Source organism: Achromobacter sp. 2789STDY5608621, assembly GCF_001299375.1.
GTDB classification, from domain to species: Bacteria; Pseudomonadota; Gammaproteobacteria; order Burkholderiales; family Burkholderiaceae_B; genus Achromobacter; species Achromobacter insuavis.
Genome location: NZ_CYTU01000032.1, coordinates 1 through 54158 on the forward strand (window position 1 = coordinate 1; position 54158 = coordinate 54158).

The 54158-nt window shown below is 67.1% G+C and carries 58 protein-coding genes and 1 other RNA gene (1 of these 59 running past the window's edge); 32 read left to right on the top strand and 27 right to left on the bottom strand.

Going from position 1 to position 54158, the window contains the following annotated elements; all coding sequences use genetic code 11:
• Window positions 1–345: 345 nt before the first annotated feature.
• Entirely contained in the window at window positions 346–822 is a 477-nt protein-coding gene (locus tag AOZ53_RS23530) for an Lrp/AsnC family transcriptional regulator (RefSeq protein ID WP_006392938.1), read from the bottom strand.
• A 156-nt stretch (window positions 823–978) separates the two neighbouring features.
• Between AOZ53_RS23530 and hppD the strand changes: the two genes are divergently transcribed.
• Window positions 979–2091, top strand: coding sequence for a 4-hydroxyphenylpyruvate dioxygenase (hppD, locus tag AOZ53_RS23535; RefSeq protein ID WP_054432676.1), 1113 nt, complete (start codon window positions 979–981; stop codon window positions 2089–2091).
• Window positions 2092–2175: 84 nt separating this feature from the next.
• On the opposite strand, the gene msrA is transcribed toward hppD, so the two are convergent.
• Genes msrA through ilvD form a run of 3 tightly spaced genes read right to left on the bottom strand, consistent with a single transcriptional unit; the run spans window position 2176 to window position 4773 of the window.
• Window positions 2176–2730, bottom strand: a complete 555-nt coding sequence (gene msrA, locus AOZ53_RS23540) for a peptide-methionine (S)-S-oxide reductase MsrA (protein WP_054432677.1) — start codon at window positions 2728–2730, stop codon at window positions 2176–2178.
• Between the two features lie 38 nt (window positions 2731–2768).
• Window positions 2769–3104 (bottom strand): c-type cytochrome, encoded by a 336-nt coding sequence (locus AOZ53_RS23545; protein WP_054489590.1) that lies wholly within the window; start codon window positions 3102–3104, stop codon window positions 2769–2771.
• Window positions 3088–4773: a dihydroxy-acid dehydratase gene (gene ilvD / locus AOZ53_RS23550; protein ID WP_054432679.1), complete on the bottom strand. Its 1686-nt coding sequence runs from the start codon at window positions 4771–4773 to the stop codon at window positions 3088–3090. Before ilvD ends, AOZ53_RS23545 begins: the two co-directional genes overlap by 17 nt.
• Window positions 4774–4953: 180 nt before the next feature.
• Between ilvD and lgt the strand changes: the two genes are divergently transcribed.
• Window positions 4954–5742: a prolipoprotein diacylglyceryl transferase gene (gene lgt / locus AOZ53_RS23555; RefSeq protein WP_054432680.1), complete on the top strand. Its 789-nt coding sequence runs from the start codon at window positions 4954–4956 to the stop codon at window positions 5740–5742.
• On the opposite strand, the gene AOZ53_RS23560 is transcribed toward lgt, so the two are convergent.
• The 4 genes from AOZ53_RS23560 to AOZ53_RS23570 form a co-directional block, all read right to left on the bottom strand.
• Window positions 5717–6490 carry an SIMPL domain-containing protein gene (locus AOZ53_RS23560; RefSeq protein WP_054476652.1) on the bottom strand — a complete coding sequence of 258 codons (774 nt, stop codon included), beginning with the start codon at window positions 6488–6490 and terminating at the stop codon, window positions 5717–5719. The two genes, lgt and AOZ53_RS23560, sit on opposite strands and share 26 nt — an antisense overlap.
• A 77-nt stretch (window positions 6491–6567) precedes the next feature.
• Window positions 6568–6752: non-coding RNA, 6S RNA (gene ssrS / locus AOZ53_RS33725), on the bottom strand.
• A gap of 44 nt (window positions 6753–6796) precedes the next feature.
• On the bottom strand, window positions 6797–7108 hold the full coding sequence (locus AOZ53_RS23565; RefSeq protein WP_006388757.1) for a cell division protein ZapA: 312 nt from the start codon (window positions 7106–7108) through the stop codon (window positions 6797–6799).
• Complete coding sequence (locus AOZ53_RS23570; protein WP_180180074.1) at window positions 7108–7638, bottom strand: hypothetical protein; 531 nt, start codon at window positions 7636–7638, stop codon at window positions 7108–7110. The genes AOZ53_RS23565 and AOZ53_RS23570 overlap by 1 nt, the downstream gene beginning before the upstream one ends.
• 400 nt (window positions 7639–8038) lie before the next feature.
• On the opposite strand from AOZ53_RS23570, the gene AOZ53_RS23575 reads away from it, so the two are divergent.
• From AOZ53_RS23575 to AOZ53_RS23590, 4 genes are all read left to right on the top strand, one after another.
• On the top strand, window positions 8039–8503 hold the full coding sequence (locus tag AOZ53_RS23575) for a tripartite tricarboxylate transporter TctB family protein (RefSeq protein WP_054432682.1): 465 nt from the start codon (window positions 8039–8041) through the stop codon (window positions 8501–8503).
• 13 nt (window positions 8504–8516) lie between these two features.
• Window positions 8517–10022, top strand: coding sequence for a tripartite tricarboxylate transporter permease (locus tag AOZ53_RS23580; RefSeq protein ID WP_054432683.1), 1506 nt, complete (start codon window positions 8517–8519; stop codon window positions 10020–10022).
• A 204-nt stretch (window positions 10023–10226) separates the two neighbouring features.
• Window positions 10227–11831 carry a gamma-glutamyltransferase family protein gene (locus tag AOZ53_RS23585; RefSeq protein WP_054432684.1) on the top strand — a complete coding sequence of 535 codons (1605 nt, stop codon included), beginning with the start codon at window positions 10227–10229 and terminating at the stop codon, window positions 11829–11831.
• A gap of 52 nt (window positions 11832–11883) precedes the next feature.
• Window positions 11884–12789, top strand: coding sequence for an NAD(P)-dependent oxidoreductase (locus AOZ53_RS23590; protein ID WP_054432685.1), 906 nt, complete (start codon window positions 11884–11886; stop codon window positions 12787–12789).
• Window positions 12790–12837: 48 nt separating this feature from the next.
• Here the strand turns inward: AOZ53_RS23590 and AOZ53_RS23595 are convergent, their stop codons facing one another.
• On the bottom strand, window positions 12838–13470 hold the full coding sequence (locus tag AOZ53_RS23595) for an FMN-dependent NADH-azoreductase (protein WP_054476650.1): 633 nt from the start codon (window positions 13468–13470) through the stop codon (window positions 12838–12840).
• A gap of 124 nt (window positions 13471–13594) precedes the next feature.
• Between AOZ53_RS23595 and AOZ53_RS23600 the strand changes: the two genes are divergently transcribed.
• Window positions 13595–14536 carry a LysR family transcriptional regulator gene (locus AOZ53_RS23600; protein WP_054432687.1) on the top strand — a complete coding sequence of 314 codons (942 nt, stop codon included), beginning with the start codon at window positions 13595–13597 and terminating at the stop codon, window positions 14534–14536.
• On the opposite strand, the gene AOZ53_RS23605 is transcribed toward AOZ53_RS23600, so the two are convergent.
• From AOZ53_RS23605 to AOZ53_RS23630, 6 genes are all read right to left on the bottom strand, one after another.
• Window positions 14530–15459 carry a 2-hydroxyacid dehydrogenase gene (locus AOZ53_RS23605; RefSeq protein ID WP_054432688.1) on the bottom strand — a complete coding sequence of 310 codons (930 nt, stop codon included), beginning with the start codon at window positions 15457–15459 and terminating at the stop codon, window positions 14530–14532. The two genes, AOZ53_RS23600 and AOZ53_RS23605, sit on opposite strands and share 7 nt — an antisense overlap.
• A gap of 113 nt (window positions 15460–15572) precedes the next feature.
• On the bottom strand, window positions 15573–17096 hold the full coding sequence (locus AOZ53_RS23610; protein ID WP_054432689.1) for a tripartite tricarboxylate transporter permease: 1524 nt from the start codon (window positions 17094–17096) through the stop codon (window positions 15573–15575).
• Window positions 17097–17102: 6 nt separating this feature from the next.
• Entirely contained in the window at window positions 17103–17582 is a 480-nt protein-coding gene (locus AOZ53_RS23615; RefSeq protein ID WP_035359983.1) for a tripartite tricarboxylate transporter TctB family protein, read from the bottom strand.
• 213 nt (window positions 17583–17795) lie between these two features.
• Window positions 17796–19328, bottom strand: coding sequence for a sensor histidine kinase (locus AOZ53_RS23620; protein WP_231690672.1), 1533 nt, complete (start codon window positions 19326–19328; stop codon window positions 17796–17798).
• Between the two features lie 7 nt (window positions 19329–19335).
• Window positions 19336–20022: a response regulator gene (locus tag AOZ53_RS23625; RefSeq protein ID WP_020925157.1), complete on the bottom strand. Its 687-nt coding sequence runs from the start codon at window positions 20020–20022 to the stop codon at window positions 19336–19338.
• Window positions 20003–20575 carry an RNA pyrophosphohydrolase gene (locus tag AOZ53_RS23630; RefSeq protein ID WP_006392918.1) on the bottom strand — a complete coding sequence of 191 codons (573 nt, stop codon included), beginning with the start codon at window positions 20573–20575 and terminating at the stop codon, window positions 20003–20005. Before AOZ53_RS23630 ends, AOZ53_RS23625 begins: the two co-directional genes overlap by 20 nt.
• Before the next feature lie 65 nt (window positions 20576–20640).
• Between AOZ53_RS23630 and AOZ53_RS23635 the strand changes: the two genes are divergently transcribed.
• From AOZ53_RS23635 to AOZ53_RS23680, 10 genes are all read left to right on the top strand, one after another.
• Window positions 20641–22371 (top strand): proline--tRNA ligase, encoded by a 1731-nt coding sequence (locus tag AOZ53_RS23635; RefSeq protein ID WP_054489595.1) that lies wholly within the window; start codon window positions 20641–20643, stop codon window positions 22369–22371.
• A 57-nt stretch (window positions 22372–22428) separates the two neighbouring features.
• Complete coding sequence (ybgC, locus tag AOZ53_RS23640; protein WP_054432692.1) at window positions 22429–22851, top strand: tol-pal system-associated acyl-CoA thioesterase; 423 nt, start codon at window positions 22429–22431, stop codon at window positions 22849–22851.
• Between the two features lie 2 nt (window positions 22852–22853).
• Entirely contained in the window at window positions 22854–23534 is a 681-nt protein-coding gene (gene tolQ, locus AOZ53_RS23645) for a protein TolQ (RefSeq protein ID WP_054432693.1), read from the top strand.
• Window positions 23534–23992, top strand: a complete 459-nt coding sequence (locus AOZ53_RS23650; RefSeq protein WP_006388741.1) for an ExbD/TolR family protein — start codon at window positions 23534–23536, stop codon at window positions 23990–23992. The genes tolQ and AOZ53_RS23650 overlap by 1 nt, the downstream gene beginning before the upstream one ends.
• 39 nt (window positions 23993–24031) lie before the next feature.
• Window positions 24032–25141: a cell envelope integrity protein TolA gene (tolA, locus tag AOZ53_RS23655; protein ID WP_054432694.1), complete on the top strand. Its 1110-nt coding sequence runs from the start codon at window positions 24032–24034 to the stop codon at window positions 25139–25141.
• A 16-nt stretch (window positions 25142–25157) separates the two neighbouring features.
• The gene (tolB, locus tag AOZ53_RS23660; protein WP_054432695.1) at window positions 25158–26480 is read left to right on the top strand and encodes a Tol-Pal system beta propeller repeat protein TolB; all 1323 of its coding nucleotides are present in this window, start codon (window positions 25158–25160) and stop codon (window positions 26478–26480) included.
• Window positions 26481–26511: 31 nt separating this feature from the next.
• Window positions 26512–27009 carry a peptidoglycan-associated lipoprotein Pal gene (gene pal, locus AOZ53_RS23665; RefSeq protein WP_054432696.1) on the top strand — a complete coding sequence of 166 codons (498 nt, stop codon included), beginning with the start codon at window positions 26512–26514 and terminating at the stop codon, window positions 27007–27009.
• A gap of 86 nt (window positions 27010–27095) precedes the next feature.
• On the top strand, window positions 27096–27788 hold the full coding sequence (gene ybgF / locus AOZ53_RS23670) for a tol-pal system protein YbgF (RefSeq protein ID WP_054432697.1): 693 nt from the start codon (window positions 27096–27098) through the stop codon (window positions 27786–27788).
• Window positions 27788–28831, top strand: a complete 1044-nt coding sequence (locus AOZ53_RS23675; RefSeq protein WP_054432698.1) for a FecCD family ABC transporter permease — start codon at window positions 27788–27790, stop codon at window positions 28829–28831. The genes ybgF and AOZ53_RS23675 overlap by 1 nt, the downstream gene beginning before the upstream one ends.
• A complete protein-coding gene (locus AOZ53_RS23680; protein WP_054432699.1) occupies window positions 28828–29622 on the top strand; it encodes an ABC transporter ATP-binding protein in 795 nt (264 codons plus the stop codon). The genes AOZ53_RS23675 and AOZ53_RS23680 overlap by 4 nt, the downstream gene beginning before the upstream one ends.
• Window positions 29623–29670: 48 nt before the next feature.
• Here AOZ53_RS23680 and AOZ53_RS23685 read toward each other — a convergent pair whose 3' ends face one another.
• A complete protein-coding gene (locus AOZ53_RS23685) occupies window positions 29671–30168 on the bottom strand; it encodes a YbaK/EbsC family protein (RefSeq protein WP_054476637.1) in 498 nt (165 codons plus the stop codon).
• A 138-nt stretch (window positions 30169–30306) separates the two neighbouring features.
• Between AOZ53_RS23685 and AOZ53_RS23690 the strand changes: the two genes are divergently transcribed.
• Window positions 30307–31116: an alpha/beta fold hydrolase gene (locus AOZ53_RS23690; RefSeq protein ID WP_054432701.1), complete on the top strand. Its 810-nt coding sequence runs from the start codon at window positions 30307–30309 to the stop codon at window positions 31114–31116.
• Window positions 31117–31129: 13 nt separating this feature from the next.
• Here the strand turns inward: AOZ53_RS23690 and AOZ53_RS23695 are convergent, their stop codons facing one another.
• Window positions 31130–31600, bottom strand: a complete 471-nt coding sequence (locus AOZ53_RS23695) for an Lrp/AsnC family transcriptional regulator (RefSeq protein WP_054416331.1) — start codon at window positions 31598–31600, stop codon at window positions 31130–31132.
• 244 nt (window positions 31601–31844) lie between these two features.
• Between AOZ53_RS23695 and AOZ53_RS23700 the strand changes: the two genes are divergently transcribed.
• Entirely contained in the window at window positions 31845–32801 is a 957-nt protein-coding gene (locus AOZ53_RS23700) for a DMT family transporter (protein WP_231689810.1), read from the top strand.
• A gap of 70 nt (window positions 32802–32871) precedes the next feature.
• On the opposite strand, the gene fusA is transcribed toward AOZ53_RS23700, so the two are convergent.
• The 4 genes from fusA to AOZ53_RS23720 form a co-directional block, all read right to left on the bottom strand.
• Window positions 32872–34983 carry an elongation factor G gene (gene fusA / locus AOZ53_RS23705; protein WP_054432703.1) on the bottom strand — a complete coding sequence of 704 codons (2112 nt, stop codon included), beginning with the start codon at window positions 34981–34983 and terminating at the stop codon, window positions 32872–32874.
• Window positions 34984–35264: 281 nt separating this feature from the next.
• Complete coding sequence (locus tag AOZ53_RS23710) at window positions 35265–35729, bottom strand: universal stress protein (protein WP_006388728.1); 465 nt, start codon at window positions 35727–35729, stop codon at window positions 35265–35267.
• Window positions 35730–35816: 87 nt separating this feature from the next.
• The gene (locus AOZ53_RS23715) at window positions 35817–36161 is read right to left on the bottom strand and encodes a protein tyrosine phosphatase family protein (protein ID WP_025137488.1); all 345 of its coding nucleotides are present in this window, start codon (window positions 36159–36161) and stop codon (window positions 35817–35819) included.
• 46 nt (window positions 36162–36207) lie between these two features.
• Complete coding sequence (locus AOZ53_RS23720; RefSeq protein WP_054432704.1) at window positions 36208–37641, bottom strand: aminotransferase-like domain-containing protein; 1434 nt, start codon at window positions 37639–37641, stop codon at window positions 36208–36210.
• A 136-nt stretch (window positions 37642–37777) separates the two neighbouring features.
• Between AOZ53_RS23720 and AOZ53_RS23725 the strand changes: the two genes are divergently transcribed.
• Window positions 37778–38695 carry a DMT family transporter gene (locus AOZ53_RS23725; RefSeq protein WP_054489596.1) on the top strand — a complete coding sequence of 306 codons (918 nt, stop codon included), beginning with the start codon at window positions 37778–37780 and terminating at the stop codon, window positions 38693–38695.
• The gene (locus tag AOZ53_RS23730) at window positions 38692–39336 is read left to right on the top strand and encodes a LysE family translocator (protein WP_054432706.1); all 645 of its coding nucleotides are present in this window, start codon (window positions 38692–38694) and stop codon (window positions 39334–39336) included. Before AOZ53_RS23725 ends, AOZ53_RS23730 begins: the two co-directional genes overlap by 4 nt.
• Window positions 39337–39346: 10 nt before the next feature.
• Here the strand turns inward: AOZ53_RS23730 and AOZ53_RS23735 are convergent, their stop codons facing one another.
• Both AOZ53_RS23735 and AOZ53_RS23740 read right to left on the bottom strand, forming a co-directional pair.
• Window positions 39347–40039 (bottom strand): LrgB family protein, encoded by a 693-nt coding sequence (locus AOZ53_RS23735; protein ID WP_054432707.1) that lies wholly within the window; start codon window positions 40037–40039, stop codon window positions 39347–39349.
• Window positions 40029–40433: a CidA/LrgA family protein gene (locus AOZ53_RS23740; RefSeq protein ID WP_054476628.1), complete on the bottom strand. Its 405-nt coding sequence runs from the start codon at window positions 40431–40433 to the stop codon at window positions 40029–40031. Before AOZ53_RS23740 ends, AOZ53_RS23735 begins: the two co-directional genes overlap by 11 nt.
• 96 nt (window positions 40434–40529) lie before the next feature.
• Between AOZ53_RS23740 and AOZ53_RS23745 the strand changes: the two genes are divergently transcribed.
• From AOZ53_RS23745 to AOZ53_RS23785, 9 genes are all read left to right on the top strand, one after another.
• Window positions 40530–41417 carry a LysR family transcriptional regulator gene (locus tag AOZ53_RS23745; RefSeq protein WP_054489598.1) on the top strand — a complete coding sequence of 296 codons (888 nt, stop codon included), beginning with the start codon at window positions 40530–40532 and terminating at the stop codon, window positions 41415–41417.
• Window positions 41418–41488: 71 nt separating this feature from the next.
• Window positions 41489–42376, top strand: a complete 888-nt coding sequence (locus tag AOZ53_RS23750; protein ID WP_054476625.1) for an alpha/beta hydrolase — start codon at window positions 41489–41491, stop codon at window positions 42374–42376.
• A gap of 177 nt (window positions 42377–42553) precedes the next feature.
• A complete protein-coding gene (locus AOZ53_RS23755; RefSeq protein ID WP_054489600.1) occupies window positions 42554–43465 on the top strand; it encodes a dihydrodipicolinate synthase family protein in 912 nt (303 codons plus the stop codon).
• A 76-nt stretch (window positions 43466–43541) separates the two neighbouring features.
• Complete coding sequence (locus AOZ53_RS23760; RefSeq protein ID WP_054476666.1) at window positions 43542–44297, top strand: ABC transporter ATP-binding protein; 756 nt, start codon at window positions 43542–43544, stop codon at window positions 44295–44297.
• Complete coding sequence (locus AOZ53_RS23765; protein ID WP_054489602.1) at window positions 44290–45009, top strand: ABC transporter ATP-binding protein; 720 nt, start codon at window positions 44290–44292, stop codon at window positions 45007–45009. Before AOZ53_RS23760 ends, AOZ53_RS23765 begins: the two co-directional genes overlap by 8 nt.
• An 87-nt stretch (window positions 45010–45096) precedes the next feature.
• On the top strand, window positions 45097–46302 hold the full coding sequence (locus tag AOZ53_RS23770; protein WP_054432713.1) for an ABC transporter substrate-binding protein: 1206 nt from the start codon (window positions 45097–45099) through the stop codon (window positions 46300–46302).
• A gap of 112 nt (window positions 46303–46414) precedes the next feature.
• The gene (locus tag AOZ53_RS23775; RefSeq protein ID WP_054489604.1) at window positions 46415–47317 is read left to right on the top strand and encodes a branched-chain amino acid ABC transporter permease; all 903 of its coding nucleotides are present in this window, start codon (window positions 46415–46417) and stop codon (window positions 47315–47317) included.
• A 1-nt stretch (window position 47318) separates the two neighbouring features.
• Window positions 47319–48284 (top strand): branched-chain amino acid ABC transporter permease, encoded by a 966-nt coding sequence (locus tag AOZ53_RS23780; protein WP_054432715.1) that lies wholly within the window; start codon window positions 47319–47321, stop codon window positions 48282–48284.
• A complete protein-coding gene (locus tag AOZ53_RS23785) occupies window positions 48284–48934 on the top strand; it encodes a GntR family transcriptional regulator (protein ID WP_054432716.1) in 651 nt (216 codons plus the stop codon). The genes AOZ53_RS23780 and AOZ53_RS23785 overlap by 1 nt, the downstream gene beginning before the upstream one ends.
• Here the strand turns inward: AOZ53_RS23785 and AOZ53_RS23790 are convergent.
• Complete coding sequence (locus AOZ53_RS23790) at window positions 48909–49400, bottom strand: multidrug/biocide efflux PACE transporter (protein WP_054489606.1); 492 nt, start codon at window positions 49398–49400, stop codon at window positions 48909–48911. The genes AOZ53_RS23785 and AOZ53_RS23790 overlap by 26 nt on opposite strands.
• 105 nt (window positions 49401–49505) lie before the next feature.
• Between AOZ53_RS23790 and AOZ53_RS23795 the strand changes: the two genes are divergently transcribed.
• A complete protein-coding gene (locus AOZ53_RS23795; RefSeq protein WP_054476612.1) occupies window positions 49506–50369 on the top strand; it encodes a LysR family transcriptional regulator in 864 nt (287 codons plus the stop codon).
• Window positions 50370–50427: 58 nt separating this feature from the next.
• Here AOZ53_RS23795 and AOZ53_RS23800 read toward each other — a convergent pair whose 3' ends face one another.
• On the bottom strand, window positions 50428–51246 hold the full coding sequence (locus tag AOZ53_RS23800; protein ID WP_054476610.1) for a ChbG/HpnK family deacetylase: 819 nt from the start codon (window positions 51244–51246) through the stop codon (window positions 50428–50430).
• 36 nt (window positions 51247–51282) lie between these two features.
• Here AOZ53_RS23800 and AOZ53_RS23805 point away from each other — a divergent pair, with 36 nt between their 5' ends.
• The gene (locus tag AOZ53_RS23805; RefSeq protein WP_082380477.1) at window positions 51283–51678 is read left to right on the top strand and encodes a GtrA family protein; all 396 of its coding nucleotides are present in this window, start codon (window positions 51283–51285) and stop codon (window positions 51676–51678) included.
• Here the strand turns inward: AOZ53_RS23805 and AOZ53_RS23810 are convergent.
• A complete protein-coding gene (locus AOZ53_RS23810; RefSeq protein ID WP_054476608.1) occupies window positions 51635–53224 on the bottom strand; it encodes an ArnT family glycosyltransferase in 1590 nt (529 codons plus the stop codon). The genes AOZ53_RS23805 and AOZ53_RS23810 overlap by 44 nt on opposite strands.
• Window positions 53224–54158 carry the 3' portion of a glycosyltransferase family 2 protein gene (locus AOZ53_RS23815; RefSeq protein WP_054476605.1) on the bottom strand. Its footprint extends 118 nt past the window's final position, so the window shows 935 of its 1053 coding nt (coding positions 119–1053); its start codon lies beyond the right edge, outside the window; the stop codon is at window positions 53224–53226. The genes AOZ53_RS23810 and AOZ53_RS23815 overlap by 1 nt, the downstream gene beginning before the upstream one ends.

Below are 54158 nucleotides of genomic sequence, written 5' to 3' on the forward strand. Positions count from 1 at the left end.
AAAACTGCTTGAACTGCGAAGGAGCGAGACTATAGCACAGAATTTTCGCTTGTCACGCCAGCATGACACTCATTTTGCAGAAAGATGATGATTTCCGGGGACGCACCCCGCATTTGCCATGGGAAAGTCATCGGTTCCGTGCTGCCTGCACTATATATAGAGAGGCGTCACTGTTTTCGCTCCATCCTGCTCCGGTGGCATCTTGCCTGCCGTCTCCCCCATGACGCCCTATATATATAGGGCGCCATGAGGGGAACCTCCACTCCACCGCGACGCCCGCCAGTCTCCATATGGACAACCCTCTATATATAGAAGGCCGGATAGGCACGGGGACGCATTCCACGCCTACAGCCGCAGCTCCGTCGTTTCCTTGATCTGCTGGAGCGCGAAGAAGGACCGCATGTCGACCACCGCGGGATGGCGCATGAGCGTGTCCATGGCGAATTTGGAGAAATGCGCCAGGTCGGCGACCTGGATGCGCAGCAGGTAGTCCATGTCGCCGGACATGGCGTAGCACTCGACCACCTCGGGCCAGAGCTGGACATCGCGGGCAAAGTCGCTCATGGGCGCATGGCTGGAGCCGCTGTGCTTGTTCAGGCGGATGTTGACGTAGGCCAGCAGGCCCAGCCCGACTTTCTCGGCGTCGATCAGCGCCACGTATTTCTTGATGAAGCCCTTCTCTTCCAGCCGCCGCACCCGGCGCAGGCAGGGGCTGGGCGACAGGGAAACGCGGTCGGCCAACTCCTGGTTGCTCAGGCGGCCGTCGCGCTGCAATTCGGCCAGAATCCTTATATCTGTCCTATCCAGCTCTATGTCAGACATTTTCAGCCCCATATTTTTTATCTTGGGCAATATTATTGCTCAAGCTTGCCGCTTCCGCGACATGTTTGCAATTGTCTGCCTGCCTTTCCTCCCTACAATCTTCATCCTAGACTTGAACGACAAGTCGCCTCTACAACGACTCAAGGGAGCAGACTCATGAGCAGCGCTTTCCAACCCTGGGACAACCCGATGGGCACCGCCGGGTTCGAATTCATCGAATATGCCGCGCCGGACCCCGCCGCGCTGCGCAAGGTGTTCGAACTGCTGGGCTTCAAGGCAATCGCCAAGCATCGCCACAAGGACGTGACGCTGTACCGCCAGGGCGGCGTGAATTTCCTGATCAACGCCGAACCCGATTCCTTCGCGCAGCGCTTCGCCCGCCTGCACGGCCCGTCGATCTGTGCGATCGGCTTTCGCGTGCAGGACGCGGCCGCCGCGTACAAGCGCGCGCTGGAACTGGGCGCGTGGGGTTTCGACTCGCACAGCGGCCCGATGGAACTGAACATCCCCGCCATCAAGGGCATCGGCGATTCGCTGATCTATCTGGTGGACCGCTGGACGGGCAAGGAAGGCCACGGCGGCATCGGCGACATCAGCATCTATGACGTCGACTTCGTGCCGGTGGATCCGCAGAACGCGCAGGCCGACCTGAACCACCGCGGCGCCGGGCTGACGCTGGTGGACCACCTGACGCACAACGTGCACAAGGGCCGCATGGCCGAGTGGTCGGAGTTCTACGAGCGCCTGTTCAACTTCCGCGAGGTGCGCTACTTCGACATCGAGGGCAAGGTGACGGGCGTGAAGTCCAAGGCCATGACCTCGCCTTGCGGCAACATCCGCATTCCCATCAACGAGGAAGGCACCGAGGAGAAGGGCCAGATCCAGGAATACCTGGACCTGTACCGCGGCGAGGGCATCCAGCACATCGCCATGGCCACCGAGGACATCTACGGCACGATCGAGGCGCTGCGCGCCAACGGCGTGGTGTTCCTGGATACTCCGGAAACCTACTACGAGCTGCTGGACCGCCGCCTGCCCAACCACGGCGAGGACGTGCCGCGCCTGCAGAAGAACCGCATCCTGCTGGACGGCGCCCCCGACGGCGGCCTGCTGCTGCAGATCTTCACCGAGAACCAGATCGGCCCGATCTTCTTCGAGATCATCCAGCGCAAGGGCAACGACGGTTTCGGCGAAGGCAATTTCAAGGCGCTGTTCGAGTCCATCGAACTGGACCAGATGCGCCGCGGCGTGGTGAAAGCCGTCGACTGACCGCTTCCCCCTCCAGCGCCGGTACCCATGTGCCCGGCGCTGGCCTTGAAACCTCGCCTTGCGCGAGGTTTTTTTTCGCCTGCCTTACTTCTTCAGGCGATCCTGGAACTGCTTGCGGAACTTGGCGACCTTGGGCGCGATCACGAACTGGCAATAGCCCTGCTCGGGATGCAGCGCGAAATAATCGCGATGGTAGTCCTCGGCCTGCCAGAACCGCGCGGGCGCCAACAGCTTGGTCACGATGGGCGCGTCGTAGACTTTCTGCGCCTCGACTTCGGCGATGACGGCTTCGGCCTGCTCGCGCTGGGTGTCGTTCTGCCAGAAGATGGCCGACTCGTACTGCGGGCCGATGTCGTTGCCCTGGCGGCCCGGAGTGGTCGGGTCGTGGGTGGCGAAGAACACGCGCAGCAGGTCGCTGTAGGACAGTTCGGCCGGATCGAATTCGACGCGAGCCACTTCGATGTGGCCGGTGTCCTTGCCGCAGACCTGTTCGTAGCTGGGGTTGTCGACGTGTCCGCCGCTGTAGCCGGGCAGCACGCTCTTGACGCCGCGCAGGTCGGTGAAGACCGCCTCGACGCACCAGAAACAGCCGCCGCCGAGAACGGCGACCTCATTGCCCGGGGAGGGTTGTTCTGCCATGACGATTCCTTTGCTGAAACTTTCCAGAGACGATACGACTACTTCTTGGCCGGCGCCAGCGTCAGGATCCATTCGGCCAACAGGCGGGCGTCTTCCGGACTGACATGGGTCTGCGCGGGCATCGGCACGGCGCCCCAGGCGCCGCGGCCGCCCCCGCGGATCTTGCCCGCCAGGTAGTCCACCATGGCGTCGCCCTGGCCGGCGTAGCGCTCGGCCACGCTGGACAGCGGCGGTCCGACGCGCTTGACGTCGACCTGGTGACAGGCCATGCAGGCCTTGCTCTTGGCCAGATCCAGGCCAGTGGTTTGCCCCTGGGCCGCGCCGGCGGCCAGCAGGCCGGCGGCGACCGCCAACAGACTACGTATCAAAAGCATCGGTTACCGCCCCACGGCTCGCGGTGCTGGCGAGCTTGCCGAACTTGGCAAGCACACCGCGTGTATAACGCGGCTTGGGCTGGACCCAGGCCTGGCGACGAGCCGCCATCTCTTCGTCGCTGATATTGAGCTGCAACAGCAGCTGGTGGGCATCGATGGTAACCGAATCTCCCTCCCGGATCAGCGCAATGGGCCCGCCCACGAAGGCCTCGGGCGCGACGTGGCCGACCACCATGCCCCAGGTGCCGCCGGAGAAGCGGCCATCGGTGATGAGGCCCACGGTTTCGCCCAGCCCCTGCCCGACCAGGGCCGAGGTCGGCGCCAGCATTTCACGCATGCCGGGTCCGCCCTTGGGGCCTTCGTAGCGGATCACCACCACGTCGCCGTCGCGGATCCGGCGCGCCATGATGGCGGTCATGGCGTCATCCTCGGAATCGAAGACCCGCGCCGGGCCGGTGATCACGGGGTTCTTCAGGCCGGTGATCTTGGCCACGCAGCCCTCGGGCGACAGATTGCCCTTGAGGATCGCCAGATGGCCCTGGGGATAGAGGGCGCGGTCCAGCGGCATGATGACGTCCTGGTCGGCGCGCGGCGTATCGGGCACGTCGGCCAACGATTGTGCGATCGTCTGACCGGTGATGGTGATGCAATCGCCATGCAGCAGCCCGGCGTTGAGCAGCAGCTTCATGACCTGCGGGATGCCGCCGGCGCGATGCAGGTCGGTCGCCACGTACTTGCCGGACGGCTTGAGGTCACAGAGCACCGGCACGCGCTGGCGGATGCGTTCGAAGTCGTCGATGGTCCAGGGCACTTCGGCGGCATGGGCGATGGCCAGGAAATGCAGCACTGCGTTGGTCGAGCCGCCCGTCGCCATGATGACGGATACGGCGTTCTCGATGGATTCGCGGGTGATGATGTCGCGCGGGCGCAGGCCGCGGCGGACGGCTTCGACCAATACCCGGGCGGATTCGGCCGCCGAGACGACTTTCTCGTCATCCTCGTTGGCCATGGTGCTGGAGTACGGCAGGCTCATGCCCATGGCCTCGAAGGCCGAGCTCATGGTGTTGGCTGTGTACATGCCGCCACAGGAACCCGAGCCGGGAATGGCGCACTTCTCGATCTGCTTGAAGTCGGCCTCTTCCATGCGGCCCATGGTGTATTCGCCGACTGCCTCGAACACCGAGACGATGGTCAGGTCCTTGCCCTTGTAGCGGCCCGGCTTGATGGTGCCGCCGTAGACGTAGATGCCCGGCACGTTCATGCGCGCCAGGGCGATCATGCCGCCCGGCATGTTCTTGTCGCAGCCCCCGATGACCACCACGCCGTCCATCCACTGGCCCTGCGCGGCGGTCTCGATACAGTCGGCGATGACTTCGCGCGACACCAGGGAGTACTTCATGCCCTCGGTGCCCATGGACATGCCATCGGAAATGGTGGGCGTGCCGAACACCTGCGGATTGGCCTTGGCGCCGCGGATGGCTTCGATGGCGGCATCGGCCAGGCGCTGCAGGCCGCTGTTGCACGGCGTGATGGTCGAATGGCCGTTGGCCACGCCGATCATGGGATTCTCGAAATCGGCTTCCTGGTAGCCCAGCGCGTAATACATGGCGCGATTGGGCGCGCGGGCGACGCCGTGCGTGATGTGGCGGGAACGTTCGTTGTGCGACATGGTCTGTTGTCTCCTGTCGGCCGTCAGGACGCGGACATGGCGGCCGCGCCCGGGAGGGTGCCAGTTCGCTCGCGGGCGAATCTCGGGATACACCGGCACGCAGGGGCGAAGCGCTTGCATGTCGATCTACCGCAGGGCTCGCCGGTTATTATCATTCAACTTCATTGTGTCGGGCGGAACATGCTGCAATATCCAAAATTCGACCCCATTGCCCTGCAGATCGGGCCCTTGGCCATCCATTGGTACGGGCTGATGTATCTGGCGGGCTTCGCCCTGGTGTACGTGCTGGGCCGGCGCCGCATCACCAGCGGCCACACCACGTCCCTGAACGTGCGTGACCTGGAAGACCTGATCTTCTACAGCGTGCTGGGGGTGGTGCTCGGCGGACGGCTGGGCTACGTGCTGTTCTACAAGCCCAGCTATTACCTGGCGCATCCGCTGGAAGTGGCCTACCTGTGGGAAGGCGGCATGTCGTTTCACGGCGGCCTGATCGGCGTGATCCTGGTGATGCTGCTGTTCGCCCGCAAGAAGCGCCTGCCTTTCTTCGCCGTCAGCGACTTCATCGCGCCGCTGATTCCGCTGGGACTGGGTTTCGGCCGCCTGGGCAACTTCATCAACGGCGAACTGTGGGGCCGCCCGACCGATGTGCCGTGGGCGATGATCTTCCCGAGCAGCGGCGACGGCGTTCCGCGCCATCCTTCCCAACTCTATGAGCTGGGCCTGGAGGGCATCGTGCTGTTCGCGCTGATGTGGTGGTTCTCGAGCAAGCCGCGCCCCCTGGGCCAGGTGAGCGCGGTATTCCTGATGGGCTACGGAACGTTCCGTTTCCTGGTGGAATTCACCCGCGAGCCGGACAACTTCCTGGGCCTGCTCGCGGGCGGGTTGAGCATGGGACAGTGGCTGTCCCTGCCGATGGTCGCCCTGGGCGCCATCATGTTCGCGCTTACTGCAAAACGATCGTCCCGTTGACCGAAATGCTGACCGTGACGTCTCCCGCTTCCAGGGGGACGTCCGCGCTGTAGCCGGCGCCGCCGGAGGCGTCCTTGGCCATGGCGCCCATCATGCGCGGCATCGGCGTGACGCCGCCGGCGCCGCCCAGTTCGAGCTTGCTCAGGCGATAGCCCGAAAAGCCGAAGGCGTTGGCCGCGGCCAGCGCGCGGTCCTTGAAGGCCTGCGCGGCTTCCTTGAGCAGCTTGCGTTCCTCGGCCTCGCGCACTTCGCGCGACAGCGAGAAGCTGATGTTGGAAATGGCGGTCTTGTCGGACAGCTTCGACGCCAGCGCGGCGGCCGCCGCAAAATCCTTCGATTCGAGAATGATCTCGCCCTGGCCGCGCCAGGTGGTGCTGGTCTTGCCCTTGCTGCTGCTGGTGGAATTGGGCCAGACATTGAAGCTGCCCGTGCGCACATCGACACCCTTGGTGTCACGCGCGCGCTTGGCCACGTCGTCCAGCATCTCGGTCAGCTTCTTGCCGGCGGTGGGCTGGTCCGCCGCTTCGGTCTCGGCCGACAGCGAAATGCGCACCGTGTCCTGCTTGACCTCGGAAGAAGCGGTGGCCTGCAGGGTCAGTTCCGGCGACCGGTTGGCGGCGGATTCCGCCGCGGCGGGGGCCGGCGTCGCCGGCGCCTGAGCGAAGACGGGCTGCGCCATCGACAGAGCGGCCACGGCCGCGCACGCCGCGCCAAGTTTGGTCAGCGAAAAAACGGGGGATTTCAACATGGACTGGTCCTATGAGGGAGGACGATGGGGGGGAGGCGCCCGGCGCGGACCTGCGCTCATGGCAGGTCCGCTGGGATAGATGCCCCGCCTGTGCCGTCAAGGCCGGCATCTCGAACCCTGAGGTTCAAGGTGGTCGCGTTCCGAAGAGCGTCGGGTTCGTCTACGAGAGACAATCACTCCAGCTCTGCACTCCCGCAACCAATATGCCATAAGACATAGGTTCAGAGAATGTATGGCCAGGTCACGGACACGGCAGGGACAAACTGAAAATACTGAAAAAACCTTGGTGAAAACCGCTGATGAACGTCAGAGCAGCTTTTCTTGCCCTGACAGGGCGTCGTCGAGGACTGCGTTCATGTCCTCGATTCTACGCTTGAAGTCGCCGACCGCCAAACCGCCCAGCGGACCATCCGGCGCTTTCATGGCGAGCAGTTCGCCAGCCACCTGCAGCGCGGCCATGACGGCGATGCGCTCGTTGCTGGAGACCTTGCCGGTGCCCTGGATGCGCAGCATGAGCTGGTCGACGTGGCGCACGGCGGCCAGCAGCGTGGGCTTTTCCTCGGCCGAGCAGGCCAGCGAGTAGTCGCGCCCGAGGATCGTTACATCTACGCGTTCCATCAGTGTTGCTCTCCGGACGGCGCACCCGGCAGACGGGCCAGGACGGCGTCGATGCGCTCGCGCGCCGCGGCGGCGGCCACGCGCAGGCGCTGTAGTTCGGTGTCGCGGCTTTGCAGGGTGCCCTGCATCTCGGTTTCCCGTGCCGTGAAACGCGCTTCGAGCGACTGGCGCTCGGCGGTTTCGCGAGCGAGCTGTTCGCGCAGGGCCACTTCGGCCTTCTGCGCCTGCTCCAGCATCGCGGTGACGGCGCCGTCATTGTCTTGCAGCTTGCCTTGCAGCGTGGCGATGTCGGCATCGCGCTCGGCGGCGCGCTGCTTGAGCACGCGCTGCTCGGCTTCGGTTTCGTTCAGGCGCATACGCAATGCGTCACGCTCGGCATGAAGTTGCCGGGTGCGTTGCACCAGTTGCCCGATGCGGGCGGCGAGTTGGTCTAGGTCTTGCAGCATGGGCGCTATCGTAAACCATCCAGGGGGGAATCGGGCCGCTTCACGCAAGGTGAGAAACACGGCAATATTCAGTAGGAAATGCAGGCGGCATTGCCGGCGGCGGGCAACATACCCGATCAGGCACAACTAGAAAAGTCCCTCGCGCCCGGCAAGCGGCAGGTCAAGCGGACCTGCTTTCGCATTTCTTTCTATAAACTTTCACTTAGCTTTCAAACAACCATCAATCTGCCCGCCCCGTTACATCTGGGGATCGGGAGTTCCCCAATTCTAGGGAAAACCCCAGGCTTTCACCTAGCTTACAGGGTTTGCATCGTCGCGGGCGTCCATTACCATTCGCCCTTTCAAGAAGCCGCGCCGAAGCTTTCAGAAGAACACCGGGCACCGCGACGTGCCTTTTTTGTGCCTGTCATCTGGCTTTCTCGCCAGCGCGGCAGACCACAAGCCTCTTTTTTATCTACATGCTGTAAACAGGAGCCAACCAATCATGCAGCTACGCAATCGACAGGACTTCTGGTCGGGGGTGATGTTCATCGCCCTTGGACTGGGATTCGCCTGGCAAGCCAGCAGCTACCAAATGGGTACTGCCGCCCGGATGGGCCCCGGGTATTTTCCTTTCTGGCTGGGCATCGTTCTCGCATTGCTGGGTGCCATCGTGCTGCTTGGCTCGATGTCGAAGAAGGCCCAGGAAACCCACGTCGACAAGTTCGACTGGCGCATCGTCCTGCTGGTGGTCGGATCCGTGGTCATCTACGGCCTGGTCCTGAAACTGCTGGGCATCTATATCTCGGTGTTCATTCTGGTTGTGATCAGCAGCCTGGCCAGCCACGAGTTCAGCCTCAAGGTCGCCGTCGCCAACGGCATCTTCCTGGTGGTGTTCTCGTATCTGGCATTCGTCAAGGGGCTGGGGCTGATTTTCCCGCTGTGGCCGTCGTTTCTGGGCATGAACTGAGGAGCAACCGGTCATGGAATTGTTTGACAACCTGATGTTGGGTTTCTCGGTGGCGTTCACGCCCGAGAACCTGTTGTACGCGCTGCTGGGCTGCGTCCTGGGTACGCTGATCGGCGTGCTGCCGGGTATCGGCCCGGTCCCGACCATCGCGATGCTGCTGCCGATCACGTACGTGCTGCCCCCGGTGGCCGGCCTGATCATGCTGGCCGGTATCTATTACGGCGCACAGTACGGTGGCTCGACCACGGCCATCCTGGTGGCGCTGCCAGGGGAAACGTCCGCGGTGGTGACCGTGCTGGACGGTCACCAGATGGCCCGCAACGGCCGTGCTGGCGCCGCGCTGGCGATCGCCGCCCTGGGTTCGTTCTTCGCTGGTTGCGTGGCCACGCTGCTGCTGGCCGCCTTCGCGCCCCCGCTGGCTGAAGTCGCCTTCAAGTTCGGCCCCGCCGAGTACTTCTCGCTGATGTGCCTGGGCCTGGTCGGCGCCGTGGTGCTGGCCTCGGGCTCGCTGCCCAAGGCGATCGCGATGATCATCCTGGGTCTGCTGCTGGGCATGGTCGGCACCGACGTCAACTCGGGCGTGGCCCGCTTCGACTTCGGCGTGCCGGAACTGCAGGACGGCATCGACTTCGCCATCGTGGCCATGGGCGTGTTCGGCTTCGCCGAAATCATGACCAACCTCGAGCAGAAGGAAAACCGCGTCGACATCACCGACAAGATCGGCTCGCTGTACCCGAACAAGCAGGAATTCAAGGAATCGTACCCCGCGGTCATCCGCGGCACGGCCCTGGGTTCCGCCCTGGGCATCCTGCCTGGCGGTGGCGCGGTGCTGTCGTCGTTCGCGTCGTACACGCTGGAAAAGAAGATCTCGAAGAATCCGGAACGCTTCGGCAAGGGCCACCCGGCCGGCCTGGCAGGCCCGGAATCGGCCAACAACGCCGCCGCCCAGACCTCGTTCATCCCGCTGCTGACCCTGGGTATCCCGGGCAACGCCGTGATGGCGCTGATGGTCGGCGCGATGACGATCCACAACATCCAGCCCGGCCCGCAAGTGATGACGAGCCACCCCGAGCTGTTCTGGGGCCTGATCGCCTCGATGTGGATCGGCAACCTGATGCTGGTGGTGCTGAACCTGCCGCTGATCGGCCTGTGGGTCAAGCTGCTCAAGGTGCCCTACCGCATCCTGTTCCCGGCGATCCTGGTGTTCTGCACCATCGGCGTGTACTCGCTCAACTACAACTCGTTCGACATCTTCACGACCGCCATGTTTGGCATCGTGGGCTATGTCTGGTCGAAGCTGAAGTGCGAAGGCGCGCCGCTGCTGCTGGGCCTGGTGCTCGGCCCCATGATGGAAGAGAACTTCCGTCGCGCCCTGCTGCTGTCGCGCGGCGACTTCAGCACCTTCGTGACGCGTCCGCTGTCGGCCTCGCTGCTGGCCGTGGCGGTGTTCCTGGTGATCCTGGTGGCCCTGCCGGCGATCCGCAAGAAGCGCGAAGAGACCTTCGTCGAAGAAGAATAAGGCTTTGCCCGCCGCCAGATGGCGGCGGTGCTCTCCGCCTTCCGAACCCCCGGCCCGCCGGGGGTTTTTCTTTGGGCGCACGATGGCGGTTCGCCGCGCTCCGCCCGGCATAAGCAACAAATCACTACTGTTCAATACAGGGTGTGCTCCAGGGCCGTGGCATCTACGTTAAGCTACGGGTTTACCCCCACGCGATGATTCGACATGAACTTCGACTGGAACAACCCCTATCCCACCACGCGCACGCCGGTCTTCGCCCGCAACGTCGTCGCCACCTCGCAGCCGCTGGCGGCGCAGGCGGGGCTGCGCATACTGGCCAACGGCGGCAATGCGGTGGACGCGGCGATCGCCGCGGCCGCCACGCTGACGCTGGTCGAGCCGGTCAGCAACGGCCTGGGATCGGATTGCTTCGCCATCGTCTGGGACGGCTCGAAACTGCACGGCCTGAACGCCTCGGGGCCGGCGCCGGCGGCCTGGAACCTGGACTACTTCCGCCGCAGGCACCAGGGCGCGATACCGACCCGCGGCTGGGACAGCGTCACGGTGCCGGGCTGCGTGGCCGGCTGGGCGGCGCTGCATGAAAAACTGGGCAAGCTGCCGTTCGCCGACGTGCTGGCCCCCGCGATCGACTATGCCGAGCGCGGCTTCGCCGTCAGCCCCATGGTGCAGCAGAAATGGGCGGCGCAGGCCGACGTGCTGCAGCCCCAACCCGGCTTTGCCGAACACTTCCTGCCACGCGGCCGGGCGCCGCACACCGGCGAGCATTTCGTGCTGAAGGCCGCCGCGGCCACGCTCAAGCGCATCGCCGCCAGCCGCGGCCGAGACTTCTACGAGGGCGAGACGGCCCACAAGCTGGTCGCCCATGCGCAGGCCCACGAGGCCGCCATGACGCTGGCCGACCTGCGCGACTACGCGCCGGAGTGGGTGACGCCGATCAGCCAGTCCTATCGCGGCCACACGCTGCACCAGATCCCGCCCAACGGCCAGGGCATCGCCGCCCTGATCGCGCTGGGCATCCTGCAGAACTTCGATCTGGCGGCCCGGCCGGTGGATCATCCGGACACCCAGCACCTGCTGATCGAGGCCATGAAGCTGGCCTTCGCCGACGTCTACGCGCATGTCGCCGACGGCCGCCACATGCGCCTGTCGCCCGAACAGATGCTGGCCCCCGGCTACCTTGCCGAGCGCGCTCGCCTGATCGACCCCAACGTGGCCCAGGCCTTCGCCTGCGGCCACGCGCCGCAGGGCGGCACGGTCTATCTGACGGCCGCCGACCGCAACGGCATGATGGTGAGCTTCATCCAGTCCAACTACATGGGCTTCGGCTCGGGCGTGGTGGTGCCGGGCACCGGCGTCAGCCTGCAGAACCGCGGCCACTGTTTCAGCACCCAGCCCGATCATCCCAACGTGGTGGCGGGCGGCAAGCGCCCCTTCCACACCATCATCCCGGGCTTCCTGATGCGCGACGGCGCGCCGGTCATGAGCTTTGGCGTGATGGGCGGCAACATGCAGCCGCAGGGCCAGGTGCAGACGCTGGTGCGCATGCTCGACTACGGCCAGCAGCCGCAGGCCGCCTGCGACGCGCCGCGCTGGAAATGGAATCAGGGACTGGCCATCGACATGGAGGCCTCGGTGCCCGCCGCGGTGGCGCAGGGCCTGCGCGCGCGCGGCCACGTGCTCGAGGGCATCGACGACCCCTATATGGACTTCGGCTCGGGCCAGTTCATCTGGCGCCTGGGCGACCCGGCTGTCGATGGCTACGTCAGCGCCAGCGACAGCCGCCGCGACGGACTCGCCGCCGGCTTTTGATTGCGTTAAGGTTACTGCCTCAGGTTTTCCTTTCCACAGCGGAGTCCCCTGCATGGCATCGATCGGTACCAAGAGCTACGACGCAGTCGTGGCCCAGAAAGTCGCATTCCTCGGATTGGGCGTGATGGGCCTGCCCATGGCCGGCCACCTGGCCCGCGCCGGGCACGACGTCACCGTCTACAACCGCACGCCGTCCAAGGCGCAGGCCTGGGCCAGCGAGTTCGGCGGCCACAGCGCGGTGACGCCGCGCGAGGCCGTGGCGGGCGCCCAGATCGTGTTCGCCTGCGTCGGCAACGACGATGACCTGCGCAGTGTCACCCTCGGGCCGGATGGCGCGTTCGCCGGCATGGCGCCGGGCGCGGTGTTCGTGGACCACACCACCGCATCGGCCGACGTGGCGCGCGAACTCTACGCGCAAGCCAAGGACCTGGGCCTGAACTTCATCGACGCGCCGGTATCCGGCGGCCAGGCGGGCGCCGTCAACGGCGTGCTGACCATCATGTGCGGCGGCGAGCAGGCGGTGTTCGACGCCATCAAGCCGGTGGCGCAGGCATTCGGCCGCGCGGTGACGCGTGTGGGCCCGCCGGGAGCCGGCCAGCTGGCCAAGATGGTCAACCAGATCTGTATCGCCGGCATCGTGCAGGGCCTGTCGGAAGCCGTGGCGTTCGGCCAGGCCGCCGACCTGGACATGAAGCTGGTGCTGGACGTCATCAGCAAGGGGGCCGCGCAGAGCTGGCAGATGGAGAACCGCGGCGGCACCATGGTCGACGACAAGTTCGACTTCGGCTTCGCGGTCGACTGGATGCGCAAGGACCTGGGCCTGGTGCTGGCCGAGGCGCGCCACAATGGCGCCCGCCTGCCGCTGACGGCGCTGGTGGACCAGTTCTACGGCGACGTGCAGAAGCTGGGCGGCGGCCGCTGGGACACGTCCAGCCTGATCAAGCGGCTGCGCGACTGACGCGCCGCCACCCAGAAAAAAGCGGACCCTCGGGTCCGCTTTTTTACGTCAGGCCGCCTGCAGCGCGGCTTGCGGCCGGCCCAGGTCCAGCGCGTCGATGCGCTGGCGCGCGAGCGACACGCCTTCGAGCGCGGCGACTTCGCCCATCGCCATGCCTTCGGCGGCGATGAAGGTCACTTCGTTCATGCCCAGGAACGCCAGCATCTGACGCAGATACGGCGTCATCGTGTCGGCGGGCGTGCCTTCGGCCTTGCCGCCGCGCGCCGTCAGCACGAACACCTGCTTACCCTTCACCAGACCCTCGGGCACGCCTTCCGGCGTATAACGGAACGTGACGCCGGCGCGGGCGACATGATCCAGATAGGTCTTGAACTGCGCCGGCAGGTTGAAGTTGTAGACCGGCACGGCGAACACGATACGGTCGGCCTGCATCAACTCGGCCACCAGGGCATCGCTGCGTTCGACGATGCGCTGCTGCTCGACGCTGCGGGCGTCGGCCGGCGTGAACAGGGCGCCGGCGGTCGCGCCATCGAAGTACGGCAGCGGCTGGGCGCCGATATCGCGAATGGTGACGACGGCGGCCGGATCGGCCTGCTTGACGCGGGCGACCAGGTGGTCGGCCAGTTGCTTGCTGTGCGAGCGCTCGCCCAGAATCGAGGACAGGATGACAAGGGTCTTCATAACGTGATCTCCAGTGCGGACCGCGAAAAGCGCGTGTCCTGAGTGCATGACGTCACTGTAGATCGCTTAATTGTTCACATAAACCCATGTATGATGAACTATTCGTTCCAGACATAGAACAATCATGCAAGACCTAAACGACCTCTATTACTTTTCCCAAGTCGTCGAACAAGGCGGCTTCAGCGCCGCCGCGCGCGCGCTGGATATCCCCAAATCGCGCCTGTCGCGCCGTATTTCGCACCTGGAGGAAAGCCTGGGGGTCCGGCTCCTGCAACGCACCACCCGCCGCCTGCGGCTGACGGCGGCCGGCGAGCGCTACCTGCACTATTGCCGCGAAATGGCCGCCTCGGCCCGCGCGGCCGACGACGCCATGCGCCAGTTGCAGTCCCAGCCCGCCGGGCCGGTGGTGGTCAGTTGCCCGGTATCGATCGCGCAGGACGTGCTGGCGCCGCTGCTGCCGGAATTCCTGGACGCCTGGCCGGCGATCTCGGTGCAGTTGCTGGTGACCAACCGCCGGGTCGACCTGATCCGCGAGGGCGTGGACCTGGCCCTGCGCGTGCGGACCAAGCTGGATACCGATGCCGAACTGGTGGTGCGCCACCTGGGCACGGCACGCGGCACGCTGGTGGCCAGCCCCGGCTACCTGCAGCGTCACGGCGCGCCCGACACCCCGCAGGACCTGGCCTCGCACACCACGCTGAGTTTCAGCGATCCGCAGAACGAGGTGCGCTGGCCGCTGCGCAACGACAAGGGCGAGGAAGTGCATATCGAGCTGAAGCCGCAGCTGTCTTGCAATGACTTCATCGTGCTGGTGGAGGCCGCCGTGCGCGGCCGCGGCATCGCGCTGCTGCCATCGATCGCGACCCAGGAGGAACTGCGCCGCGGCCAGCTGGTGCCGGTGCTGCCGCAGTGGCAATCGCCCGAAGGCATCGTCCACTGCATCTACCCGTCGCGCCGCGGCATGATGCCGGCCGTGCGCACGCTGCTCGACTTCCTGTCGGAGCGCCTGCCTCCCACCTATCAGCGGCTGGAAAAGCAAGGCGCCGCCGCGCCCGTCGCTCAATAGCCGCGCGAGCGCTCGACCACGCCGGTGATCGGCTCGCCGCGCATCAGCTGGGCGACCTTGGCGGCGATCTGCGCGATGCTCTCGTCGCGCAGGGTGCGGGCGGCGATGTGCGGCGTGACGTGCACGCGCGGATCACGCCAGAACGGATGATCCTGCGGCAGCGGCTCGGTATGGAAGACATCCAGCGTGGCGCCGGCGATCTCGCCTTCTTCGAGCATCTGCACCAGGTCTTCCTCGACCAGGTGTTCGCCGCGGCCGACGTTGACCAGATGCGCCTCGGGCAGCAACTGGCCGAGCGTGTCGCGGTTGAGGATGCCGCGGGTGTCGGGCGTCAGCGGCAGCACGTTCACCAGGAACCGGGTGCGCGCCAGGAAGGCTGGCAGGGCCTCCTGGCCGGAGAACGACTCGACACCGGTAATCTCGCGCGGGGTGCGCGACCAGCCCGCCACCGGATAACCGAACTCGGCCAGCGTCTGCGCCACGCGCGCGCCGACCTGCCCCAGGCCCAGCACGCCCACCGGCCAGTCGGCCTGGCGCGTGCCTTCGCGCGTGTCCCAGTGCTGGCGCGCCTGCGACTGGTCGAACGCCTCGAAGTCGCGCGACACGCGCAGCAAGGCGTAGAGCGCGTACTCGGCCATCTGCACCGACATGCCGGCGTCTTCCAGGCGGACGATGCGCACGTGCGGCGGAATCTCTTTCATCTTGAGCAAGGCGTCCACGCCCGCGCCGAGGTTGAACAGCGTCTCGATGCGGGTCTCGTGCTGGAACAGTTCCACCGGCGGCTTCCACACCAGCGCGACCTCGGCGCCGGAGGGCGGGCCATCGGGATTCCAGACGGAAATGCGACAGCCGGGCATGGCGGCTTCCAGGCGCGGGACCCAGACGTCGGGGTCGTGCAGAGGGCAGGCAAAGAGGATGTGCATGGCGGAAATCCGGACGGGCTCGGGAAACCGCAAGCATGGGGGAAGATGGGCCGTAAATCAAACGGCCCGGCATGAAGCCGGGCCGTTTTCAGAGCGGGTGACGCGCGCGGAGATCAGGCCGTCTGCGTGACCTGCGGCTTGTTCTTGTTCTTGCCGCGGCGCAGGAAGGCCCACACCTGCAGCAGGATCAGCAACGCGCTGGCGCCGATGAACCAGGCGCTGATCGGGCGTTGCACGAACACCGCCAGGTCACCGCGCGACAACAGCAGCGCGCGGCGGAAGTTCTCTTCGACCATGGGGCCCAGCACGAAGCCGAGCAGGATCGGCGCGACCGAGAATTCGAGCGTCATCAGGATGGCGCCGATCACACCGAAGGCCAGCACTTCCCAGATCTGGAAGAGGCTGTTCTGGGTGCTGAACACGCCCACCGCGATGAAGAACAACGCCGACGGGAACAGGTAGCGGTAAGGCACCTGCAGCAGCTTGACCCAGACGCCGATCAGCGGCACGTTGAGCACCATCAGCAGCACGTTGCCGACCCAGAAGCTGGCGATCAGGCCCCAGAAGATGTCCGGATGCTCGGTGATCAGCTGCGGGCCGGGCTGGATGCCCTGGATCAGCAGCGCGCCCAGGATCAGCGCCATCACCGCGTCGCCGGGGATGCCCAGGCTCATGGTCGGAATGAAGTCGACCTGCGTCTTGGAGTGCGACGACGCTTCGGGCGAGGCCACGCCGGCGATCATGCCGGTGCCGAACTTCTCGGGCGTCTTGGAGATCTTGCGTTCCAGCGCGTAGGCCACGAAGGTGGTGATGGTCGGACCGGTGCCAGGCATGGCGCCGAACAGCGTGCCGACGGCGGTGCCGCGCACCATGGGCCAGAAGGCCGTCTTCAGTTCCTGCTTGCTGGGACGCATGTCGCGCAGGCGCAGCTTGGCGCCGCTGCCGATGATGGTCATGCGGTTGACGCTCATCAGGAAGTCGGCCACGCCGAACAGGCCCATCGAGATCGCCACCAGTTCCAGGCCGTCGGACAGGTCGAGCAGGCCGAACGAGAAGCGGATGGTGCCGGTGTTCACGTCGGTGCCGACCACGCCGCACATCAGGCCGAACAGCGTCATGGCCACGCCTTTCAGCGGCGAACCGCGCGACATGGTGGCGCCGGCCAGCAGGCCCAGCAGCATGATCGAGAAGATCTCGGTCGGGCCGAACTTGAAGGCGACTTCGACCAGCAGCGGCGAGGCGAAGATCATGACGATGATGCCGACCGAGGCCGCGAAGAACGAGCAGATCATCGTGATGCCGAGCGCCGTCCCCCCCTTGCCCTGTTTGGTCAGTGGGTACCCGTCAAGACATGTCACCGCGTGCGGCGGATGCGAAGGCAGGTTGAGCAGGATCGCGCCGATGGCGCCGCCGTACTGCGAGCCGTAGAAGATGCCGGCCAGCATCAGGATGGCGGGCACCGGCTGCATCACGTAGGTCAGCGGCAGCAGGATCGAGATGGCCGACAGCGCGCCCATGCCGGGCAACACGCCGATGAGGTTGCCCACCAGCACGCCGAAGAACGACCACATCAGGTTGTGGAGCTGGAACGCGACGCCGAAGCCGTACCAGAGGTCGGTCAAAGATTGAGAAATCATGGCGTATCAACCCCAGCGAAACAGCGGCAGCTGCAGTTGCAGCGCCCACCAGAAAACCACCACCGCGATCACGGACATGCCGAGCGACAGCACGAACGCCTGCTTGACCGTGTTCTTGCGGTCACCCAGGGCGGAGATGAAGACAATGGCGAAGGTCGCGGGCAGCAGGCCGCCATAGTGGCCCAGCAGCAGGAACGCGAGCGTGCCCAGCAGGATGCAGGCGCTGCCACGGAAATCCGGCAGGCCATGCGCGTGGCCGTCGCCCGGCGCCGGCGGCGTGGCATCGCCGGAGCGCGCCGAGATGGCGATCAGGATCCCCGTCAATGCGAGCAGGCCGCCCAATGCCGCGGGGAAGAACCCGGGGCCCATGTGGCTGAGCGTTCCAATGTGATAGTCCGTACCACCGTAGATCGCCCCCAATCCGATAAGGACCATCAGCGCGCCGCCGTAATAGTCCTTTCTATTAATTGTTTTTTGCACTTCCATCCTCCTGAAGCAGGGCCGTGCGGGCCCCTGGGATGCCGCCCGGAACGAGCGCCACCCGGCCTTTTCAACAACAGGCCGGTTCGCAGGTTAAGGAAGGAACCTGCTAATCCGCTTTCTATGCGCTGTCGAGTCCCTGAATCCAGGGGTTATCCCTGATGGAAATTCGCAGGCTGCGCTATGAAGGCTAGGGAGAAAGAATGAAAGCTTCGGCGATTACTGGTCGCCGGTGAAGGCGACATCGGCGGGTCGGGGGTACTGCGACACGGTCGTGGCCAGGGGCAGCCACACGACGGACGCCAGGCCCACCCCGCCCTGCGCGTTGGGTTCGCCGTCGCGCAGCTCGATGTCGCCATCGTTGCGGCGGGCGTAGGCCCGCGCGATCGCCAGCCCCAGGCCGGAACCGGAAGACGTGACCGGCTTGTCGGTGCCGACCCGCTCGAAACGGGCGAAGGCGCGCGCGCGCAGGTCGGGATCGAGCCCCGGGCCATTGTCGGAGACGGAGACTTCGGCGCGATCGCCGGCCCGGCTGACCGAGACCGTGATGCGGGCGCCCGCGGGCGCGTAGTGGATGGCGTTGTGCACCAGGTTGGACAAGGCCTCGTGCAGTTCGGCTTCGTTGCCGGAGACCGGCACGTCGATCTCTTGGCCCTGCTCGCTGGTGGCCTGCACCCAGCCCAGGTCCTGCTGTTTCTCGTGCGCCAGCGGCAGGTACTGCAACACCACTTCGCGCGAGACGGCGTTCAGGTCGAGCAACTGGCGCGGCACCTGGTCGGCCTGGTTGGCATGCGCCAGCGACAGCAACTGCTCGGTCAGGCGGCGGGTGCGGCCCAACTGGGCGACGATGGCGCGCAAGCCTTCCTGGGCGCGCGCCGGGTCGCGCTCGCGCAGGGCGTACTGGGCCTGGGTCAGCATGATGGCCAGCGGCGTGCGCAGCTGGTGCGAGGCGTCGGCCAGAAAGTGCGATTGCTCGTCCAGCACGCGGCGGTAGCGGGCGATGTGGTGGTTGACGGCGTCGACCAGCGGCGCCACTTCGCTCGGCACGCGCGAGGCGTCGAGCGGGGTCAGGTCCTCGGGCCGGCGGTTGCGAATGTCGGCGCGCAGCCGCCGCAGCGGCTTCAGGGCCCAGGACACGCCCCACCAGACCAGCAGCACGACCAGCGCCAGCATGCGGGCGTCGCGCAGGATTTCCTGGCGGCGGGCGTTGTCTTCGGCCTCGATGCGCTTGCCCGTGCTTTCGGCCACCAGCACCAGCACCTGACGGTGGGCGCCCTGGTAGTACAGGTCGCGCACCAGCGACACCACCCGCACCGGGTCGTTGCGGTAGACCCCGTCGTAGAACACCGGCAGGCCATTGGAGCGCGGCCAGGTGGGCGGCCGCGGCAGTTCGGGCATCCCCAACAGGGTCTTGCCCTGCTCGGCCGGCACCGGCGACTCATCCGGCAGGGGCGGGTCGATCTGCTCGATGCGGAAATACTTGCGCAGCCCGGCGCGCGATTCCAGCATGACCTGGGCGTACAGCGGCGTGGCCACTTGCAGCGAGCCGTCGGGCGCGAACTCCAGGCTGCTCTCGAGCACGCGGGCGGGCTCGACCAGGGCGCTGTCGTAGGCCTCGTTGGTGATCTCGGACAGGGTGCGGTAGTCGTTCAGGCTGTCGATGACCAGCAGCGCCACCACGCCGGGCAGCAGCAGGATGATCAGCAGCGCGCGGATGCCGACCCGCGGCAACCCTGGGATCCGGAGGCTCACGAGGGGGTCAGGAGTCGGCGGCTTCGCTGGCCACGCTTTCCAGCATGTAGCCCAGGCCGCGCACGGTCACGATGCGCACGTCGCTGCCGGCCAGCTTCTTGCGCAGGCGGTGCAGCACCACCTCGATGGCGTCGGGGTTGGCTTCGCTGTCGTGGGTGAAGACCTTGCCGAACAGCTGCGACTTGTCCACCGGATAGCCGCTGCGCGTCAGCAGCGCGGCCAGGGCGGCGTGCTCGCGCGGGGTCAGGAACAGCAGGGAGCCGTCGAGCGTGAAGGCGCGGCTTTCGCTGTCGTAGGACAGCGAGCCGCATTGCAGGCGCGGGTGCTGGCGGCCGCGGCTGCGGCGCACCAGCGCAGTCAGGCGCGCTTCCAGCTCTTCGAGGGCGAACGGCTTGGTCAGGAAATCGTCTGCGCCCAGGTTCAGGCCGCGCACGCGGTCCTGCAAGGCGCCCTGGGCGGTCAGCAGCAGCACCGGGGTGCGGTCGTCGCGGTTGCGCATTTCGCGCAGCACCACCAGGCCATGCTTGTCGGGCAGGCGCAGGTCCATGACGATGGCGTCGTACTCGGTGCCCGCCATGAACGCTTCGGCCGTGCGGGCGTCGGCCGCGTGATCCGGCACGAACCCGCTCTGCGCGAGCGCGCGCATCAGCCAGGACGCCATGTCCCGTTCATCTTCAACCAATAATATGCGCATGACCGTCCGTTCCTTCGGGCAAGTTCTCTGCCGCCCGCTGCCCATGCACGCGCTGACGCAGGTAGCGGGTTTCGTGGTGACGCCGAAAGAGGATTGCCGACAACTCGTTCAACGCCTGGGTATAGACGTCCCGCTTGAACTCGATCACGGCATCCAGCGGCACCCAGTACTGGCTCCAGCGCCAGGCGTCGAATTCCGGATGCTGCGTCGCGCGCAGGCAAACGTCGCTGTCACGTCCCACCAGGCGCAACAAGAACCAAATCTGCTTTTGTCCTTTATAGTGGCCACGCCACTCACGCCGGACGAAGTGATCGGGCACGTTATAACGTAACCAATCGCGTGTACGCCCCAAAATACGGACATGCTCGGGCTTCAGGCCCACCTCTTCATGGAGCTCGCGATACATGGCCTGCACCGGGCTTTCGCCGTACTTGATGCCGCCCTGCGGGAACTGCCAGGCATGTTCCCTGATACGCTTGCCCCAAAAGACCTCGTTTCTGCTATTGACGAGAATGATGCCGACATTGGGGCGGTAGCCTTCGCGGTCAAGCATGGGCCACCCCCACCGAATTCAATACAATTACAGTCGATTATACGTATCTGCTGCCACCTTTAAACATGCGCGCATCCAACTACCACATCAACACCCTCAAAGAAGCCCCCTCCGAAGCGGAAGTCGCCAGCCACCAGCTCATGACCCGGGCCGGGATGATCCGCAAGCTGGCGGGCGGCATCTACACCTACATGCCCCTCGGCCTCAAGGTCATCCGCAAGGTCGAGGCCATCATCCGCGAGGAAATGAACGCCTCGGGCGCCATCGAACTGCTGATGCCGGTGGTCCAGCCGGCCGAGCTCTGGATGGAATCCGGCCGCTGGGAACAGTACGGCGCGGAACTGCTGCGCATCAAGGACCGGCACCAGCGCGATTTCGTGCTGCAGCCGACCTCGGAAGAGGTGATCACCGACATCGCCCGCAACGAGATCCACAGCTACCGCCAGTTGCCGGTCAACTTCTATCACATCCAGACCAAGTTCCGGGACGAGCGCCGTCCCCGCTTCGGCCTGATGCGCGGCCGTGAATTCACCATGAAGGACGCCTACTCCTTCGACCGCGACGAAGCCGGCGCCCAGAAGAGCTACGACACCATGTACGCTGCGTACATGCGCATTTTCGGCCGCCTGGGCCTGGAATTCCGCGCGGTGGCGGCCGATACCGGCTCCATCGGCGGCACCCGCAGCCATGAATTCCAGGTGATCGCCGACACCGGCGAAGACCTGCTGGTCTACAACGCCGACTCCGAGTACGCCGCCAACATCGAGCTGGCCGAGGCCCCCGGCCTGTACCCCGCTCGCGGCGCGGCCACCCAGGCGATGGCCGACGTGGCCACGCCCGGCGCCGCCAAGTGCGAGGACGTGGCCCGCCTGCTGGGCCTGCCGCTGGAGCAGACGGTCAAGTCGATCGTGCTGGCCACCGACGGCGACAAGGGCAAGGTCGACGTCTGGCTGCTGCTGCTGCGCGGCGACCACGAACTCAACGAAATCAAGGCCGCCAAGCTGCCGGGCCTGGCGGGCTTCCGCTTCGCCACCGAGACCGAGATCGTCGAGCACTTCGGCTGCAAGCCGGGCTACCTGGGCCCGGTCCGCACCGTGCGCCCGGTGCACGTCATCGCCGACCGCACCGTGGCCAACATGGCCGACTTCGTCTGCGGCGCCAACCGCGAGGATTTCCACATCCAGGGCGTGAACTGGGGCCGTGACCTGCCCGAGCCCGAGCTGGTGGCCGACCTGCGCAACGTGGTCGCCGGCGACCCCTCGCCGGACGGCAAGGGCACGCTGTCGATCCAGCGCGGCATCGAAGTGGGACACGTTTTTTACCTGGGTAAAAAATACTCGGAAGCCCTCAAGGCCACCTTCCTGGACGAGACCGGCAAGCCGGCCGTGCTGGAAATGGGCTGCTACGGCATCGGCGTGACCCGCATCGTCGGCGCCGCCATCGAACAGAACCACGACGCCCGCGGCATCATCTGGCCGCGCGCCCTGGCGCCGTTCGAAGTGGTGATCTGCCCGGTCGGCTGGGGCAAAAGCGAAACCGTGCGTAACACCTCCCTGAAGCTGTACGAATCGCTGCTGGCGCGCGGCGTGGACGTCATCCTGGACGACCGCGATGCCCGCCCCGGCGTGATGTTTGCCGAGTGGGAATTGATCGGCGCGCCGCTCCGTGTAACAGTTGGAGAACGCGGCCTGAACGACGGTGTGGTGGAATTGCAGGCCCGTCGGGAAACCGAAGCGGCCAAGATTCCGGTAGAGTCCGCGCTTGAAGCCGTGCTGACGAAACTCGACACGCTGTAAACCCTAAAGTAACCACGGACTTTTCGCGTCCCGACCCGCATCATCGAAGCCCGCATCGTGACCGATCCGAAGTCCGCCGAATCCCGCCTGCAGGTCCGCGTCTACTATGAAGACACGGACGCGGGCGGGGTGGTTTTCTACGCCAACTACCTGAAATTCCTGGAACGCGCCCGCACCGAGTGGCTGCGCGACCTGGGAGTCAACCAATCCGGCCTGGCCGCCAGCGAGCAGCGCCTGTTCGTTGTCCGCTCGCTGGACATGTCCTACCGCAAGCCGGCCAGACTGGACGATTTGCTTACCATACGCAGCCGGGTCACACGACTGGGCCGCGCTTCGATACACTTCGCGCAGCGCGCAGAACGAGACGGGGAACTGCTTGCCGAAGGCAATATCCAAGTCTGCTGCGTCGATGCCGTCAACATGCGGCCGGTGGAACTGCCGGCCGACGTCCGCGCCAAACTGGAATCAATTCAGGAATAACCATGCAAGCCACCAACGACATGTCGTTGCTTTCGTTGATTTCGCACGCCAGCGTGCCGGTTCAGCTGATCATGCTGATGCTCCTGGGCATCTCGATCATGTCCTGGACCTACATCTTCGCCAAGCGGCTGGCCATCAAGCGCGCCCATGCCCAGACCCGCCGCTTCGAGGATGACTTCTGGTCCGGCGGCGACCTGTCGATGCTGCAGCAGGCCGTGGCCTCGCGCCGCGACGAGCAAGGCGCCCTGGCCCGCATCTTCGACGCCGGCATGACCGAATTCCTGAAGGCCCGCCGCGGCAACGCCAGCACTGACGCCACCGCCCTGCTCGACGGCCCGCGCCGCGCCATGCGCGCCGCCTACCAGCGCGAGATGGACTCGCTGGAATCGCACCTGAACTTCCTGGCCTCGGCCGGCTCGGTCTCGCCCTACATCGGCCTGCTCGGCACGGTCTGGGGCATCATGCACGCCTTCATCGGCCTGTCGAACATGCAGCAGGCCACGCTGGCTTCGGTGGCCCCCGGTATCGCCGAGGCGCTGATCGCCACCGCCATCGGCCTGTTCGCCGCCATCCCCGCGGTGGTCGCCTACAACCGCTTCACCAACGACATCGACCGCATCTCGATCCGTTTCGACAGCTTCGTCGATGAATTCCTGAACATTCTGCAACGGCAGGTGCGCTAATGCCCTCGGTAAGCTCGCGCGGCAGGTCCGGCCGCCGCATGAAGGCCGACATCAACGTGGTGCCCTACATCGACGTGATGCTGGTGCTGCTGGTCATCTTCATGGTGACCGCGCCGCTGATCACGCCGGGCCTGATCCAGCTGCCCTCGGTGGGCGCGGCATCCGACGTTCCGGTCAAGCCGCTGGAAGTCCAGATTTCGGAAGACGGCAAGATCGCGCTGCGCATGCGCGAACCCGGCGCCACCATGCAGGACATCGCCCGTCCCGAACTGGTGGCGCAAGTGCGCTCGCGCATCACCGCGGAAACCCCGGTGGTGATCGCGGCCGACGGCAAGGTGCCCTACGAGACGGTCGTGAAGGTCATGGACGAGCTGCGTACCAATGGCATCACCCGCCTGGGCCTGCTGGTGGACCAGTCCGCCGGCGGCAACCAGCCCGCCCCCGCGAAAAAACGCTAACGCGACGCCTTCCGCCGGCGCCGCCGGCCTGCAACGCTCATGACGCCACCCATCATTCGACACCACAGCGGCCCCCCGGCCACGCCGCCCAACAACGACAACCGGATCGCCCTGATCCTGGCGTTGCTGGTGCACGCGCTGCTGCTGGCCGTATTGATCTTCAACCTGAACTGGCGCACCGAAGCCCCGGGTCCGGTGGAAGTGCAGCTGTGGGCCGACGGCAATTCGCCCGTCTCGCCCCCACCGCAACCCCAGCCCGAACCGCCCAAGCCCCAGCCCAAGCCGCAACCCCAGCCCGAACCCGAGCCGGAGAAGAAGCCCGAGCCGCCTCCGCCGCCGCCCAAGCCGGATCCGCAAGTCCAGCCCAAGCCTGACGAAGTGGATCCGGAAATCGCGCTGCAGGAAGCCAAGAAAAAGAAAGAGCAGGAAGAGCAGGCCCGCCAGGCCGCCGAGGCGGCCAAGGAAAAGGCGCGCCTGGAGGAAGAGCGCAAGCAGGCCGAGCTGAAGGAAAAGAAGCGCCTGGAACAGGAACGCCAGGCCGCTGAAAAGGCGGCCGCCGACAAGGCCGCCGCGGAAAAAGCCGCGGCCGACAAGGCTGCCGCCGAGAAGAAGGCCAAGGAAGACGCCGCCAAGAAGGCGGCGGCGGAGAAAGCCGCCGCTGACAAGGCGGCAGCGGACAAGGCGGCCGCCGAGAAAGCCGCGGCTGACAAGGCCGCCGCCGAAAAGGCCGCTGCCGAGAAGAAGGCCAAGGAAGAAGCCGCCAAGAAGGCCGCGGCCGACAAGGCCCTGAAGGACGCGTTCCGCAACGACGCCCTCGGCGCTGCCGGCATCCCCGGCGGCACCGCCGACCGCAACCAGGCCGGCGGCGGCCGCGACAGCGGCTACGGCGCCAAGGTGCGCGCCTGCGTGCAGCCCGGCGTGGCCTACCCGCCGCCGCCGCGCAGCGGCTCGGACAATCCGACCGCCCAATACCGGGTACAGTTAGGTTCTGACGGGAAGGTTAACGGCGTCACGCTGACCAGCTCTTCCGGCAACCCGGGCTTCGACCGCGCGGTCGAGACCGGCATCCGCCGTTGCAACCCCTTCCCCAAGCCCTCGACCGGCCGCTACGAGCCCATCATTGACGTTGTGTACAGAATGTATGATTGACAGGAGATTGCTGATTATGACTCCCGCCCATAGCCGACGAGCTTCCCCCCTCGTTCTCTGGCGATCGTATGGATTCGGCCTGTTGCTGCTGGCGCTTGCCTGCCTGATGGCCATCAAGCCCGCCCAGGCCCAGCTGCGTGTCGATATTTCCGGCACCGGCGCCACCCAATATCCCGTCGCCATCGCCGATTTCGCGGTGGATGACGCCCATGGCCGCGCCCTGGCCGAAGTGATCCGCGCCGACCTGACCCGCACCGGCCAGTTCCGCCTCATCAGCGCCGCCGGCTCGGGCCTGAACGTCGACTCGCCCATCGCCCATGACGACTGGCGCGCCAAGGGCGCCGACTTCATCGCCTATGGCAGCATCGTGCGCGGCAACGACGGCCGCTACGACGTCCGCTACCGCCTGGCCGACACGGTCAAGAAGGGCCAGCTGGACGGCGTCGCGTTCTCCGGCACCGAGCAGGAACTGCGCCGCGTCGCCCACCAGATCGCCGACCGCATCTATGAAAAGATCACCGGCGTGCGCGGCGTGTTCTCGACCCGCATCGCCTACGTGCTCAAGCAAGGCGCCACCTACGAACTGCAAGTGGCCGATGCCGACGGGCAGAATCCGCAGGTCGCCCTGCGCTCGCGCGAGCCGATCATCTCGCCCGCCTGGTCGCCCGATGGCTCCAAGCTGGCGTACGTGAGCTTCGAATCCGGCAAGCCGGTGGTGTACGTGCACACGCTGGCCACCAGCGCCCGCGTGCCGGTCGCCAACTTCAAGGGCAACAACAGCGCCCCCGGCTGGTCGCCCGACGGCACCCAGCTGGCCGTGGCCCTGACGCGTGACGGTCTGTCGCAAATTTACATCGTTAGCGCGGCCGGCGGCTCGAATATGAAGCGAGTTACGCGTTCTCCCGGGATTGACACCGAGCCGAGCTTTACGCCGGACGGCCGTTCCATTATCTTTACCAGTGACCGCAGCGGCGGGCCGCAAATTTATCAAACCGGCCTGGACGGTGGCGATGCTCGCCGCCTCACGTTTAATGGTGGTTACAACATCTCACCCCGAATTTCCCCCGATGGATCGACGCTGCTGTACGTTGCAAGACGCGACGGCGCGTTCCGAATCGCATCGTTGAACCTGTCCTCCGGCTCGGAGAACTTGTTGACCGATGGTCGTGACGATCAGTCGCCAAGCTTCGCGCCGAACGGCATGCAAGTCCTCTACGCCGCGATCCAAAACGGACGTAGCGTGCTTGCAGGCGTTTCGAGTGATGGCCGCGTACGGCAGACGCTTTCGGTACTGAACGGGGAAATACGTGAACCGACTTGGGGCCCATTTACCCGATAACACGTGTGACTCTCTTTGCAAAGGAACTATCATGAAGTCGCGCATTGCCAAAAGCCTAACCATCGCCGCTCTGGCCGCCACCCTGGCAGCTTGCAGCTCCGTCCCTCTCGACGATAAAGCGGGTCAGGGCGGAGGCGCTGGCCAAGGATCGGCCTCCGGCCAGATCCTTGATCCCTTCAACCCCCAAAGCATCCTGGCGCAACAGCGCTCGGTATACTTTGACTTCGACAGCTACACGGTGTCCGATCAGTACCGCGGCCTGGTGGAAACCCACGCCCGTTACCTGGCTTCGCACCAGCAGCAGAAAATCAAGATCGAAGGCAACACCGACGAACGCGGCGGCGCCGAATACAACCTGGCCCTGGGCCAGCGCCGTGCCGACGCCGTGCGTCGCATGATGACCCTGCTGGGCGTCAGCGACAACCAGATCGAAACCATCAGCTTCGGTAAAGAAAAGCCGAAGGCGACTGGCTCGTCGGAAGCCGACTTTGCGGAAAACCGCCGCGCCGATATCGTTTATCAGCGCTAAGCTTTTCGTATAGTTAAGTGCCCCACCACGCGTCGGGACGGTCTACCGGCCGTCCCGACGTTTGTTTTTATCCCCCGGGAATTTTCATGCGCGATAACGTTCTGTCCCTGCGTCCCTTGATGGCGGCCACCGGCCTGGTGCTGGCAGCCCTGACGGCGCCCGCCCACGCTTTCTCAGATGACGAGGCCCGCAAGGCCATCCTGGATTTGCGCCAGCAGGTGCAGCAACAGAACGAGCAGAGCCAACGCGCCAAGCTGCAACTGGCCGACCAGATCCAGGCGCTGCAACAGGAAGTCGCGCAACTGCGCGACCAGCTGGAACTGGTGTCGCGCCAGCAGCCCAGCGCCAACAAGCCGGGCGGCACCGCGGGAGGCGCCAACCCGCCGGGCGCGACCGCCGGCGATCCGCAGGAACAGGCCGCCTACGACGGCGCCATCGACCTGTTCCGCAAGGGTCAATACAAGGAGGCGTCCGAATCGCTGGCCGCCTTCACCGCGCTCTACCCCGCCAGCCAGCTCGCGCCCAGCGCCCAGTTCTACCTGGGCAGCAGCCGCTATGCGCTGAAGGACTTCAAGGGCGCCATCGAGCAACTGAACGCCATGGTGCAGAAGGCCCCCGACAACGCCCGCGCCCCCGACGCCCTGCTGGTCATCGCCGGCAGCCAGATCGAGATGAACAACCGCGCCGGCGCCAAGACCACGCTGCAGCGCATCGTCCGCGACTACCCGACCACGCCGGCCGCCAACACGGCCAAGAGCCGCCTGCAACTGCTGCAGTAATGGCGGAAGCCGCCTCCGCGGTCGCCGCCTATCGGCACATCCTGCGCCGCCGCGCAGGGCTCATCGCCCTGCTGCTGGCGGCGATTTGCATTGGGCTGCTGCTCGATTTCACGCTCGGCCCTTCGGGACTGGGCTGGGGCGAGCTGTGGCGCACGCTGAGCGCGCCGGCGTCGGCCGATCCGACGCTGCGCGTCATCGTCTGGGACATCCGGCTGCCCTACGCCCTGATGGCCGCGCTGGTCGGCATGGCGCTGGGCCTGGCGGGCGCCGAGATGCAGACCATCCTGAACAATCCCCTGGCCAGCCCGTTCACGCTGGGCGTGTCGTCGGCGGCCGCCTTCGGCGCGTCGCTAGCCATCGTGCTGCACCTGGGCCTGCCCGGCGTGCCGGACGGCTGGCTGATCGCCGGCAACGCCTTCCTGTTCGCCATGCTGGCGGCCCTGCTGCTGGACGGCGTGGCGCGCCGCGGCGGCATGAACAGCTCGGGCGTGGTGCTGTTCGGCATCGCCATGGTGTTCACCTTCAACGCGCTGGTGTCGCTGGTGCAGTTCACCGCCAGCGCCGAGGCCTTGCAGAACCTGGTGTTCTGGACCATGGGCAGCCTGGCGCGCTCGAGCTGGACCACCGTGGCCGCGCTGGGGCTGGCGTTCGCCGTGGCGCTGCCGCTGGCCATGCGCCAATCCTGGAAGCTGACCGCCCTGCGGCTGGGCGAGGAACGCGCGGCCAGCTTCGGCGTGGACGTGCGCCGGGTGCGGGTGACGGCGCTGGCGCGCGTCAGCCTGCTGTCGGCGTTGGCGGTGGCGTTCGTCGGCACCATCGGTTTCATCGGCCTGATCGCGCCGCATATCGCCCGCCGCCTGGTGGGCGAGGACCATCGCTTCTTCCTGCCGGGCAGCGCCCTGGTGGGCGGCGTCATCCTGTCGCTGGCGTCGGTCGCGTCCAAGAACCTCGCGCCGGGCGTCATCGTGCCGGTGGGGATCGTCACCTCGCTGATCGGCATTCCGTTCTTCGTGGCGGTGGTGCTGCGCCGGAACATGCCATGAGCGCGGCGCCGACGCTGGCCGTCTCGGCCCTCACCGCCGGCTATGGCGGCCAGGACGTGCTGCACGGCCTGTCGCTGCCGCCCCTGGGCGCGGGCGAGGTCACGGCCCTGCTGGGCCCCAACGGCAGCGGCAAATCGACATTGCTCAAGGCCCTGGCGGGCCTGGTGAAGGTGCGCGCCGGCCACGCCCTGCTCGACGGCAAGGACCTGGTGCGGATGGATTTCGCGGCGCGCGCGCGCCACCTGGTCTACCTGCCGCAGAGCCTGCCGGCCGCCGTGCACCTGAGGGTGTTCGAATCAGTGCTGGTGGCGGCCCGCGCCAGCGAAGCCGACGGACCGCCGGCGGATCTGCACGAGATCGACCGACTGCTGGCGCGGCTGGGCATCGGCCACCTGGCGCTGTCCTACCTGGACGCGCTGTCCGGCGGCCAGAAACAGCTGGTGGGACTGGCGCAGGCGCTGGTGCGGCGGCCGCGCGTGCTGCTGCTGGACGAGCCGCTGTCGGCGCTGGACCTGAACTACCAGTTCCATGTGATGCGGCTGCTGAAGCAGGAAACCGCCGATCACGGGCTGATCACGGTGATCGTGCTGCACGACCTGAACGTGGCGCTGCAGCACGCCGACCGGGCGGTGATGATCCATGGCGGCAGGCTGGTCGCCGCGGGCGCGCCGGCCGAGGTCATCACGCCCGCCTCGCTGGCCGCCGTGTACGGCGTGCACGGCCGGGTCGAGGCCTGCTCGCGCGGACGGCTGCAGGTGCTGATCGACGACCTGGAAGCCGATCCGCACTGACACCGCCGCGCCATCCGCGCGGCAAGACGCGGGACGGCCCGGGCGACGCTAGGCGCGCTGCGCCACGTCGGCGACCGGCGCGCCGGTCATGGCGGCCAATTGCTGCGGCGTCAGGTTGAACACGGCGTGCGGGTGCCCCGCCGCCGCCCACAGGCTGTCGTACTGGAACAGATCCTGGTCGAGCAGCATCACGGGCTTGACCGCGTGGCCGATGGGGCAGACGCCGCCGATGGCGTAGCCGGTCATGTCGCGCACGAACTTGGCGTCGGCCTTGGCCAGCGCGCCGACCTGTTCGGCGACCTTGGCCTCGTCGACGCGGTTGATGCCGCTGGCGATGACCAGCACCGGCGCGTCGTCCGCGGCGCGGCGGAAGATGATCGACTTGGCGATCTGCGCCACCTCGCAGCCCAGCCCCGCCGCGGCTTCCGCCGAGGTCTTGCCGGTCTGCGGCAGCACCACCACCGGCTTGTCGTGGCCCAGATCGGCCAGCAGGCGGGCAACGCGCTGGGCGGACTCGGGAAGATCGGCGGGCGTGGCGAGGGACATCTGGCGACTCCGTTCAAGACAAAAAGATCGGGTCACGAGTTTATCAGCCCGGCCATGCCCCCGCGGCGGGCGCGGGCGCATGGCTGCCGCGTGGGCGAACCGGCTAGAATGCCCGCCTGGCTTTCCGACCCCGACCCGATGCGTTCCGAACCCGTCCTGCCCCTGCAAACCGCCGATATCGGCGGTTACGCCATGTCCTACACCGAATACGGCGAGGGCGCGCCCCTGGTGCTGGTGCACGGTTCGCTGTCGGACTGTCGCTACTGGAAATCGCAGATGGCGCCGCTGGGGCGTTCGTTCCGGGTGCTGGCGGTGTGCCTGCGGCGCTACTGGCCGGAAACCTGGGACGGGGAAGGCGACGGTTTCTCGGTGGCGCAGCATGGCGCCGACGTGCTGGCCTTCATCGACCAGGTGGCGGGCGAGCCCGCCCACGTGGTGGGCCACTCGCGCGGCGGCCGCGTGGCGCTGGAAGCGGCGCTGGCCCGCCCCGATGCCCTGCGCAGCCTGACGCTGGCCGACCCCGGTCTGCCGCTGCCCGGCGGCGACGACGCCCGTGGCGGCTTTCGCCAGCGGGCGCTCGAACTGATCCGCGACGGCGCCGTGGAAGAAGGCCTGGCGCTGTTCGTGGACACGGTGACCGGACCGGACACCTGGCAACGCATGGTGCCCTGGTTCAAGGAAATGGTGCGCGACAACGCCGGCACGCTGTTCGGCCAGGCCCGCGAGACCCCGGCCTCGCTGAGTCCGCAAGAGATCGCCTCGCTGACCCTGCCGACGCTGCTGATCGGCGGCGCGTTGAGCCCCGATCCCTACCCCGCCGTGCTCGACGCGCTGGAAAGCTGGCTGCCGCAATCGCAGCGGGTGAACATCGCCGGCTCGTCGCACGGCATGAACCTGGGCAATCCGCGCGCCTTCAACGGCGCCATCGAATCGTTCCTGCGCGGCTGAGCCGCGCGCGCCGTCAGGGTTCGACCGACGGCGTGTGCTTGAGGCGCTTGAGCACGAAAGTCGAGCGGCTGTGCCGCACACCGGGCAGCTTGTAGAGCCGCTTGCGCAGGAACTCCTCATAGCCTTCGGTGCCGGCCACGGCGACCTTGATCAGGTAGTCGTATTCGCCCGTCACCAGGAACGCCTCCACCACTTGCGGCAGCCGCGTGATCGCCTCGCCGAAGCGCGCCAGCGTGTCGTCGTCGTGGTGCTCGAGCGTGACCTCGATCATGACCGTGTCGGGCAGGCCCAGCGCCTTCTGGTTCAACAGGGCCGCGTAGCCCTCGATCACGCCCGCGTCCTCCAGCGCCTTGACCCGGTTCCAGCAGGGCGTGGGCGACAGGCCGACCTGCTCGGCCAGCTTCAGGTTGGTGAGGCGGCCGTCGGCGCGCAGGGCGCGCAGGATCTTGCGGTCGGTTTCGTCGATTTTGGGTGGCGTGGACACGGCGGAAAATCCGTAGAAGAGAATATCCCTGCAAAACCTGATTCTAGAGGATATATATTCCTCCAATACCGCCAAATTGGCGGGAATCAGGAAACCTATTTTCCCGACCCGGCCGTAGACTTTCCATCAAGACGGGCATTACCCCGCCCGTCGGATCCAGCGCCCGCGCCGTGGCACAACCCGGCGCCGACGCCGGTGTAGTCCACCGCAGTGTGCCGCGCGCCGATCCGCGCGGCGGGAAATCATGTCTCACGCAGCAGCAGTACCCGCAAGAACCGGCCTGGGCCTGTCCGGCACCGCCATGCTCCTGGCCGCGCCGGCGCTCTTCGCCTCCAACATGGTGGCCGCCCGCTGGGCCCACGACGCCGCCCTTCCCCCCGTTTTCCTGGCCTTCGGCCGCTGGCTGATCGCCTTCCTGATCCTGTTGCCGCTGGCCGCGCCGGCCTTGCTGCGGCATCGCCAGGCGTTGTGGCGCGGCCTGCCCACGCTGCTGCCGCTGGCGGTGCTGGGCATGGGCGTGGCGGTGGCGCCGCAGTACATCGGCGCCCAGAGCACCAGCGCCACCAACATCGCCCTGATCTTCTCGTGCAGTCCGATCCTGGTGGCGCTGCTGGAGGCGCTGATCTGGCGCAAGCCCCTGCCGCCCCTGCGCGCCGCCGGCCTGGCGCTGGCGCTAGGCGGCGTGCTGGTGGTGCTGACGCGGGGCGACGCCTCGGTGCTGGCGCGGCTGGCGTTCGGCCAGGGCGACCTGTGGGTGCTGCTGGCGGCCACCGGCTGGGCCTTCTATACGGTGCTGCAGAAGCGCCTGACGCTGCCGGCGGTGCCCGATGGCGCGCGGCTGGCCGCGATGATGCTGGGCGGCGCGATCGCGCTGGCGCCGTTCGCGGGCATCGAGGCCGCCGCCGGCGCCACCCCGCCCTGGACCGATCCGCGGCTGGCGGCGGTGCTGCTGTTCCTGGCGGTGGTGCCCAGCCTGGGCGCGTATTACGTCTACGGCCGCCTGATCAGCCGCGCCGGTCCCGCCACCGCGGGCCTGTCGATGTTCCTGGTGCCGGTGTATGCCGCGCTGCTGGCCTGGCCGCTGCTGGGCGAGGCGCCGCAACTGTTCCATGCCTACGGCTTCGTGATGATCCTGCTGGGCGTGAAGCTGGCGTCCTCGCGCATGCGGGCGACGACGGCCGGGGCCGCCGCGCCGGCATGAAGCACACGTAGCGCCGACATGAAAAAAGGGCCACCCGCACGGGTGGCCCTTGTTCCGAGCCGATCGGAATTCAGCGGCCCGAACCCTGGGCCGCGATCACTTCCTGCGCCACCTGGCGCGGCGCTTCGGCGTAGTGCTTGAACTCCATCGTGTAGGTGGCGCGGCCCTGCGTCAGCGAACGCAGCGAGGTGGAGTAGCCGAACATCTCGGCCAGCGGCACCTCGGCCCGCACCACCTTGCCGCCGCCCCCGGCGATGTCTTCCATGCCCTGCACCATGCCGCGGCGCGACGACAGGTCGCCCATGACGTTGCCGGTGAAGTCCTCGGGCGTTTCCACCTCGACCTGCATCATCGGTTCCAGCAGCACCGGATCGGCGCGCCGCATGCCTTCCTTGAAGGCCATCGAGCCGGCCATCTTGAAGGCGTTTTCGTTCGAGTCCACGTCGTGGTACGAACCGAAGAACAGCGTCACCTTGACGTCGACCACCGGATAGCCCGCCAGCACGCCGGCGTTGAGCGATTCGCGGATGCCCTTGTCCACCGCCGGGATGAACTCGCGCGGCACCACGCCGCCCTTGATGGCGTCGACGAATTCGTAGCCCTTGCCCGGTTCCTGCGGCTCGAGCTTGAGCACCACGTGGCCGTACTGGCCGCGGCCGCCCGACTGCTTGACGAACTTGCCTTCGACTTCGTCACAGGTCTTGCGGATGGTCTCGCGGTAGGCGACCTGCGGCTTGCCCACCGTGGCCTCGACGCCGAACTCGCGCTTCATGCGGTCGACCAGGATTTCCAGGTGCAACTCGCCCATGCCGGAGATGATGGTCTGGCCGGATTCCTCGTCGGTGCGCACGCGGAACGAGGGGTCTTCCTGCGCCAGCCGGCCCAGGGCGATGCCCATCTTCTCCTGGTCGGCCTTGGTCTTGGGCTCGACCGCCTGCGAGATGACGGGCTCGGGGAACACCATGCGCTCCAGCACGATGACGTGCGAGGGATCGGTCAGCGTGTCGCCGGTGGTGACGTCCTTGACGCCCACCGCGGCGGCGATGTCGCCGGCGTAGACCTCGGTGATCTCGCGCCGTTCATTGGCGTGCATCTGCAGGATGCGGCCCAGGCGTTCCTTCTTTTCCTTGACCGGGTTGTAGACCGAGTCGCCGGATTTGACCACGCCCGAGTAGACGCGGAAGAACACCAGCTGCCCCACGAACGGGTCGGTCATGATCTTGAAGGCCAGCGCCGAGAACGGTTCCTTGTCGGTGGGATGGCGCTCGATTTCGCGGTCGCGCTCGTCGTGGCCCTTGATGGCGGGCACGTCGACCGGCGACGGCAGGTAGTCGATGACCGCGTCCAGCATGGCCTGCACGCCCTTGTTCTTGAAGGCGCTGCCGCACAGCATGGGCACGATCTCGTTGGCGACCGTGCGCTGGCGCAGGCCCTGCTTGATCTCGGCCTCGGTCAGCGCGTCGCCGCCCAGGTATTTCTCCAGCAGCGTCTCGTTGGCCTCGGCGGCCTTCTCGACCATCTTGTCGTGCCATTCCTGCGCCTGCGCCTGCAGCGCCGGCGGAATGTCGCGGTACTCGAAACGCACGCCCTGGCTGGCATCGTCCCAGATGATGGCCTTCATCTTGACCAGGTCGATCACGCCCTCGAAGCCGTCCTCGGCGCCCACCGGCAGCTGCACCGGCACGGCATCGCCCTTCAGACGCTCGGTGATCTGGCGCTGCACGCGCAGGAAGTCGGCGCCGACGCGGTCCATCTTGTTGACGAAGGCCAGCCGCGGCACGCGGTACTTGTTGGCCTGGCGCCAGACGGTCTCGGATTGCGGCTGCACGCCGCCGACCGCGTCATAGACCATGACGGCGCCGTCCAGCACGCGCATGGAGCGTTCGACCTCGATGGTGAAGTCGACGTGGCCCGGCGTGTCGATGATGTTGATGCGGTGTTCGGGATAGTTGCCGCCCATGCCCTTCCAGAAGGCGGTGGTGGCGGCGGACGTGATCGTGATGCCGCGTTCCTGTTCCTGCTCCATCCAGTCCATCACGGCGGCGCCGTTGTGCACTTCGCCGATCTTGTGGGTGATACCGGTATAGAAGAGGATGCGCTCGGTGGTCGTCGTCTTGCCCGCGTCGATGTGGGCGCTGATGCCGATGTTCCGGTATAGCTCGATAGGCGTCTTGCGAGTCATGGCCTCGTTCCTTGCAGTAATCACCAGGAATGGGCGGCAGGTCCGACCGGATACTGCCGCGGCGGGCGCCATGCCGCGTTGAGAGGTGTGCTCGGGTGTTGCGAAACCGCGCCCGCACTTATCCGTAAATATTACGCGCCGCGAGCCGGTTTACAAGCTTTAGCCATAAGCGCCATAGGGGATGGCGCGGGCAAGAAAAAGCCCCTCGGCGGGAGGGGCTGGGCACGGCATTGGCGCCGGCGGGCCTGACAGCGGCCTGACTCAGGCCGCGCGGGCCGGGATTACTTCTTTTCTTCCTTGACGCGGTACACCAGCACGGCGGTGCTGGCCAGCGACAGCACCTTGGCGGTGACGCTGCCCAGCAGCAGGCGCGACAGGCCGCTGCGGCCGTGGCTGCCGATGAAGATCAGGTCGCAACCCGCGTCGGCGGCGGCCTGGACGATGCCGTCGGCCACATTGAAGTTGGACACGGCGCGCGCCTCGGACTTCACGCCGGCGGTGTCGGCGCGGTCGGTGATCTGCTTGAGGTACTTGTCGGCCTGCTCGGCCGAGGCCTTTTCGTAGTCTTCGTCGGTAATGGCGTAGGCCGCGGCCATGCCGTCGAAACCGATGGTGGCGGCGAACGGCTGCGTCACGTAGAGGGCGACGACGTCAGCGCCCACCGAGCGCGCGAAGGAAATGCCGGCGTTGGCGGCTTGGGCCGACAGCGGCGAGCCGTCGGTGGGAATCAGGATCTTCTTGAACATCTTGCCTGCTCCTGTTTGAGAGGAAGCTCCATGCTACCGGAAACCCGCCAGGTTCACATCAAGCGAACCCGGGGTCCTTGATGCGCGTCAACCCAGCTGCTGGGCGGCGGCGAACAGATTGGTGCAGCGGGTGCCGGTGCGGCAGTACGCCAGCACCGGACCCGGCAGGGTACGCAGCAGTTCGGCGAAGCGGACCACGTCGGCCGCGGTCATGGCGCTGCCGACGACCGGCTGGTATTCGATTTTCAGACCGGCGGCGGCGGCGGCCTTGGAGACGTCGGCGGCGGTCGGCTGGTCGGGGCCGCCCTCGAAGTCGGGACGGTTGATGATGACGCTCTTGTAGCCGGCGGCGGCCACGTCGGCCATGTCGTCGGGACCCAGTTGCGGGGCGACGGCGAAGTTCTCGGTGAGGGGCTTGATCGGTGCGGACATGGCGATTCCTTGATGGGGGTGACTGCGTATTATTGTAGGAGCCGTTTCAGGCGAAAAGTTTTTCCAGCAGATTCCAGACGCCGCGGTCATCGACCATCGGCACCGAAAACCGCAACATGGTCGACGGCCCCTGCGACGGCGAGAACAGCGTGCCGGGCGCCAGCAGCATGCCCTGGTCGGCGGCGGCGCGGGCCAGCACCTCGCTGTCGCGCCCGCAATCGGCCCACACGAACATGCCCGCCTGCGGTTCGTGCCGGATCGTCAGGCCGAGCTTCTGCAGGCCCTTCAGGCAGCGCTGGCGGGCCTCGTCCACCCGCAGCCGCACGCGCTCGATATGGCGCCGGTACTGCCCTTCCATCAGCACCCGGTGCACCACCCGCTCGCCCAGCTCGGGCGAGGTCAGCCCGGCCAGCATTTTCAGGTCGGCCAGTTTCTGCAGGATGTCAGGATTGGCGGCCAGGTAGCCGACGCGCAGGCTGGCCGCCAGCATCTTGGAATAGCCGCTGACCAGGATGACGCGGTTGAGCCGGTCCAGCACCGCCAGCTTCATGGCGCCGCCCGGATGCAGCTCGCCGTAGGTGTCGTCTTCCACCACCATGAAGTCGTGGCGCTCGGCGATGCGCAGGATGTCGTAGGCGGCGCCGGCCGACAGGGTGTGGCCGGTGGGGTTGTGGACCGCGCTGTTGATGATGAACAGTTTCGGCTTGTGCTGCGCCGCCAGTTGCTCGAGCAAGGCGGTGTCGGGGCCGTCGGGGCCGCGCGGCACGCCGATAAGCCGGGCGCCGAAGGCGGCCAGGCGGCCGAAGATGACGAACCAGGCCGGATCCTCGACCAGCACGGTATCGCCCGGCTGCACCAGCAGGCGGGCGATCAGGTCCAGCGCGTGGGTGACGCCGTTGGTGGTGAGCAGGTTGCGCTCGGGATGGGCCGGCACGCCGTCGCTTTGCAGCGAGGCGGCGATCTGCTGGCGCAGCGGCGAAAACCCCTGCGGATGGCCATAGGACACGAGATGGCCGCGCACCGAGCGGCCCACGGCGCGCACCGCGCCCGCCACCATTTCAGGATCGAGCCAGTCGGCCGGCAGCAGGCCGGCGCCGCCCGGCATGCCGGGGCCGCCCCCCTCGCGGAACATACTGCGCAGCAGCCAGGCGATATCGACCCGCGCCGGCGGCGTGAAATTCTGCGTCGACGCCGGCACGGCGACCGGGGCCAGCGGCCCGCTGCGGGCGCGCACGAAAAAGCCGGCGCCGCGCCGCGACTGCACCAGGCCGCGCGCCACCAGCCGGTCGTAGGCTTCCACCACCGTGAAGCGGCTGACGCCGGACTGTTCGGCCATCTTGCGGATGGACGGCAGCCGGGTGCCGGGGCGCAGCCCCTGTTCGTCGATGCGCCGGGCCAGGCCGTCGGCCAATTGCGCCACCAGCGTGGCGTCGGCCTGGCGCACGGGCTGCCAGGGCATGGAAGGCGAAGCAACTGTCATGGGGATTTCACCAGGCCAGTGGTTGAAGTGACATGTATAAGTGTACCGGTACTGTACCGATAACTATGCGTAGAGTGACAGCAATGGCATCAGCCCGCAAGTCCCGCGGACCGCCCCCATTTTTCGACGCCCCGCCATGAACCGCTCCGTGCCGTATCCCGCCCTCCAGGCCGCCCCCGCCGCGTCGCCCAGGGAAGGCTACGGCTACGGCTTCCTGGGGGTGCTGGTGTTTTCGCTGACGCTGCCGATGACGCGCGTGGCGGTGACCGAACTGCCGCCGCTGCTGGTGGGCCTGGGACGCGCCCTGCTGGCCGCGGTGCCGGCCCTGGCGCTGCTGTGGCTGACCCGCAGCCGCCGGCCCGCGCGCGCCGAATGGCCGGGCGTGATCCTGGCCGCGCTGGGCATCGTGGTCGGCTGGCCGCTGGCCTCGTCGCTGGCGATGCAGACCGTGGCGTCGTCGCACGGCGCGGTGTTCAACGGCCTGCTGCCCCTGTCGACCGCCGTGTTCGCGGCCTGGCGCAGCGGTGAACGGCCCTCGCCCGCTTTCTGGGCCTGGGCCGCGGTGGGCGCCTTGCTGGTGGCGGCGTTCGCCTTGCGCGAGGGCCACGGCGCGCTGTCGATCGGCGATTTCTGGCTGCTGCTGGCGGTGCTGCTGGGCGGTCTGGGTTATGCCGAGGGCGCCCGCGCCGCGCGCACCCTGGGCGGCTGGCGCACCATCTGCTGGGCGCTGGTGATCAGCGCGCCGGTGCTGGCCGCGCCGGTGGGCTGGATGGCCGCGCAACAGCCCGGCTGGCCGCGCGCGGACGTGGTCGCGGCCTGCGCCTACCTGGCGTTCGGTTCGATGTTCCTGGGATTTTTCGCCTGGTATCGCGGCCTGGCCGCGGGCGGCATCGCCCGGGTCGGGCAGATTCAATTGCTGCAGCCGTTCCTGACGGTGCTGGCCGCAGCCCTGTTTTTCGACGAAGCGGTGGACCCGGGCACCTACCTGTTCGCCGCCGCCGTCATCGTGGTCATCGCCGGCGGACGCCGCGCGATCATTGGAGTCAAGAAATGACGTTGTTCCCCGCCAGCCTGGCCGATGTGCCGCTCGCTTCCCTGTCCTTGCTGGGTCCCCTGGCGCTGTTCGCCCTGGTCAGTTCGATCACGCCCGGGCCGAACAACGTCATGCTGGCCGCGTCCGGCCTGAACTTCGGCTTTCGCCGCAGCATGCCGCACCTGCTGGGCGTGAACCTCGGCTTCACGCTGATGATCTTCCTGGTGGGCGTGGGGCTGGGGTCGGTGTTCCAACAGGTGCCGCAGCTGTACACCGTGCTCAAGTACGTAGGCGCCGCCTACCTGCTGTACCTGGCCTGGAAGATCGCCAACTCGGGCGGCATGGAGGATGGCGCCGTCAGCGGCAAGCCGATGACCTTCCTGCAGGCGGCCGCGTTCCAGTGGGTCAACCCCAAGGCCTGGGTGATGGCGGTCGGCGTGATCGCCACCTACACGCCGCAAGCCGGCTTCTTCGCCAACCTGGTCATCGCCACGGTGGTGTGCGGCATCGTCAACCTGCCCAGCATCGGCATCTGGGTCACGTTCGGCACCGCCCTGCGGCGCGTGCTGCACAAGCCCTGGGCGATCCGCGCCTTCAACATCAGCATGGCCCTGCTGCTGGTGGCCTCGCTGTATCCGGTGGCGCTGGAGGCCTTGCACTGACGCGGCCGGATCAGGCCAGCAGCGCGACCACCACGGCGGGCGTGACCAGCACATTGAACAGCCCCGCCATCACCATCACCAGCCCGGCCACCGCGCCCTCTTCGGCCGCCAGCTCGCGGGCCTTGGCGGTGCCGGCGCCATGCGCGCCCATGCCGAACAGGGCGCCGCGCGCCAGGGCCGAGCGCAGCGGCAGCCAGCGGCGCATGCACTGGCCGATGGCCGCGCCGAACACCCCGGTGACGATGACGAACACCGCGGTCAGGTCCGGCGCGCCGCCGACGTGCGACGACACCGCCACCGCGAACGGCGTGGCCACCGAGCGCGGCAACAGGCTCAGCCGCAGATCCGGCGGCAGGTCAAGCAGGCTGCCCAGCGACCAGGCGCTGAGACCGGCGATGGCGCTGCCGACCACCACGCCCGCCGCCAGCACCGGCCAGTAGCGGCGGATCAGCGCGCGCTGCTCGTACAGCGGCAGCGCGAAGGCGACGATCACCGGCCCCAGCATCATCATCAGCCAGTGCGAGCCGGACATGTAGTCGCGGTAGCCGGTGTGCAGCAGCAACGCCAGCATCAGCAGCAGGGCCGGCGCCACCACCAGCGTGGACGTCCACCAGTACGCATAGCGGCGGTAGAACAGGCGCGCGCAGACATAGGCCAGCACGGTGGCCAGCGGCCAGAACAGCAGATTGAATTCAGCCCGCATGGCGGTTCATCCAGCGGTAGCAGAGGTCGATCGTCAGCGCCGTGCCGGCCATGACCAGCGCGGTGCCCAGCAGGATCACGACCAGCAGCTTGGCGCCCAGCACGCCCAGGAATTCGCGATGGTCCAGCAGCGACATCACCGCGGGCACGAAGAACAGCAGCATTTCGCCCAGCAGCCAGCTGGCGCCGCGATGCACATTGCGCACCCGCAACAGGCCCGAAGCCAGCAGCGCCAGCACCAGCGCCATGCCGATGACGCCGCCCGGCACCGGCAGGCCGGCCGCGTTGGCCAGCATCTGGCCCAACAGGGAGAACAGGGTGATGAGGACGATCTGCAGCAAGCGGCTGCGGCGCAGCACGCTGCGCAGGAGGACGGGATAGCGAGGGCGAGACATGGGGAGGGATTCCAGCGGATGGAACCGTTTTACGCCTGCCCGCATCATAGATAAAATGAATTTGTCGAATCCAACCCATTCCAATCAGGCATAACCATGGATCTGCGGCCCTTGCGCGCATTGGTGGAGGTGGTCCGTCAGGGCGGTTTTTCCCAGGCGGCCAAGACCGTGTTCGCCACCCAGCCCACGGTGAGCAAGGCCGTGCGCCAGCTGGAGGACGAAATCGGCATGCCCCTGCTCGACCGCCAGGCGCAGCCGCCGCGGCTGACCGAGGCCGGCGAAATCGTTTACCGGCGCGCGGTCAAGATGTTGGCCGAACGCGACGATCTGTACGCCGAGCTGGACGAGCTGCGCGGCCTGAAGCGCGGCGTGTTGCGGCTGGGCCTGCCGCCGCTGGGCAGCAACGCGCTGTTCGCGCCGATGTTCGCGCGCTTTCGCAGCCGCTATCCGCAGATCGAGATCAGCCTGCTGGAACATGGCGGCCATCGGCTCGAGGAAATGGTGATGGCCGGCGAGATCGAGCTGGCCGCTTCGCTGCGTCCGGAATCCGGCGAGCTCGACTGGCAGCCGGTGGCGCGCGAACCACTGATCGCGCTATTGCCCGCCGACCATGCTGACGCGCGCGCCGCCGCCATCGGCCTGGAACAACTGCGCGACTCGCCCTTCATCCTGTTCGAGACCGGCTTCGCGCTGAATCGCGTCATCCTGGACGCCTGCCAGCGGGCCGGCTTCGCCCCGGCGATCGCCGCCCGCAGCGGCCAGATCGACTTCATCGTGGCGCTGGTCATGGCTGGCATGGGCGTGGCCTTCCTGCCGCGCCTGAAGGCCAACGAGGAACGGCACGCGGGCGTCGCGCGGGTGCCGCTGCGCGATCCCGGCACGGACTGGGAGATGGGCCTGGTGTGGCGTCGCGGCGGCTATCTGTCGCATGCCGCCCAGGCCTGGCTGGCGCTGGCGCGCGAGATGCATCCGGATACCGCTTGACGCGAGCCGCCAACACCCGCCGTTGTATGCTGGCGCCGGAACCGTGCCCGTCGGCGCGGGTCATATCTTCCATGCCCGCCCTGCCCCGCCCCACCCTGCGCCGCCTGATCGGCGCCGCCGTGCTCGCTGCCGCCAGCGTGGTCGGCTGCTCGCAGCTCGACTCCTGGCAGCGCCAGACCATCTTCTCGCCCCAGTCCGAGCCGCAGACCTGGTGGCGCGAGCCGGCCCAGGGCACCCAGGTCTACGACCTGGCGCTGGCCAACGGCGACAAGGTGCGCGCCTGGTACTGGCAAAGCCCGCAAGCCAACGCGCCCACCGTGCTGTATCTGCACGGCGCGCGCTGGAACCTCAATGGCAGCGCCTTCCGCATCGACGGCTGGACCCGCAAGGGCTATTCGATCCTGGCCATCGACTACCGCGGCTTCGGCGCCTCGACGCCGCGCTTGCCTTCCGAATCCAGCGCGCTCGAAGACGCCATGGCCGGCCTGAAGGAGCTGGCACGCCTGCAACCGGATCCGGCGCGCCGTTTCGTCTACGGCCACAGCCTGGGCGGCGCCATCGCCATCGACCTGGCCGCGCGGCCGGGCCAGCCCGACTTCGCCGGCCTGATCGTGGAATCCAGCTTCACCAGCATCAGCGCCATGCTGGCCACCATGAAGTGGGGCCGCGTGCCCGGCGCCAGCCTGCTGGTGACGCAGCCGTTCGACTCGGTCGACAAGCTGGCCGCCATGCACACGCCGATGCTGTTCATGCACGGCACCGCCGACCGCGTGGTGCCGCACACCATGAGCGACGAACTCTACGCGGCCGCGCGCAGCGTTTCGCCCGACCTGAAGCGACTGGTCAAGATCGAGGGCGCCACCCATTCGGGCGCGTTCCGCAGCGGCGAACAGTACGACGACGCCGTCAAGACCTTCATCCAGGACGCCAGCCGCGCGTATCGCCGCAAGGCCGGCTGACGCGGCAGACCCGCGTCGTCATCGCCTTATTCAACCCATTGTGTCTTTTCCCGGGGGAAAACCCGCTCTCGGGAAACTCCCATATCAAAATATCTTCTAAATATATTTAACGGATATTAGACTTTCTCCCACCCGCCGCTCTTCCTTCGCGGCGCCGGCCATCCGAGGAGAATCAAGTTGAGTAACGTGCGTTGGCAGGGCGTCTTTCCTGCCGTAACCAGTAAATTCCATGCCGACGAAACCCTCGACTTCGAAGCGATGCGCAAGCATTTCAGCTTCCTGATCGACAACGGCGTGCATGGCCTCGTCACCTGCGGTTCGCTCGGCGAAGCCAGCACCCTGACGCTGGAGGAAAAGCTGGCGGTGACGCGTTGCGCCGTGGAAGTCAGCGGCGGCCGCATCCCGGTGCTGGCCAACGTGTCAGAGACCAGCACCCGCGAGGCGCTGCGCTTCATCAAGGCGGCGGTGGAACTGGGCGTGGACGGCTTCATGCTGATGCCCTCGCTGATCTACGTGGCCGATGCGCGCGAGGCGATGCAGAGCATCCGCACCATGGCCGAGGCCGCCGCCAAGCCCTGCATGATCTACAACAACCCGGTCGCCTACCGCGTCGACCTCAAGCCCGAGCACATGGCCGAGCTGGCCGACTGCCCATGGCTGGTGGCGATCAAGGAAAGCAGCGACGACATCCGCCGCGTGACCGACCTGCGCAACAAACTGGGCGACCGCTTCCAGCTGTTCATCGGCGTCGACGACCTGTCGTTCGAAGCCCTGGCGCTGGGCGCCGACGGCCTGCTGGCCGGCCTGGTGACCGCGTTCCCGCGCGAGACCGTGGCCCTGTACGACCTGATGAAGGCCGGCAAGTGGCAGGAAGCGCTGGCGCTGTACCAGTGGTTCACGCCGCTGCTGCACCTGGACGTCTCGACCAAGCTGGTGCAGAACATCAAGCTGGCCGAGACCCTGGCCGGCGTCGGCAACGAGCACGTGCGCCGTCCGCGCCTGCCGCTGGTGGGCGCCGAGCGCGAGCGCTGCGCCGGCATCATCGAAGCGGCGCTGGCCAAGCGGCCGCGGCAATACCAGTCGAAGTAAGCGACCCAGCCCGAAGCAGGACCGGCGCGCCCGCATGGCCGTGGCGCGCCGTCCTTGCGCCAGCCTCTCGGACACCATGCACAGCGACATCATCCTTCAGACCCGGGGCCTCACCAAGGAATTCCGCGGCTTCGTGGCGGTCAACGACGTCAACCTGAGCGTCAGGCGCGGCGCGATCCATGCCCTGATCGGACCCAACGGGGCCGGCAAGACCACGGTCTTCAACCTGCTCACCAAGTTCCACATCCCGACCCGCGGCGCGATCGTCTACGACGGCGTCGACATCACCGGCGAACGGCCGGCGCAGACGGCGCGGCGCGGCATCGTGCGCTCGTTCCAGATCTCGGCGGTGTTCCCGCAATTGTCGGTGCGCGAGAACGTGCGCGTGGCCTTGCAGCGCAAGCTGGGCGTGGACTATTGCTTCTGGCGTTCGGAGCGCTCGCTGGAGCGGCTGCATGCGCGGGTCGAGGAGCTGCTCGACCAGGTCGGCCTGCGCGCGCAGCTGGACGTGGCCGCGGGCGACCTGCCCTACGGCCGCAAGCGCACGCTGGAGATCGCCACCACGCTGGCGCTGGAGCCCGAACTGCTGTTGCTGGATGAGCCGACCCAGGGCATGGGCCACGAGGACGTGGACCGCGTCAAGCACCTGATCAAGCAGGTCTCGGCGGGCCGCAGCATCCTGATGGTGGAACACAACATGAAGGTGGTGGCCGACATCTGCGACACCATCACCGTCCTGCAACGCGGCGAGATCCTGGCCGAGGGTCCGTACGCCGAGGTATCCGCGAACCCCGCGGTGCGCGAAGCGTACATGGGAGCGGAAGATGAATGACAAGACCCCGGCGCGGTCCATGCTGGAAATCCGCGGCCTGCACGCCTGGTATGGCGAATCGCACATCCTGCACGGCATCGACCTGGACGTGAAGGCGGGCGAGTGCATCACGCTGCTGGGCCGCAATGGCGCCGGCCGCAGTTCGACCCTGAAGTCGGTGCTGGGCCTGGTGGGCCGGCGCAGCGGCTCCATCAAGGTGCAAGGCCAGGAGACCATCGGCCTGCCGCCGCACAAGATCGCGCGCCGGGGCATCGGCTATTGCCCCGAAGAGCGCGGCATCTACGCCTCGCTGACCGCCGAGGAGAACCTCATGCTGCTGCCCTCGGTGGGGCCGGACGGCATGTCGGTGGAAGAGATCTACACGATGTTCCCCAACCTGAAGGAACGCGCCCACAGCCCCGGCACCCGGCTGTCGGGCGGCGAGCAGCAGATGCTGGCGATGGCGCGCATCCTGCGCACCGGCGCCCGCCTGCTGCTGCTCGATGAAATCACCGAAGGCCTGGCGCCCGTCATCGTGCAGGCGCTGGGCCGGGTGATCCGGCAATTGCAGGAGCGCGGCTACACCACCGTGCTGGTCGAGCAGAACTTCCGCTTCGCCCGGCACCTGGCCGACCGCCATTACGTCATCGAGCATGGCCAGGTGGCCGCCGTGATCGAGCGGGCCGAAGTCGAGCGGTCGCAGGACCGGCTCAACGCCTTGCTCGGCATCTGAGGGCCGTCGCGCGCAGTTCCCCGTCGTTGCAGTTTCCCGTGGTGCTTCCGACCGCAGTCCCCCCATTCCCATACGGAGCGTAGTCAGATGAAATTGAATCGAATCGCAGCGGCGCTGTGCGCCATCGGCCTGGCAGGCGTCGCCCACGCCGAGGCCGGCATCAGCGACGGCATCGTCAAGGTCGGCGTGCTGACCGACCTGTCCGGCGTCTATTCCGACCTGGCCGGCAACGGCTCGGTGATCGCGGCGCGCATGGCGGCCGAGGAAATGGGCAACAAGGTGCTGGGCAAGCCGGTCGAAGTGGTGGCCGCCGACCACCAGAACAAGCCCGACGTCGCCGCCAACCTGGCGCGCGAATGGTTCGACCAGGGCAAGGTCGACATGATCACCGACTTCCCCACCGCGTCGACCGCGCTGGCCGTGATGGAGATCGCGCGCCAGAAGAACCGCGTGACCATGCCGTCCGCGGGCCTGTCGACCGCGATCCTGGGCGAGAAATGCTCGCCGCTGAATGCGCAGTGGACCACCAACACCTATGCGCTGGCGGCCGGCACGGCGCGCGCGCTGGTCAAGGAAGGCAAGAAGACCTGGTACTTCATCACCGCCGACTACACGTTCGGCCATTCGCTGGAGAAGGACGCGACCGAAGTCATCCAGGAGAACGGCGGCAGCGTCGTAGGCGTATCGCGCCACCCCTTCCCCGGCAACGATTTCTCGTCGTTCCTGCTGAAGGCGCAGGCCTCCAAGGCCGACGTGATCGCCCTGGCCAACGCCGGCAACGACACCGTCAACGCGGTCAAGCAGGCCAATGAGTTCGGCATCACCAAGAAGCAGATCGTGGCGCCGCTGCTGACCTACATCTCGGACGTGCACAGCATGGGCCTGGCCAAGGCGCAGGGCATGTACCTGACCGAGGCGTTCTACTGGGACTACGACGACGCCTCGCGCGCCTGGGCCAAGAAGTTCTTCGAGAAGGCCAAGAAAATGCCGACGGCCTCGCAGGCCGGGGTCTATTCGGCCACGCTGTCGTACCTGAAGGCGATCGAGGCGGCCGGCACCGACGAGGCGCCGGCGGTCATGGCCAAGCTGCGCGAAATGACCATCAACGACGCCGTGATCCGCAACGGCAAGCTGCGCGCGGACGGCGCGCTGGTGCACGACATGCTGCTGTTGCAGGTGAAGGCGCCGGCCGAGTCCAAGGCGCCGTGGGACTACTACCACGTCAAGGCCGTGCTCAAGGGCGACGAAGTCTTCCCCAAGCCGCAAGCCGCCTGCCCCCTGAACAAGTCATGACGCCCGCCGGCGCCGGGCGGCTTGCGCCCGGCGCCGGTTCGATCCGCCCGCGGCGCGCGGCAACGCGCGCCTCCCGCAAACCGACGCGTCCCGTGTCCGACCGCCGCCCACTATGTTCGACATCTCGCTTCCCGCCCTGCTCGCCCAACTGCTGGTGGGGCTGATCAACGGCTGCTTCTACGCCATTCTCAGCATGGGGCTGGCCATCATCTTCGGCCTGCTCAACATCGTCAATTTCACCCATGGCGCCCAGTTCATGATGGCGGCGTTCCTGGCGTGGATCGGCTTCACCCAGCTGCCGCAGCTGCTGGGCCCGGGCGCGCAGATCAATTTCTGGGCGGCGCTGGTGCTGGCGCCGCTGCTCGTCGGCGCGGTCGGCGTGGTCATCGAAAAGACGCTGCTCAAGCGGCTCTATCACCTGGACCACCTGTACGGCCTGCTGCTGACCTTCGGCATCGCGCTGATGATGGAAGGCGGGTTCCGCTACTTCTACGGCATTTCCGGCGTGGGCTACGAGCCGCCCGAGATCCTGCAGGGCGGCTTCGACCTGGGCTTCATGTTCCTGCCGGCGTACCGCGCCTTCGTGGTGGTGGCGTCGCTGCTGCTGTGCCTGCTGACCTGGTACCTGTTCGAGCGCACCCGCCTGGGCGCGCTGCTGCGCGCCGGCACCGAGAACGCCCGGCTGCTGCAGGCCTTTGGCGTCAACGTGCCGGTGATGATCACGCTGACCTACGGCTTCGGCGTGGCGCTGGCCGGCGTGGCGGGCGTGCTGGCCGCGCCCGTCATGCAGATCAACCCGCTGATGGGCTCCAACCTGCTCAATATCGTGTTCGCGGTGGTGGTGATCGGCGGCCTCGGCTCGATCATGGGCGCCATCGTCACCGGCCTGGCGCTGGGCCTGCTGGAAGGCCTGGCCAAGGTGTTCTACCCCGAAGCGTCCACCGTGGTCGTGTTCATCGTGATGGCGGTGGTGCTGCTGAGGCGCCCCGCGGGCCTGTTCGGCAAGGAGAAATAAGGTGTCGCGCTTCCCTCTTTCCATCCGCATCCTGGCGCTGCTGCTGGTGCCGGCGCTGCTGGTCCCGTGGTTCCCGCAAGTGGTCTATCCGGTGTTCGTGATGAAGGTGCTGTGCTTCGCGCTGTTCGCGCTGGCCTTCAACCTGCTGACCGGCTTCACCGGCCTGGTGTCGTTCGGCCATGCCGCCTTCTTCGGCTGGGCCGGCTATGCGGCCGGCGAAATGATGATCCTGTACGGCGCGGCCGGCCTGCCGCCCGAGCTGGCGATACTGTGCGGCGTGGCCATGGCCGCCGCCATCGGCTATGCGATCGGCTGGCTGGCGATCCGCCGCACCGGTATCTATTTCGCCATGATCACGCTGGCGCTGTCGCAGGTGGCCTACTTCATGGCGGTGCAGGTCCGCTGGACCCGCGGCGAGGACGGCATGCAGGGCATTCCGCGCGGCAAGTTCCTGGGCCTGGTCGACCTGAGCGCCGACACCAACATGTATTACTTCACGCTCGGCGTGTTCGTGCTCGGGTTCCTGTTCGTCTACCGGGTCATCCATTCGCCCTTCGGACAAGTGCTCAAGACCATCCGCGACAACGCGCCGCGGGCGATTTCGCTGGGGTACGATACGGATCGGTGCAAGCTGCTGGCGTTCGTGCTGTCGGCCTCGGTGGCCGGCCTGGCGGGTTCGCTCAAGGCGCTGGTGCTGCAGCTGGTGGCGCTCAACGACGTGTCGCTGGCCACCTCCACCGAAGTCCTGCTGATGACGCTGCTGGGCGGGATCGGCACCGTATGGGGCCCCGTGGTGGGCGCCACGCTGGTCGTCAGCCTGCAGAACTACCTGGCCACCCTGGGCGATGTCGTCACCATCGTCATCGGGTTGATTTTCGTGTTGTGCGTGTCGTTCTTCCGGCGCGGGTTCGTCGGCGAATGGCTGGCCTACACGCAGTGGCGCAAAACGAAGGAAAACAACCGTTGATGGCAGGAGCAGAACCCAAACGGCGCGCCGCCGACGTCGCCTACGACCAGATCGAAAGCATGATCGCCACCCTGCAATTGCAGCCGGGCAGCGCGGTCGTGGAAGCCGATCTGGTCGAAAAGACCGGCCTGGGCCGCACCCCGCTGCGCGAAGCCTTGCTGCGCATGGTGGCGGCCGGCCTGATCCGCCAGGAACCGCGGCGCGGCCTGCGGGTCTCGATGATCCAGCTGGCCGACCACATGGACCTGATCCAGACCCGCCGGGCGCTGGAGCAGCTGATCGCCGCCAGCGCCGCGCGCCGCGCCACGCCGGCGCAGCGCGGCCAGATCGTCGAATGCGCGACGCAGATGGTGCGCGCGGCCGAGGGCGGCAACCTGGACGACTACATGCAGGCCGACCAGTTGCTCGACCACGTCTGTCACAGCGCCTGTCGCAACGTGTCGGCGGTGAATGCGGTGGAACCGCTGATCATCCAGTGCCGCCGCTTCTGGTACGCCTACCAGCACGAGGGCGACATCGCCGAAGGCGCGCGCCGCCACATGGCCATGGCCGCCGGCATCGCCACGGGCGACGAAGCGGCGGCCATCCAGGGCGCGGATTCGCTGATGGACTACCTGGAGATGTTTACGCGCAAGGTGATTGACGCGTAGCGCTCGCGGCCGGGGCGGCGGCGTCCTTGGCGCCGCGCGCCAGCCAGGCCAGGACGCGCGGGCGGGCGCGGTCGTAGCCCAGGTTGTAGAAGAAGGCGTACGGCAGGTAGAACAGCACCAGCGCGATGTCCAGCACGAAGGCCTGCCACAGGCTGATGTTCAGCCACCAGGCGGCCAGCGGGATCACGATCAGGATCAGCCCGAGCTCGAAGCCGAACGCGTGGATCACGCGCACGCGCAGGTTGCGGGTGATGCCCAGGCGGTTCTCCAGGCGGTCGAAGCCGGCGTTGTAGATCATGTTCCAGACGAGCGCGACCCAGGCGATCACGGCGGTCAGCACGCCCATTTCGAACAGCGACTTGCCCATGGCCCAGGCGGCCACCGGCGCGCACAGACCGATGGCGAGGATTTCGAACAGGAAAGCGTGGATGAAGCGCTCTTTGATGGTTTTCTTGGCTTGTGTCATGACCCACCTCTGAGGTCGTTTGTTTCAGTGACCGGGGGATTTTCGACGATATTTCCGGTACGATAAAGATAGAATCCATCGGAAAATCCGATACAACACCCGACCATGCGCCATTCCCTGGAATCCCTGGCCACCTTCGCCCAGGTGGCTGCCGAGGGCACGTTTTCGGCCGCGGCCCGCAAGCTGGGCAAGAGCCAGTCCACTGTCAGCGAGACCATCGCCAACCTCGAGGTCGACCTGAACGTGACGCTGTTCGACCGCAGCCAGCGCCAGCCGTCCCTGACCGAGGCCGGCCAGGTGCTGCTGGGCCAGGCCTTGCAGGTGCTGGCGGCCAATGACCGCCTGAACCGCAGCGCCAGCCAGCTGTCGGCCGGACTGGAGCCGCGCCTGACCGTGGTGCTGTCGGATACGTTTCAGTCCGAAACCTTTGAGAACATGCTCAGCCAGATCGACCAGCGCTATCCGGCGCTGCGCTTCGAGTGCCTGATCGCGGAATACGAGGATGTGGTGGCGCTGGTGCAGCAGGGCCGCGCCCACCTGGGGCTGATGGCGGCGCAGGAAAGCTATCCGCCGGACATGGCCCACGCGACGCTGCGCGAGGCCTCGGAGATCGTGCTGTGCGTGGGTCGCGGCCATCCGCTGGCGGCGCTGTCGGGAGTCACCAAGGATCACCTGAAGACCGAGCGCGAGCTGCGCCTGAGCACCTACGAGCTGGATGACAAGGACCCCGCGCCGTCTCAGTCGACCTGGTCGGCGCCGGGCTACCTGATGCTGCTGGAAATGGCCACGCTGGGATTCGGCTGGACCGAGCTGCCGCGCTGGATGCTGCAACGCTTCGGCCGCGGGCAACTGGTGGAACTGGCGGTGCCGGGCTGGCCGCGTCAGATCCGGGTGGACGCGGTGTGGTCGACCCGCCGCCCGCTGGGGCCGGCCGGCGCCTGGCTGCTGCAGAGCCTGACGCGGGCCTGATGATGGAAGGCGCGGGAGCCGGCCTTGGCGCCTGGCGCGCCCGCCCGTCCCGCAAGGCCTAGCGCGCGCTGAGCGGCAGGCGCGAGATGCGCACGCCGTTGGCGGCCAGCCAGTCGCCCAGCTTGGGGCAGGCCAGCACGTCGAATTCCGCGCGGCGCTGGCGCGCCATGGCGCTGTCTCCGCGGCTGTTCTTGGCCGGATGGCACATCAGCAGATCGCAATCGCGGGCATTGAACAACCAGTTCTGCAGCAGGTCGGCATAGCGCCGCTTGCCGCCCTCGAAACCATAGACGCCCAGCAGCCGGCGGTTGGTGCGCAGGCCTTCGTCGCGGGCCTGGCGACCCAGCGCGGCCGCGCCCAGCGCACCGATGATGCGCGCCTTGATGGACTCCTTGAGCGGGATGCCGCTCAACATGCCCGGCGCGGTCTGGCGCAGCCAGGGCATGCGGGCGCCGTAGCGCTGCTTGAGCAGCCGCAGCAGACGGTCGCGGATAATCGGCAGCTGGTGCACGTGCTGGTGCCCGTCCACATAATCGGGCGCGCGGCCGAAAGCGGCCTCGAACGCGTCGAACTGGCGCGTCAGGTGCTGGTCGACCCAGTCCGCGTCCAGGCGCCCGGCGTAGGCGCGCAGGATCAGGCGCGACAGCGACGGCAGGTCCGCGTCGGCGCCCGAACCGAGCGGCTCGGTGAAGTTCACATGCAGGCCGAGGTCGGCATCGAGCGCCGCCAGGCGCGGCGCATTGGCGACGAAAGTCGGTCCCAGCGACAGGCAGCTGACCGCGCTCAGCCGGCCCATGCCCGCCAGCACGATCATGCCTTCATCAATGTCGGCATTCATGCCAAAATCATCACCGCAGACCACAATGCGCTTGGTCAAGCTCTCACCCCGCCATTTCTCTTCGACACGCCCCGCATGCGCGCCCTGCTTCAACAAGTCAGCCTGTTCATCGCCGTCGGATGCGCAGCGGCCGCCACCCACTGGGGCATCGCCGTCGCCAGCGTGGAAGCCTTCGGCGCCGCGCCACTCCTGGCCAACCTGATCGGCTGGCTGGTGGCGTTCGTGGTGTCCTTCAGCGGGCATTACCGGCTCACGTTCAGACATTCGACAACACCCTGGACCATAGCAGTTCGCCGTTTCTTCTTCATTTCAGCCATCGGCTTCGTCATCAATGAATCGGCTTACGCCTGGTTGCTACGGGTAACGGCCGTTCGCTATGACGTCCTGCTGGCAATCATCCTGATCGCATTGGCGGTCGGCACCTTCATCACGAGCCGGCTTTGGGCGTTCCGCCACAAGCCCGCTGCTTGAAGGCGGCGTCCGACACCACCTGCCACATCACGTATTTCACGCTGGTCGCCGTCGGCTCGCGGCCGGCCAGCGCGGCATAGCTGCCGGCATCCGAGCGCGTGCCCCAGACCCAGTAGCGCGCGCCATCGGGCGCCGCGCACAGGCGGGCCTGGAATTCCTCGGCGCTGATCAGCACCTGCTTGCCGACCTGGGGCTCGAACTTGGCGGCGTCGTAGAGTTCCTTGCGCCAGTTGTCGCGCACCGGCACTTCCGGATTGAGCCAGTCGTCCACCACCCAGGTCGGGTTGGGCGCCTTGGCGTACAGCGCCAGGTCGAACGGATAGGTATGCAGCGACACGAAGGTATCGCCGGGCTGCGCCAGCGAGCGGATCTGCGCGGCCAGCGGGCCGGCGCTGCCACGGGCGGAGTGGGCGGCGATGCCGATGGCCAGCACGCAGATGCCGGCGCCAACAGCGGCGCAGATGCGCACCAGGCGCGGCGTCAGCACATCGGCCTTCTGGCGGCCCGCGGCCACGATCACTTCGGCCAGCAGGAAGGCCAGCGGCGGCAGCGCCGGCAGCACGTAGCCGACCAGTTTGGAGTTGGGCAGCGAGAAGAAGCCCACCACCACCACGAACCAGACCAGCGCCAGGCGGCGCAGGTCGCGCTGCGGGCCCTCGGCCCAGAACGCCTTGCGCAGGATGCCGCCGCCCCACAGGGACCACGGCAGGCTCAGTCCGACCACCACGGGCAGGTAGAACCAGAACGGCTGGGCATTGTTGAAACCGGTGGCGGCGAAGCGCTGGAAATGCTGGTAGACGAAGAAGTAGTCGTAGAACCCGGGATAGCGGATCTGCATCAGCGCGAACCACGGCACCGCGACCACCGCGAACACCAGCAGCGCGGGCGGCCAGACCAGCGCGCCCAGGCCGCGCCAGCGGCGGCTCCAGACCAGCCAGATGAACAGGATGGCGCCCGGCAACACCAGGCCGATCAGACCCTTGGCCAGGACCGCCAGGCCGGCCAGCGCGGCGGCGGCCAGCGACATCCAGCGATAGGCCTCGCCGCGCTCGACGCGCAACGCGGTGTCGGCCGCGGCCAGCACGCACAGCGTGATCATGCCGGCGACCAGCATGTCCAGGTTGGCGAACTGCGAACCGCCGTAGAAGAACGGCACGGTGGCCAGCACCAGCGCGGTCAGCGTCGCGGTGGCGGCGTCGCGGTAGCGCCGCACGAAGGCGTACAGCGCGGCGATCGCGGCCCAGGAGGCCAGCAGCGACGGCAGGCGCGCGGCCCACGGATGCACGCCGAACACGGTGAAGGACAGCTCGGTCAGCCAGTAGTACAGCGGCGGCTTGTGGAAATACGGCATGCCGTCCAGCAGCGGCACCATGTGCGAACCGCTGCGCAGCATGTCCCAGGCGACGCCCGCGTAACGGCCCTCGTCGGGCAGCGTCAGGGGCCGAACCCAGGCCAGGAAGGCCAGCCAGAAGCCAATCGCGAGCAGGAACCTGCCCGCCGGCGGGATCCAATTGGAACGCGCCGGCTGTTGCATCGCGGCGGCCATCAGTGTGCGACCTTGTCGGTGCGGGCGGCCTGCCCCTGGCGGCGGCGCACGACGAACAGCGGGCGCCCCTTGACCTCGTCGAAGATACGGGCGACGTATTCGCCCACCACGCCCAGCGAGATCAGATTGACGCCGGCGAAGAACAGCACGGCCGTCACGATGGTGGTCCAGCCCGATACCGGGTTGCCGGACACCAGGAAGTCGATCACCAGGTAAACCGCGTAGGCCATCGCCAGCACGGCGAACAGCACGCCGACCAGGCTGACCAGGCGCAGGGGCCAGGTGGTGAAGGCGGTCAGGCCGTCCAGCGCCAGCCGCGCCAGGCGCATGCTGCCGAAGCGGCTGTCGCCGTGCATGCGTTCGTCGGGGGTGTAAGGCAGCGCCTCGCCCTTGAAACCGACCCAGGCGTACAGGCCCTTCATGAAGCGGGTGCGCTCGGGCAAGGCGTTCAGCGCGTCCACCACGTTGCGGCTCATCAGGCGGAAGTCGCCGGCGTGGGCCGGCACATCGACGCCGCGGGCGCCGCTCAGCAGCTTGTAGAACCAGCGGGCGCCGGTGCGCTTGACCCAGGATTCGTCGCTGCGGGTTTCGCGCACGGCGTAGACCATTTCGGCGCCGGCGGCCCAGCGGGCCAGCATCTGCTCGATCAGCGCGGGCGGATGCTGCATGTCCGCGTCCAGGCAGATCACGACGTCGCCGGTGGCGCTTTCGAGCCCGGCGCTGAGCGCGGCTTCCTTGCCGAAATTGCGCGACAGCTGCACGTAGCGGAAGCCGTCGTACTGGGACCATTCGGCCATCAGCGCCTCGGTGCCATCGGTGCTGCCGTCATCGGCGACGATGATCTCCCAGCCGGTGCACAACGCCGCCAGCCGGCTGCGCAGCAGCGGCAGCAGCACGCGCAGATTCTCACATTCATTCAGGCACGGAATGACGC

What these genes read in the sequence shown, in the direction of transcription:
- AOZ53_RS23760 (WP_054476666.1), top strand. Translation starts at nt 43,542, where the DNA reads ATGCACAGCGACATCATCCTTCAGACCCGGGGCCTCACCAAGGAATTC.
- AOZ53_RS23720 (WP_054432704.1), bottom strand. Translation starts at nt 37,641, where the DNA reads ATGACAGTTGCTTCGCCTTCCATGCCCTGGCAGCCCGTGCGCCAGGCC.
- AOZ53_RS23600 (WP_054432687.1), top strand. Translation starts at nt 13,595, where the DNA reads ATGCAAGACCTAAACGACCTCTATTACTTTTCCCAAGTCGTCGAACAA.
- AOZ53_RS23805 (WP_082380477.1), top strand. Translation starts at nt 51,283, where the DNA reads ATGCGCGCCCTGCTTCAACAAGTCAGCCTGTTCATCGCCGTCGGATGC.
- msrA (WP_054432677.1), bottom strand. Translation starts at nt 2,730, where the DNA reads ATGGCAGAACAACCCTCCCCGGGCAATGAGGTCGCCGTTCTCGGCGGC.
- AOZ53_RS23750 (WP_054476625.1), top strand. Translation starts at nt 41,489, where the DNA reads ATGCCCGCCCTGCCCCGCCCCACCCTGCGCCGCCTGATCGGCGCCGCC.
- AOZ53_RS23675 (WP_054432698.1), top strand. Translation starts at nt 27,788, where the DNA reads ATGGCGGAAGCCGCCTCCGCGGTCGCCGCCTATCGGCACATCCTGCGC.
- AOZ53_RS23735 (WP_054432707.1), bottom strand. Translation starts at nt 40,039, where the DNA reads ATGCGGGCTGAATTCAATCTGCTGTTCTGGCCGCTGGCCACCGTGCTG.
- ilvD (WP_054432679.1), bottom strand. Translation starts at nt 4,773, where the DNA reads ATGTCGCACAACGAACGTTCCCGCCACATCACGCACGGCGTCGCCCGC.
- AOZ53_RS23560 (WP_054476652.1), bottom strand. Translation starts at nt 6,490, where the DNA reads ATGTTGAAATCCCCCGTTTTTTCGCTGACCAAACTTGGCGCGGCGTGC.
- AOZ53_RS23725 (WP_054489596.1), top strand. Translation starts at nt 37,778, where the DNA reads ATGAACCGCTCCGTGCCGTATCCCGCCCTCCAGGCCGCCCCCGCCGCG.
- AOZ53_RS23615 (WP_035359983.1), bottom strand. Translation starts at nt 17,582, where the DNA reads ATGGAAGTGCAAAAAACAATTAATAGAAAGGACTATTACGGCGGCGCG.
- AOZ53_RS23650 (WP_006388741.1), top strand. Translation starts at nt 23,534, where the DNA reads ATGCCCTCGGTAAGCTCGCGCGGCAGGTCCGGCCGCCGCATGAAGGCC.
- AOZ53_RS23710 (WP_006388728.1), bottom strand. Translation starts at nt 35,729, where the DNA reads ATGTTCAAGAAGATCCTGATTCCCACCGACGGCTCGCCGCTGTCGGCC.
- AOZ53_RS23700 (WP_231689810.1), top strand. Translation starts at nt 31,845, where the DNA reads ATGTCTCACGCAGCAGCAGTACCCGCAAGAACCGGCCTGGGCCTGTCC.
- AOZ53_RS23635 (WP_054489595.1), top strand. Translation starts at nt 20,641, where the DNA reads ATGCGCGCATCCAACTACCACATCAACACCCTCAAAGAAGCCCCCTCC.
- AOZ53_RS23745 (WP_054489598.1), top strand. Translation starts at nt 40,530, where the DNA reads ATGGATCTGCGGCCCTTGCGCGCATTGGTGGAGGTGGTCCGTCAGGGC.
- tolA (WP_054432694.1), top strand. Translation starts at nt 24,032, where the DNA reads ATGACGCCACCCATCATTCGACACCACAGCGGCCCCCCGGCCACGCCG.
- AOZ53_RS23590 (WP_054432685.1), top strand. Translation starts at nt 11,884, where the DNA reads ATGGCATCGATCGGTACCAAGAGCTACGACGCAGTCGTGGCCCAGAAA.
- AOZ53_RS23770 (WP_054432713.1), top strand. Translation starts at nt 45,097, where the DNA reads ATGAAATTGAATCGAATCGCAGCGGCGCTGTGCGCCATCGGCCTGGCA.
- tolQ (WP_054432693.1), top strand. Translation starts at nt 22,854, where the DNA reads ATGCAAGCCACCAACGACATGTCGTTGCTTTCGTTGATTTCGCACGCC.
- AOZ53_RS23730 (WP_054432706.1), top strand. Translation starts at nt 38,692, where the DNA reads ATGACGTTGTTCCCCGCCAGCCTGGCCGATGTGCCGCTCGCTTCCCTG.
- AOZ53_RS23585 (WP_054432684.1), top strand. Translation starts at nt 10,227, where the DNA reads ATGAACTTCGACTGGAACAACCCCTATCCCACCACGCGCACGCCGGTC.
- AOZ53_RS23740 (WP_054476628.1), bottom strand. Translation starts at nt 40,433, where the DNA reads ATGTCTCGCCCTCGCTATCCCGTCCTCCTGCGCAGCGTGCTGCGCCGC.
- AOZ53_RS23605 (WP_054432688.1), bottom strand. Translation starts at nt 15,459, where the DNA reads ATGCACATCCTCTTTGCCTGCCCTCTGCACGACCCCGACGTCTGGGTC.
- AOZ53_RS23610 (WP_054432689.1), bottom strand. Translation starts at nt 17,096, where the DNA reads ATGATTTCTCAATCTTTGACCGACCTCTGGTACGGCTTCGGCGTCGCG.
- pal (WP_054432696.1), top strand. Translation starts at nt 26,512, where the DNA reads ATGAAGTCGCGCATTGCCAAAAGCCTAACCATCGCCGCTCTGGCCGCC.
- tolB (WP_054432695.1), top strand. Translation starts at nt 25,158, where the DNA reads ATGACTCCCGCCCATAGCCGACGAGCTTCCCCCCTCGTTCTCTGGCGA.
- AOZ53_RS23575 (WP_054432682.1), top strand. Translation starts at nt 8,039, where the DNA reads ATGCAGCTACGCAATCGACAGGACTTCTGGTCGGGGGTGATGTTCATC.
- hppD (WP_054432676.1), top strand. Translation starts at nt 979, where the DNA reads ATGAGCAGCGCTTTCCAACCCTGGGACAACCCGATGGGCACCGCCGGG.
- AOZ53_RS23545 (WP_054489590.1), bottom strand. Translation starts at nt 3,104, where the DNA reads ATGCTTTTGATACGTAGTCTGTTGGCGGTCGCCGCCGGCCTGCTGGCC.
- AOZ53_RS23625 (WP_020925157.1), bottom strand. Translation starts at nt 20,022, where the DNA reads ATGCGCATATTATTGGTTGAAGATGAACGGGACATGGCGTCCTGGCTG.
- AOZ53_RS23690 (WP_054432701.1), top strand. Translation starts at nt 30,307, where the DNA reads ATGCGTTCCGAACCCGTCCTGCCCCTGCAAACCGCCGATATCGGCGGT.
- AOZ53_RS23785 (WP_054432716.1), top strand. Translation starts at nt 48,284, where the DNA reads ATGGCAGGAGCAGAACCCAAACGGCGCGCCGCCGACGTCGCCTACGAC.
- lgt (WP_054432680.1), top strand. Translation starts at nt 4,954, where the DNA reads ATGCTGCAATATCCAAAATTCGACCCCATTGCCCTGCAGATCGGGCCC.
- AOZ53_RS23565 (WP_006388757.1), bottom strand. Translation starts at nt 7,108, where the DNA reads ATGGAACGCGTAGATGTAACGATCCTCGGGCGCGACTACTCGCTGGCC.
- AOZ53_RS23595 (WP_054476650.1), bottom strand. Translation starts at nt 13,470, where the DNA reads ATGAAGACCCTTGTCATCCTGTCCTCGATTCTGGGCGAGCGCTCGCAC.
- fusA (WP_054432703.1), bottom strand. Translation starts at nt 34,983, where the DNA reads ATGACTCGCAAGACGCCTATCGAGCTATACCGGAACATCGGCATCAGC.
- AOZ53_RS23530 (WP_006392938.1), bottom strand. Translation starts at nt 822, where the DNA reads ATGTCTGACATAGAGCTGGATAGGACAGATATAAGGATTCTGGCCGAA.
- AOZ53_RS23765 (WP_054489602.1), top strand. Translation starts at nt 44,290, where the DNA reads ATGAATGACAAGACCCCGGCGCGGTCCATGCTGGAAATCCGCGGCCTG.
- ybgF (WP_054432697.1), top strand. Translation starts at nt 27,096, where the DNA reads ATGCGCGATAACGTTCTGTCCCTGCGTCCCTTGATGGCGGCCACCGGC.
- AOZ53_RS23795 (WP_054476612.1), top strand. Translation starts at nt 49,506, where the DNA reads ATGCGCCATTCCCTGGAATCCCTGGCCACCTTCGCCCAGGTGGCTGCC.
- AOZ53_RS23715 (WP_025137488.1), bottom strand. Translation starts at nt 36,161, where the DNA reads ATGTCCGCACCGATCAAGCCCCTCACCGAGAACTTCGCCGTCGCCCCG.
- AOZ53_RS23580 (WP_054432683.1), top strand. Translation starts at nt 8,517, where the DNA reads ATGGAATTGTTTGACAACCTGATGTTGGGTTTCTCGGTGGCGTTCACG.
- AOZ53_RS23775 (WP_054489604.1), top strand. Translation starts at nt 46,415, where the DNA reads ATGTTCGACATCTCGCTTCCCGCCCTGCTCGCCCAACTGCTGGTGGGG.
- AOZ53_RS23810 (WP_054476608.1), bottom strand. Translation starts at nt 53,224, where the DNA reads ATGGCCGCCGCGATGCAACAGCCGGCGCGTTCCAATTGGATCCCGCCG.
- AOZ53_RS23790 (WP_054489606.1), bottom strand. Translation starts at nt 49,400, where the DNA reads ATGACACAAGCCAAGAAAACCATCAAAGAGCGCTTCATCCACGCTTTC.
- AOZ53_RS23680 (WP_054432699.1), top strand. Translation starts at nt 28,828, where the DNA reads ATGAGCGCGGCGCCGACGCTGGCCGTCTCGGCCCTCACCGCCGGCTAT.
- AOZ53_RS23630 (WP_006392918.1), bottom strand. Translation starts at nt 20,575, where the DNA reads ATGCTTGACCGCGAAGGCTACCGCCCCAATGTCGGCATCATTCTCGTC.
- AOZ53_RS23685 (WP_054476637.1), bottom strand. Translation starts at nt 30,168, where the DNA reads ATGTCCCTCGCCACGCCCGCCGATCTTCCCGAGTCCGCCCAGCGCGTT.